Origin of the sequence: Mesorhizobium sp. IMUNJ 23033 (assembly GCF_044778005.1) — a bacterium.
Classification (GTDB): Bacteria; Pseudomonadota; Alphaproteobacteria; order Rhizobiales; family Rhizobiaceae; genus Mesorhizobium; species Mesorhizobium amorphae_A.
The window spans coordinates 115,344-173,014 of record NZ_JBJACT010000011.1 but is presented as its reverse complement, the minus strand read 5'-3'; the positions used below and the strand labels follow the sequence as shown (position 1 = coordinate 173,014).

The following is a 57,671-nucleotide window of genomic DNA, read 5'->3' as shown; positions in this document are numbered from 1 at the left end:
GACCTGACGCCGATCACGCTGCGACGATTGTGGTTTCTCAGGGGCGGCGTACACTCATGAAATGCCCGACGATAGCGATGCGACCACCTCTTCTGACCGCCCTGAAAGGAAGTTGGCGGCGATCCTAGCGGCTGATGTCGCAGGCTATAGTGGCTTGATGGAGCGCGACGAGGAGGGTACTCACGAGCGGCTGCGGGTGCTGTTGCGAAATGTCGTCAGGCCAGCGGTGGAGACGCATCGCGGGCGCATCGTAAAAACGGCCGGCGACGGGCTCATCGCTGAGTTCTCCAGCGCCATAGAAGCGGTGCGGTGCGCGGTCGAACTGCAACAGGCAATGACGGAGCGAAACGCGGCCATTCCTGAAGATCGCCGGCTGACGTTTCGGATGGGCATAAATCTCGGCGACATCATGAGCGAGGACGACGATATCTTCGGCGATGGAGTCAATATCGCGGCCCGGCTGGAGGCTTTGGCCGACGCCGGCGGAATACTTATCTCTCATACCGTTTATGAGCATGTCGATCGCAAGTTGCCAGTCCGCTTCGACGATCAGGGGGAGCGCGTTCTCAAGCACATCGCTCGCCCGATCCGGGTCTATCGTGTCTGCTGGGAGGCCGTTCCAGCGGGCCCGGCGCTCCAGCCCGCGTCGGGCCAGCCCGGACTGCCGGACGAAGCTTCGATCGCGGTGCTGCCTTTCACGAATATGAGCAGCGATCCGGAGCAGGGGTTTTTCGGCGATGGTCTAGCGGAAGACTTGATCACTGATCTTTCCAAGGTCCCTGGCCTTCTGGTGATCGCTCGCAATTCGAGCTTTGCGTATACGGGCCGGTCGGCTGACATCCGCGCGATCGCCAGGGAGCTTGGCGTTCGCTATGTCATCGAAGGTAGCGTCCGGCGGGCGTCAGCGCGGGTGCGGATCAATGCCCAGCTCATCGACGCGACCAATGGCAGCCATCTCTGGGCTGACCGTTTCGACCGCGACCTGGCGGATATCTTCACCCTGCAAGACGAGGTCGTGGCGAAGATCGTGAGCGCTCTCGCAAATGTCCTGCCGTCTGCCCGGCCCATCGCCAGACAACGGACAACAAACCTCGACGCCTACGATCTTTTCGTGCGCGGACGCGTGCTGGCGATGCAATCGCCCGAAGGAAACCGGGTGGCTCGCCCGCTCCTCGAGAAAGCAATAAAACTCGATCCGGATTTCGCTGAAGCATATGCCTGGCTCGCGATGACGCACCATTTCGGCTGGTTGTATTGGGGAGAAGCCGTTGACCCACATCGCGCGCAGGCGCGTGCCACTGCCGAACGCGCGGTCTTGCTCGACCCACAAAATGCCGACGCACATTGGATTCTCGGATATGTGCGGGCCTACGACGGTGACTTGGATGGAGGAGTGGCAGGGTTCCAGGTGGCTCTTCGAATCAACCCCAACCATGCCGACGTCTGGGCGCTGCTCACCGACCTGATGGTATTCGAAGGACGCGCTGTCGAGGGAATAGATTGTGCCCGGAAAGCCTTTCGTCTGAATCCGTATCCGCCCGGATTCTACTATTGGGTGCTTGGTTGGGCTCAATATGCGGCAGATCGGTATGAAGACGCCATCGAAACGCTTCGGCAAGATGCCGCACGGGGGACTGGCTCACGGCGACTGTTGGCCGCGAGCCTGGCGCAGCTTGGCCGCATTGAGGAGGCCCAGAAGGAAGCCCGTCTGTACCTTGCCGCGATCCCGAATTTCTCGGTGGATTACTGGGCAAGCGGACAACCGTTCCGCAACGACGCGGACCTGCAGCATTTCATTGACGGCTACGTCAAAGCGGGTCTGCCAAAGTGAAGGTCGAGTTGGTTGCGGTAAAACAAACCGCACCTTGGCAAGGCGACTCTTGAGATAGCATCAGCAGGATTTCCATTGGCCGCTTCTGGCGCACATGCGCCATCCTGACGCGTCGCGTTTTCACACAGGCTCGGCTGATCCCGGACCTCCGAGGTCTCACATGTCCGCTTGCGTGCTGGGTACCCTAGCAGCGGACGGTCGGCTATCGGCCCCTTAGCTGCCAGGCAGCATTGCGCCTCATTCGTGACGTTGAGGATGCCTTTGCCACTGCCTGAAAGCTGACGTTAGCGGCGACCACGCTGGAGGTCGCGGTTGCGCCAATTTCCGACATTGGCACTCAGTCGCTGACCGACCATTCCAGAAGTTCCGGTGAGAGCGCACTGTGGCGCAAGGTGGCCCCATTGCCCATGATCCTAATGCTTCAAGGGCCTAGCGACCGATCGGTATGGCGCACGGACAGCCGTCACTCCTCCGGCAAGCCCGCGAACCGCATGTGTTCGATCCAGCGGCCGAGGCTTCCGGGGGCGGTCCATATCTTCTCCCACTCCCTGCGTTCTTTACTGATGGATTGGCCGGGAGAGTCTTTGAGGAAAACCGCAAGCGCTTCCCTTGCCTCCCGCTGGTTTCCCAGACAAGCGTGGATCCCCGCAAGCATTCGGTGTGCGCCGCTCGGGATTCTGGACATTTTCCGCATCGCCGCCAGCGAGGCCCCGCAATCGTTCTTTTCCCAGAGCGCCCAGCCCATCTGCCAGTGGAAGTTGTCAAGGTGGAAAGGATCGATGCCCTTGGCCTGCTCGATCCGATCGATCGCTTCGTCGGTGCGGCCGATATACAGCAGCGGGTCCGTACTGCCGACGAGGATGTTTGGATTGCTGGGATTCAGCGCAATTGCCTGATCGAACCGTGCAAGGGCCTGCTCGATCTCTCCAGCTTCGGTATGGATGCGGGCGCGGACATGATGCGCGTCGGCGTCGTCCGGAGCGAGCAGGATTGCCTTGTCGGCGTACTCGGCGGCGCGCTTCAACGCATCGTCCCGGTTATGTTCCTGCTCGTGCCACCCGAATGTCGCATCATTGCGATAGGACCAGGCCAGCCCGATATAGCCGAACTGGGCGTTTGGATCCGCTTCGATCGCCTTGAGGCTCAGTTGCCGCACCAGTTGGTTCCCCGCGGCAGTGAAATTACTGCGCATCTCGGCAATCCCCATCAGGTAATAGTGGAGCGCGCTGACCTGGGCAGCAGTGCTCTTTGGCAGGGGGCGCTGGATCCTGCGCCCGACACGATCCGCAAGCGTGCGGATGATTTCCTCCTGGACGACGAAAAGATCGCCGATGTCGCGGTTGTAGGTGTTAGCCCACAGATGCGATCCGTCATGCGCATTCAGCAGTTGGGCCGTCACTTTCAGCCGGTCTCCCACCTTCTGCTGGCTGCCCTCAAGCAGGTAGTCGACGCCGAGTTCATCTCCGATCTGCCTGGCGTCGGTGGGCTTGTCGCGGTACCTGAAACTCGAGTTCCGGGCGATGACGGCGTAAGTCTTGCTCCGCGAAAGCTCGGTGATGATCCCCTCGGCGACGGCGTCGCTGAGATATCCCTGATCCGCGCCGGCACTCATGTCATCGAAGGGAAGGACCGCAATCCTCGGCATGTCGCTCACTGTCGCCGTCGGCCAGAACCGCCAGGTCGCCCCGGCTAAAACGAGAAGAAGGGCGAGCACCGCTGCTCCTGCCCAAACCCAGCGCGGTTGCGATGGTATTGCCGGCAGGCGTCTGGCTTGTCCTTCTGTGATGACGCGGAAGGCTTGCACCGGTTCGACAATGTTCTTCACCTTCTGCTCGCCCATCGGCTCAAAGCCGAAGGCCAGCTTCTTCTCGACTTCCCTGGCGACCTTTCCCGAGACACAGATGCCGCCTGGGTCTGCCAGCTGCTGGAGCCTGGCCGCGACATTGACGCCCTCGCCATACCGGTCCTCGCCCTCGACGATCACCTCGCCGAGATTGATCCCGATCCTCACCTGGATCCGCTGATCCTCGGGAACGGCGGCGTTCCGTTCCGCTAGCCCGCGCTGCAGCGAGACCGAGCACTCCACGGCGTCCACGACGCTGCCAAATTCGGCGAGCATCCCGTCGCCCATAAGCTTGAAGATTTGGCCGTGGTGGCGAGCAATTTCGGGCTCAAACAGTTCCTTGCGTCCGGCACGAAGCTGTTCGAACGTGCCGGCCTCGTCGCGTTCCATCAGGGCGGAATAGCCCACGACATCGGCAGCGAGGATTGCTGAGAGCTTGCGGTCCATCGGTAATTGGTCCTGTCCCCCCAAAATCATAGAACGGGTCGCGTGAAAATGAAATGTCAGGGGGCGATGCGCGAATAGCGACGATCTCGCTCAGCCACTCCGTAAATCGGCACGGCGGACGCGGGGCGGAATTACAATGCGCAGCGACCAGGTAGTGAGTCTAGAAATGACCGCTTCGCTTTTTAAGGCATACATCCATTCGCGGCTCGCAAAGGTCAGCAATGGGTCATCCGCGGGCATGCGCGCGGGTTGCCTCAACGTTCGCTTAGACTATTTTGCACCTTAAGGCTGCCGGTCTGCTCTCGGTCCAATTTTGGTCATTTGCCAACATTCATTGGGAGGCAGTTCCTGGACTAGCGGACATTGCAGCTCGGTATGGTACGATGAGGCGGTAGGTACTAATTTCGGTTCCGAAAGGGTGTTTCCCGCAATCACAAACTGCGAGATGTCGACCTTTTCGAAGGTCGCTGCGGCTTTGCCGAGGCGGGATTTTGCTTCCGCAAGGTTGTCATCGCTGTAGTCCGCAACGATGACCTGAGCCCGCCGGCGACCGTTGAGCTGATACTTTTCGAAATACATGGGTTCCTCCTAGTTTTGTGCGTTGTCTGCGGCATCCAGGGCCAGTTCGGCAGCGCCGATGATTCCGGAATTGTCTGCCAGCGCCGCCGGCACGATCTCGACATCGCGGAATAACACCATCGCGTCGTTGCGGATAACGTCGTGCATGTCTTCGGCCAGAAGATCGAACGCGTGCGACACGCCACCGCCCATGATCACCCGCTCGGGACTGTAGAGGTGGATCAGGCTCGTGAACCCCTGGCCCAGAAACTTCGCCTCTTCCCTGATGAGCTCGAGGCATTGGGGATCGCCGGCCCGGCGCCCATGACCACATGGCGCGCGTCGACGGCTTCGCTGCGGGCGACTTCCGCCAGATACCCCGACGCCGATTGTGCAGCGGCCGCCTTAGCTCGCTTGCCGAGCGCCGTACCGGCCGCGAAGGCCTCGAAGCAAGCCGTGGCCCCACACGAGCAGACCGGGCCGTCCGGCGCCATGCGAAAATGCCCGACATGGGCGGCCATTCCGCGGCGACCGTGCAGAAGATGGCCGTCGACGATGGCGCCTCCGCCGATGCCGGTGCTGACCGCTACTTAGACGAGATGACGCAGACCCTGGCCGGCGCCGTGACGCCATTCCCCGTAAGCGGCGGCGATGCCGTCGTTCTCGAGTGCGACAGGCTTGGAGAAGCGCTGGGCGAGCGTGTCCCTGAGCGGACGGAAGGGCACTGCCAGTCCATAGATATTGACAGGCCGTATGACACGCGCAGAAAGTCGAAAAATGTGCATCGAAGCGCTTGCGCAAGCGCTTCGATTGGATTAATTCAATCTCCGTGACGAATTTGGTGATGCAGAACCGCACTGCCGTATTCGCCTTCGGAGGATCAGCAACAGCCCTGCCGGCACACGTCGCGCGCGCGCTCTTCGTGGCGGCCTGATGCTGCCTGTGAATTGTCAAACCGAACGGGAGGAACCGATGAACTTCAAGCAGAACGGACTGTCTCGCCGCACCTTCGTGAAAGCTTCGGCGGCTCTTGGCGCCACGGCCGTGGCGGCTGCGTCAGGGGTCAAGATGGCGCGGGCCGCGCCCGCCGAACTCCGGTATTTCTACCGGGCGCCGTGGCCGTCGTCCGAGGTCTACGCCAACTGGCTGATCGACGAATGGAACAAGAAGAACGGCGACCGCGTCCATGTTACCGGCGCCAGCGTCGACGGCGAGACCTATAAGACCAAGCAGACCATCGAACTGTCTTCGAGCAATCCGCCGGACCTTTTCTATTCCTGGGAAGGCGGACGCGGCAAGGAGATCGTCGACAACGGTTTTTCCGCCGATCTGACGCCCTATTACGAAAAATATGGCTGGGACAAGAAACTGAACCCGGCCGGCGTCACGCTGTCCGTCTACAACGGCAAGAAGCATTTCGTGCCGACGGAGATGTGCGCCTCGGTGGTCTGGTACCGCAAGGACGTCTACGAGAAGCTCGGGCTCAAGGTTCCAACCACCTGGGACGAACTCATGGCCAATGCCCAGAAGGGCAAGGAAGCCGGCCTTGCCGCCTTCATGCTGGCCAACCAGAAGAAGTGGCCCTCGCAATTCATGTGGTCGGCGATCCTGGTCAACAAGCATGGGCTGGACGTCTATGACGGGCTGATCAACGGCACCATTCCGTGGACCGACCCGCGCGCCGTCGATGTCACCGCCATGATGCAGAAACTGGCCCAGGACGGGATGTTCGAGCCGTCGTTCAACTCGATCGATCTCGGGCCTGCCATGGTGCCGTGGACGCAGGGCCACGGCCTGCACTGGTATCAGGGCTCGTTCAATCTCGGCCGCTTCCGCGGCGACCAGCCGCAATGCTGCGTCGTGCCGATGGACTTCTTCCCGATGCCGGCCTTCCCGGGCAAGAAGCCGGTGATGTCGGTGTTCGCCGAGGACACGATCATGATCCATGCGAACAGCCCGAACAAGGATGCCGCGGCGGAGTTCCTGGACTGGATGGTGTCCGACGCAGCGATGAGCAAGAAGCTCGAGATCGACAAGCCTTTCCCGTCGAACGTCAATTCCGACCTGTCGCGGCTGAGCGAGATGGAACAGCGGCTCGGCAAGGCGATGGCGGAGTCCGGCTCCTTCACCTTCATGCATGTCGACCACGCCACGCCGCCGGCGATCTCGGACAAGTTCCTCGACGGCGTCCAGGGTGTGCTGGCCGGCGCCATGTCACCTGAAGACGCCATGAAGCTGACCGAGGACGAAGCGGCGCGCGTCAAGAAGTCCTAGGCGATGACCGAGCGGGAGAAGTGCTGCGCGCTTCTCCCGCATCCTCCCCGGCGGCGGCGCTTCAGTGCGCCGCCGCAACGGCAGGAGCCCGCGTGCCGACGAAAACGCGACGCCGACGCTACCCGTCCATTTCCGAAATCAAATCGAAAGGCGCAACCATGGCCAGCAGCGCAAGCCGCTTCGATGACGGCACCTTCGTCGGCTTCGCCCGCCGGCATGTGTTCGTGACCGTGTTCGGCGTCGCCGTGCCGTTGCTGGTGTTCGCCTGTTTCATCGGCTACCCGATCGTCTACACGATCTACCTCAGCTTCTTCGAATGGAACGGCATGGCGCCGCAGAAGAAATTCGTCGGCTTCGCCAACTACGCCTACCTCCTCCACGACAAGTATTTCTACATAGCGCTGGTCAACAACGCCAAATGGCTGATCGTGTCGCTGGTGTTTCCAGTCTCGCTCGGTTTCCTGATCGCCTATGTGATGAAGGCGCGGCTGGTGTTTGCCCCGTCGCTGCTGCGCACGATCGTCTTCTTTCCGGTGACCATGTCGCTGATCGCGGTCGGGCTGATGTTCCTGCTCATCCTCAATCCGGTGTTCGGCGCCTTCGACACCTTGCTGCGGTCGGTCGGGCTCGGCTTCCTGGTGCATGAATGGTTCGGCGACTACCGCATCGCACTTTACACGCTGGCGGTCATTTCGGGCTGGGCCTTCACCGGCATGCCGATGATCTTCTACTTCGCCGGCCTTGGCGATGTTCCGAAGGAAACCTTCGACGCCGCGCGCATCGAGGGTGCCGGACACTGGCGCATGATCCGCAGCGTCGCCCTGCCCCAGTTGCGCCCCGTCACCGCGATCATCGTCATGCTGACGCTGTTTGAATCGCTGCGCGCCTTCGACCTGATCGCGGTGCTGACCAAGGGCGCGCCTTTCGGCATGACCAACGTGCTCGGCTATCTCGTCTACATGGAGAGCTTCTGGAACTCCCGCTTCGGTTACGGCGCCGCACTCAGCGTCGTCATCCTGGTGATTGCCGGCTCGCTTGCGGCCGTGCTGCTCGGCAAGGTTCTGAAGGGTGCCTTCGATGTCTGACGCGACCCTGAACGCCAGCGCCATGCGCCGCGGCAGCTTCGCCTCGGTCCTGCCCAAACTCGCCGCGACCATGCTCATGCTGGTGCTGGCGGCGGTATGGCTCGGACCGCTGCTCCTGATCGTGATGACGTCGATCAAGTCGAACGCCGAGTTCTTGGCCGGGCCCTTCGCCTTGCCCAGGTCGCCGACCATCCAGCCGTATATCGACGTCTGGTTCGGCCTCGGCTTCGGCACGCTCTTGAAGAACAGCCTGATCTATGCCACGGCCGGGTCCGCGCTGGCCGTAACGCTGGCGCTGGTTCCGGCCTTTGCGCTCAGCCGCATGAACGTGCCCGGCCGCAAATGGATCTTCGGCCTGCTGCTGACCGGCCTCATGCTGCCGCAGCAGACGGTGCTGATCCCGCTCTACGACACTTTGCGCACCTTCCATCTGCTGGACACCAAGATCGGCCTAATCATCGTTCACGGCGTCTATGGAATGCCGCTGCAGGTACTGATCCTGCGCGGCTTCATGACGACGATCCCGCCGGAAATCGAGAAGGCCGCCTATGTCGAGGGCGCGACCGACTTCCAGGTTTTCTGGAAGGTGATCCTGCCGCTGTCAATTCCCGGCATTCTCGTCGGCTACACGCTGAACTTCATCGCCATCTGGAAGGAGTTCGTGTTCGGGCTGGTGTTCCTCAACAGCGAGGAGAATTTCCCGGTGACGGTCGGCATGCTGAAGCTGAACAGCGACCGCTACCTTGCGGTCTTCAACCTGCCGGCGGCGGGGCTCGTCATCTCGCAATTGCCGATCGTCATCCTGTTCATCCTGACCTACCGGCAGATCTCGGGCGGCAATCTCTCCGGCGCCGTGAAGGGCTGATTTCGATGACTGTGCAACAAGGACTTTGTAATGGCTGAAGTGTCCCTGAAGGACGTCGAGAAGCGCTATGCCATGGTGCCGGTTCTGTCCGGGCTGAACCTGGACATTGCCGATGGCGAATTCGCCGTGCTGGTGGGACCGTCCGGCTGTGGCAAGACGACGACGCTGAACATGATCGCCGGGCTGGAATCGATCACCGGCGGCACGCTTCGCATCGGCGCACGCGACGTCACCACGCTGCCGCCGAAGGACCGCGACATCGCCATGGTGTTCCAGTCCTATGCGCTGTTCCCGCATATGACGGTGCGCGACAACATCGCCTTCGGCATGAAGATCCGGAAGACGCCGAAAGCCGAGATCGAAACGCAGATACGGCAGGTGGCGCAGCGGCTGCGCATCGACGACCTGCTCGACAGGCTGCCCAAGGCGCTGTCCGGCGGCCAGCGGCAGCGCGTCGCGCTTGGGCGGGCTCTGGTTCGCCGTCCCGGCGTGTTTCTCATGGACGAACCGCTGTCCAACCTCGATGCGAAGATGCGCATCGAGGCGCGCAGTTTCCTGACCAAGATGCACCAGGAGGTCGGAACCACGACCGTCTATGTCACTCACGACCAGGCCGAGGCCATGACCATGGGCAGCAAGATCGTGGTCATGGACGGCGGCAAGATCCAGCAGGCGGCCGCACCGCTCGAGGTCTACAACCGGCCGGCCAACCAGTTCGTCGCCGGCTTCATCGGATCGCCCGCGATGAACTTCCTGCGCCTGGTCTACGACGGCAACGCCCTCCTGGACCAGGCCTGCCGGTTGCGGATCGAGGTTCCGGAGTGCCGGCGCGCGGCGCTTGCCGGCCAGCAGGGAAAAACGGTCACGTTGGGCGTGCGGCCGGAGCATTTCAGGATCCTGCAGCCCGGCGCCATCCCAGGGAGCGATTCGATCGCGTTCAATGTCGATGTGGTTCAGCATCTCGGCCACGAGATTCTTCTCGACCTCAGCGCCGGCGACCACAGATGCATCGCGCGGCTGCCGCCCAGCGACCGTTCCAAGCTTGGGGACGGCCGGCTATTTTCCATCGACATGGACCACGTCCATTACTTCAACGGCGACAGCGGCGAAAACCTCATTGATTATGCCCGGCAACAATGAATAGTCGGCTGCGAATCGGCGGCCGCGGGACATTCCTGGACAGACAGGTGCCGGATTGAGGTGAGGGGATGGCGAGAAGAGCGGCTATAACGATCACCGACGTCGCTCGCCGAGCCGGAGTGTCCATGTCCACGGTGTCGCATGTCATCAACGGCACGCGCCTCGTCAGCCCCGAAAAAACGGCCTTGGTGAACGAGGCGATCGCTGCAACGGGATATCAGCCGAATGCGCTGGCGCGGTCGCTTGCGCGCAACGTCAGCAACTATGTCGGCATCGCCATATCGGCGATTACCAATCCCTATTTCAGTGACATCATCTGCGCCATCGAGAACGAGTGCGCGCGCCTCGGCCTGCTGGTCTTCCTCGCCGACACACGCGACGAGCCGGATCACGAACTTGCCGTCGTTCAGGCGTTGCAGGAGCGGAGAGTCGACGGCATCATCCTGGCCCCCTGCGGCGACCCCGAAAACAAGACCATTCGCTACCTGGAGACGAGCGGCATTCCGACCGTGCTCGTCGACAGGTTCGCTGAGTCTGCCTTCGACCATGTCGGTGTTGAAAACAAGCATGCTGTCGCCAGTCTGGTTTCACATATGGCGGGACTTGGCCACAGACGGATCGGCATGATCGGCGGTCAGGCAGGGTTCAGCACCACAAGCGAGCGCATCGAAGGCTACAGGCTGGGCCTCGAGCGCAATGGCATCGGCTTCGATGCGGACCTTGTGCAGCCTTCGAACCGGAATTTCGAGGCCACTCAGCACGCGGTGGCAACCTTGCTGAGATTGGCAAATCCGCCGACCGGCATCATCACCGGAAACAATCTGACAACGATCGGAGCCGTGGCAGCAATCCGCACCGCGGGCCTGAGAATACCCGAAGACATATCGCTTGCCGGCTTCGACGATTTTGAATGGGCGGACTTTTTCGAGCCTCGGCTGACCTTGGTCGCGCAGCCCTGCACTGAAATCGGCCGCAGAGCTGCGCAGATGCTCGTTGAACGGATCCACGGATTGTCCTCCGCACCGCGGTCCATCAGGCTGAAATCAACCCTGATTGTCAGAGATTCCTGCGCCGCTCCAGTTGGGTCTCCGTCGTGACACGAATGGCAGCTGCAAGGTCGATGCCGGTCAGATCTTACACAGGCCCAGAAGGTTGCCGTCCGTGCGGTGATCCCAGCGAACCGAACCCGCATCGGCATCGCCACAATACGTGTCGGTTATGGGAGCGTCACGGATAGAGTCGTCCGTCACTGTCATCGAGGAATGCTCCATTGCCTCCCATCATGGCGCGCGCCTGTCAGGCCCGCCAAGTCGCTGGAAATGTAGACTCTGGCGGATTTGCCTTGGTAGATCCTCACATTGTTCCGAGGATACCTGCGCGAAATTTCGCGCTCAGAGATCACCCTTCCTGACTTTGCCGTAAACGATGTTCCGGTTCGATCCATAATATACTTGGGCTTCGAAGGAACCCTTGCCGATTGCGGCATTGATGATGTTCCACATATCGTCGGCCGAACGCAGGATGAGTGGCCAATCCATGAAGGTCTCCATGTAGCCATCCGTCGTGATCTCATCGCTGAAATTGGCAAACAGGAATTCCCCCCCCGGCTTGACCAGTTCCATCGCTCTCTGAAGCAGGCGGACGCCGATGGCACGCGGCAGGTAGTCGTAGAGCCCCGATGCGTAGACGAGATCGAATGTACCAAGAGCGTAGGCGCGGCGAAGAATACCACGTACAGAGCCGTGGAGTGCCTCGACTGCAGTGCCGACAAAGTCGTGGTTCACCGTGGCTACGCTGACGGGGTCTTGATCCAGGCCGACCCAACGCTGCAGTTGTTGCTTGGCGAGCGCCTCAGAGCATTCAGCTTCTCGTAGGTGACCGCATGCAATTGCCAGCACCTCTGCTTTTTCCACCCTGCGGACCGTTTCGTCCACAGTTCTGGTTAGTATGTCCCGGCGCTCGCGCCCCGCCACAGAACTCGCCGCTTCACTGGTATAGGCGTAGATCTGTCGGCCAAGCGAGGTCGACGAAGCAACGATCTCTTCGGCGACGGGGTGTTTGTAGTAAATGTCCAGCAGGCTTGCATCGCCCGAATACCCGCGCGGCTTTTCAACCGACCAGCGCGTGAACGGATCCTGGATCAAATATTGCGCCACGGGATGTTGCTGAGCCAAAGGGATGAGTTTCTGCCAGACCGCAGGAGCAACCTGCCTGCGAAGCTTATGGAGTCTCCCTGCCAGGCGGTCGACAGTCAGGCCGGCCGGTTTGTGTCGCACGAAAGCTTGATTCGCGAGATCCAGCACGAGTGCGAGCTGGGCCGTCCTCTTCCGCAACTCGTCGGCATCGACAGTTTCGTCAGATGTCGGGGCATGCGTCTTCATCAACTTAGTAGTTACGAGGCTGTATTCGTCGAGTTGCAATTCTGCGTTGAGCCGCATGCCGTATACCCTCCGGTCCACGGCGAACAACTATAGACGCGGTGTGGATGATGCGAAATATTTTCATAAAATTTTATGCAGTGGCGGGAGCGCCGGCGTCGACGCGACTCCGCTTAATCCGAACTACCCGCGTTTACTGGTGGTTAGCGATATTCAGCCTTTTTTGCGGACAGTGATGCCTTCATCCTGCGTCCGACAAGCGACCTCGGCTATTGCATTCGCTACCGGGGGTGGCGGAGGAGCTTTACAATGCAACTGACTGAGGAGGTTGCTCAGAGGGTGGTCGCAGCGCTTGCGCACCCGCGGTGGCATTCGCCCGATCCGACACTTTTGGCGAGGTTCCTCCAGAAGGAGGCCGGTGAAAACCGCAAGCTCGTGCAATGGGGTATGAGGGCTGCTGTTCTTAGCTATGTGGCTTACGGTCTCTTCGATTGGTTTCTTTTTCCGGACATCGCCGATCGGCTTGTGCTGACCCGCCTAACGCTGGGGATCACCTCCCTGGCGCTCGTCGAGCTAATTGCCCGAAGGGGCTTCGCTCTTACGACCTTACATCTCGTCGCAGCGCTGGCGATTGTAGTCGGTGCAGTCGGGTGGCTGCTATCTGCTCTTGGAACAGGCCACCAGGCGGCGCTGTCCCACTTTATGGTCTTTGGAACAGTATTTATTCTTGGAGCGAACTTATTCTTTAACTTTCGTTTCTGGCTTTCGGCGATTTCATCGGCGACGGTGACCATAAGCTTCATAGGCGCAGCGCTTTTTTCCCTTCAGACCGACGCCGTCGCCCGCGTCGTGCTGTCAGCCTATTTCGTCAATTGCCTGGTGCTGTCGCTCTACCTTTCCTGGCGACTTAGCGTAGAGCGGTACCAAACTTTCCTGCATGCACTTCGGGCGCAAATTCAAGAACAGGCTGCTATCAAAAAGGGGCAAAAGCTGACGGAAATCGCGGATACGGATCCGCTCACGGGAATGAAAAATCGCCGGGCGATCATTCGAGAATTCTCGGAGATGCGCAACGAATGGGCCACGGACGACGACGAAATAGGCCTCATTCTGATCGACGTGGACTACTTCAAGAGATTCAATGATGGACTTGGTCATCAGGCCGGCGATGATTGCCTGATCAAACTTGCCCATGTCCTTTCCGAGACGGCAGCTTCGAACAATGCCATCGCGGCCCGCTATGGCGGTGAAGAGTTCGTTGTCCTCTGCAAGGTCACTGGGCGTGCTCATCTTAATGAACTCGCGCAGCAGTTTTGTCGCGCTGTAGAGGATTTGCATATCCACCACCCCGATCGGGGCGACAAGCTAAACATTGTCACCATCAGCGCCGGCGCCTCGTTGACGCGCGCCGATCAAAGCATGGAACTTCGAGTTCTGCTGCAGGAAGCTGATCGCGCCCTCTACACGTCCAAGTTTGCTGGCCGCGCAACGTTCACTATTTACGATCCGCACGCTACCGACCGAGATCGCTCCAGCGAAAATCTTTCAGAACTGTTGAAGCTCGCAGTTTCCAAGCAACTCGTTTCCGTGGCCTATCAGCCAATTTGCGACCTGGCGTCAGGACGACTGTTGGGCCATGAGACGCTCATGCGCGTGTGCGACTTTGACGGCACTATGATCAGTCCATCGGTGTTCATACCGGTTGCAGAGCAAACTGGCGCGATAGTGGAACTGGGTACGTGGTTAATTGATCAAGCCTGCAGTGACATGGTGGAATATGGATTGGGCTCGGTCGTGACGGCGAACGTATCAGTTCGTCAGCTCAAGGCTCCTAATTTTTCACTGCGAATTACCGAGATCCTCGGTCGGCACGGCCTTGCGCCACAGAAGCTTGCCATCGAGATCACCGAAGGAAGCGACATCTTTTTGGAGGCGCAAGCCGTAAGAAACATGGAGCGGCTGCGAAACCTGGGCGTTCAGATCTGGCTGGATGACTTCGGAACGGGATTTGCGGGCCTTTCTTGGCTCCGCCGTTTCAAATTCGACGTCGTCAAGATCGATCGCAGTTTCCTCCACGATTGCCAGACCTCTCGTGGCCTAAGCCTGTTGCAGGACATGGTCGGGCTTCTGCGCAATCTCGACCACGCGGTGCTCGCGGAAGGCGTTGAAACTGAAGAGCAGCAGATGTTGCTGCAGCGCCTGGGCGTCCATTCGATACAGGGTTTCCTCACGGGTTATCCCGTCCCAATCGAAGAGATAAACCAAGTTAGACCAGGCCTCGTCGCCTAGCACGGCCGCGGTCACGGTCCGCGATTCGACAAGCCCGCATCTTCGACGCCGAGGGAGTGCGCATTCGCTGATCTTTGAACCAGCGTGCGATTTGGAATTAAGGCTCGTTGCTAGCCCTGAGCCCGGGTGATGGCGACTTGCCCTGCGATCACCGCCAAGGCTGAGAGATCGCACGAACGGGCCGGCGTTTTGCGCCGGCCCGTTCGCATGCGGATCAAGCTGCCTTGATCTTCATGTCTTCTTCGCTGCGCACCATCTTCGTCACGCCGGCGAAGTCGAGCTTGCCGGAACCGAGGACCGGCACTTTCGCAACGACGCGCACTTCGGCCGGCACCATCAGGTCCATGGCGCCGTTGGCCTTGGCGAAGGCCAGGAATTCGGCGCGCGTGGCGTTGGCCGCCTCGGTGATCAGGATCAGCCTTTCGCCCTTGCGGGCATCCGGCACGGTGGCGACCGCCGACAGCGATCCCTTCCACAATTCGCCGGCCAGCACTTCCACGGCAGCCAGCGAGATCATCTCGCCGCCGATCTTGGCGAAGCGCTTGGCACGGCCGCGAATGGTGATGAAGCCTGCTTCGTCGACGGTGACGACGTCGCCGGTGTCATGCCAGCCGTCTTCCAGCGGCTCGAGCACGCCGGGCTTTTCGGTGCGCAGATAGCCCGACATGACATTGGGGCCGCGCACATAGAGCCGTCCGCCATCATCGACGCCTGGCACCGGATCCAGGCGATACTCCATGCCGGGCATGATTTTGCCGACGCTGCCGGACCTGTTGTACATCGGCGTGTTGATGGAGATCACCGGTGCTGCTTCTGTCACGCCGTAGCCCTCCAGGATGCGCAGGCCGAACTTCTCCATGTAGGTCATGCGCGTCGCGGCCTTCACCGGCTCGGCGCCGGCAAAACAGTAGCGCACCGAACGGAAGTCGTAGGGGTGTGCCGTGCGCGCATAGCCTGAGAGGAACGTGTCGGTGCCGAAGATGATCGTCGCGTTCGACGCGTAGATCAGTTCCGGCACGATGCGGTAGTGCAGCGGCGAGGGGTAGAAGTAGACCGGCACGCCGGAGATCAGCGGCAGCACCGTGCCCGCCGTCATGCCGAAGGAATGGAAGATCGGCAGGATGTTGAAGACCTTGTCACCCGAATGGAAGTCGATGCGCGAGGCGGCCTGGGCGGCATTGGCCAGGATGTTGCGGTGGGTGAGCACCACGCCCTTGGGCGTGCCTTCGGAACCGGAGGTGAACAGGATCACCGCCGCATCGTCGGGCTTGCAGGCAACGCGCGGCGTGCTTTTGCGCAACAGGCCGAGCAGCTTGTCCTTGAGGCCGATGCTGGCCCGCAAATCGTCTAGCCAGACGATGTCCACTGCGCGGCCGAGTTCCTCGACCACCGCACCGAGCTTTGCCTGTTCGACAAAGGCGCGCGAGGTGAGCACGGTCCGCACGTCCGCGGCCTTGCAGGCCGAGAGGATGTTCGCGGCACCAGCGGTGAAGTTGATCATCGCCGGAACCTTGCCCGCCGACATGACGCCGAGCAACGTCGCGCAGGCGCCGTTGGCGTTGGGTAGCATGATGCCCAGCGTCTGCTGGTCGGCATAGAGGTGTTCGAACTTCTCGCCGAGCACCGCGGCACCCGTCAGCAGCTTGCCGTAGCTCAGCGAACCGGTGACCGGATCCTCCACGGCGAGCTTTTTCATGCCGCGTTCGTTCGCCGTCTGGATAATCTTTTCCAGCACGGTCTTGTCGATATCCTGGGTGCGGAAGACGAGGTCCGACATGACCTGGTAGAGTGCGGCACCCGCCGCGGCACGGCGCTTGCGGCCCTTCAACTCCTGCGCAACTTCGAGCTTCACCGGCTCCAGAATGGTCACCTTGACCTTCGGGAACAGGCGTCGGCGCACATGCTGTGACGTCAGGCGCGAAAAGTAGCTCTTCTCCAGCCCTTCGATGCGGACGGGTACCACCATCGAGCCGGTCTTGTCGGCGACCATGGCGGCGCCGTCATAGACCTTCATCAGGCCGCCGGTGACGGTGATGCGGCCTTCGGGGAAGATGACCAGCGGATCGCCGCCTTGCACGATCTTGATCAGCGTGCGGGTCGACATCGGCTTGGCCGGATTGAGCGGCAGAGCGCGCGCGAGTTTCATGAACGGCTTCATCCACCAGGCCTGGGCGATCGTGTAGTCGATGGCAAAAACCGGCTCCTCATCGGTCAGCGTAAGGGCCAGCGGACCGTCGAGGAAGCTGACATGGTTGAGCGCCAGGATGGGTGCCGGACCAGCAGCCTTGAGGTTTTCCAGCCCCTCGACCTCCAAATGATGGAAGGCGCGGAACAGGATGGAGACGAAATCGCGGAAAGGATTCGTCGGCAAATACTTCAGCATCAGCCATGCGGCGACGGCATTGATCACGGCGAGGCCGAACAGCACGCCTGCAATGGAGACACCGGCTGCCTGGATGGCGGCGACAAGACCGCCACCGATGGTCATGAAGCCGGCGCTGACGACATTGACCGCGGCGACGACACGGGCACGGCGATCCTCCGGCGCCCACGCCTGCACCGCCGCAAAGGTCGGCACGACGAGGAAGGCACCGGCAATCGCGAGGCCGGCCAGGTCGATGGCGACACGGATGGTGTTGTGGCCGGCAAAGAAGGCGCTGAGCGTCTGCGCCTGGGCAGAGGCCTGCGGGCCCCAGACGCTCCAGCCGAGATCAAGTCCGAACAGGGCCATCAGGGCCGTGCCGACCGGGGCGGGCAACAGCACCATGCGCCCCTGCGACATCCACGCGGCAATGGCCGAGCCGATGGCGACGGCGACCGCGAACACGGCGAGATAGGCGGTTACGGCGATTTCGGTGCCGCCCAGCGAATCCTTGACCATTGGGGGCAGGATGGAAAGGATGATGGCCCCGACCAGCCAGAACCATGACGCCATCAGCGCCGCCCGCCAGATGCGCTGGTTGGTGCGCAACTCGCTGACCAGTCGCCAGGTGGAGCGCAGGATGTTCTTGTCGATCACCAGGTTCGGTGCGGCCGATCCGGTCGCGGGGATGTAGCGGCTGACGAGCCAGCAACCGACGGCGAGGATCATCATCATCGGACCGAAGACCGCGACGCCGATGCCGTCGGCCGAGACAATGCCGCCGACGATCGTGCCGCCGAGGATGGCGGCGAAGGTGGCCGACTCGATCCAGGCATTGGCGCGCGGCAGTTCCTTGCGCTCGAGGTGATCCGGCAGGATGCCGTATTTGATCGGCCCAAACAGCGCCGAAATCACGCCGAACAGGAACAGTGCCGTCAACATGACCGGGATCGACGAGAGCGCAATGCCGATGACCGCCAGCGCGGCGGCGCCGATCTCGACGAGCTTCAGCTTGCGAGCCACGGCAGCCTTGTCGAAGCGGTCGGCGATCTCGCCGCCAAGTGCGGACAAGAGCAGGAAGGGAGCCATGAAAACAGCTCCCGCGAGCGTTACCAATGATGCCGCCTTGTCCGCAGCCAGCGTGAACAGGATGAGGAACACCAGCGTGTTCTTCAGGAAATTGTCATTGAAGGCCGAGAGGAATTGCGTCCAGAAGAGAGGTGCGAAGCGCCGTGACGTCATCAGGTTGTTGTTCATGGCAATTTCCATTGGGCAAGGCCATCGAGCAATCCGAATGGATCGAGCGGTTGCTTGCGCGGTTTGAGCTTCGTTGTTAGCGGGAACCGGATTAAACTTCGTTACTTCGGTTGATATCCATCAGCAGCTTTTCGGTCTTGGCGTCTTTCAATCTGTTGATGAACCGGCCCGCTTCCTCCGCATCACGCAACGCCTTGGTGATGGTGACGGACGTTCTCCAAATGCTTGAATGGTGGGAGCATAGCTTGGCATCGATATGATCCTTTCGTTTCAGGGCTAAGTTGGGTCGGCGCTGGCCTGTTTCAGGCCGGAAACAATCAGGCCTGCTTCGTCCGTGTCGCTGTTCGAGCGCAGTGTAGGCATTGCTCCCGAGCGGTGCGCCATATCAGGCGGTGCCTTCTTTCATGAACGCTGTTCACAAGCACAACATAACACGTCGTGAACGGTGTTCAAGAGAAAAATGAACACCGTTCAAAAATTTCAGATGGAGAAGGGCAAAGACGTTCGAAGCAACCGGCTCTTCACTGGTCGGTCGACGGGCTCAGGTTGGCTAAAGGCTTGTGGCGTGGCCTCCTGCCTGAGGCAGGTCGATGTAAGGCGCTGTTTCAGCGCCAGATATTCGCGGCCAGCCTCAAAAAGTTTCCGCCAAAGATTGCCTTGAGGTCGCGATCGGACATTCCGCGTCCGATCAAGATGGCCGCGACCTTTTTTAGATCGGAGAGATGCATCTGCGAACGATTGGGCTTCAGATATCCCTGCGACGCAGGCCAATATTGCGGAAATCTCTGGTACATCTCGTCGGCTTCCGGCACATCGACCGGGAACGAGTGATCCAGCGATATCCCGACATGTTCTGGCCCGATCAGGTCTGCGAGGTAGCAGACATGATCGCTGAAGGTTTCCGGTGAGGCGTCGCCAAGGAAATTCTCGAGCCCGACGACCCCGACCAAGCCACCGGTCGCAGCACAGGCCCGGATCTGTTCATCGGTGATGTTGCGCTGATGGTCAACGAGCGTGCGCGGATTCGAGTGGGAGAAGATGACTGGCTGGGATGACCGATGCATCACATCCATCGACGTTCGATAGGAGCAATGACTGACATCAACGAACATGCCGATCCGGTTCATCTCGTCGACGACCGCGGCTCCGAATGACGTGAGGCCGATATCGTCGTCGTGGCATCCGCCCCCGGCAAGGTTGTTGCGGTTATAGGCGAACAACATCTGGCGAACGCCGAGGCGATGATAGACGCTGACCATCTCAACGCGGCCATCGAGAGCATTGCTGCCTTCGAGGTCGAATGCGATGGCCAGTCTGCCTTGCGATTTCGCACGGTGGATCTGGTGAACGGATTCGACCAGTACGAATTGATCGGAGTGCTGTTCGATCCAACTGCGGGAGGCGGCGATGTTGCGAACGGCGTCGTGCCAGTCGAGGACGTCGAAACCGACATCGACCGACAGGAAGTTCACGCTTGCGTCCCGCCATCTGTGCAATTGGGACAGGTCGGCTTTGGGATGCGGAAAGAAGCCCGAGTGACCATCCCAGATAACGCATGTGGAGAAGAGGTAGTCGACGATATCGGCGACCGGACGATCATTGGTTTTTGTCACGGTGGCACTCCACTCAACCTTCCATGAGCAGCGATGTAACCGTTGCCGAGGTCGCTGGCGATACCGGGAGCGCAACGCTCCGAGATGGCGTTCGATCGTGTAAGCCCGTTCGATGATGCGGCTGATCGCGGACTGGCTGAGCAAGCGCGGTGCCGGTCCCGCGCAGCCGTCTCAGCCCACAGCGCGACTCGGCAACCGCCTGCGACAGGCTCACCCCTCCGCCGGCCCGTAGAGGCCGAACTGGTCGAGCAGCGCCCGTTGCCGGCCGGCGCTCTCGACAAGCAGCCCGGTGTAGCGATCGATGATCCGGTAGCGATGATCCGGATCGGAAACGGAGGAAAGTGCCCCTAGGATCGCCGCGACCTTTTCCGAGGCCTGCCGCAGTTCGTCCAGAAGTTCCGCCTTGCCGCCGACTTCAGCAACCACCTGCTTCGTCACCTTGCCGATGCCGGCGGGCGTGCGGCTGCCGGCTGACACATAGTCCTCTGGCAGATCGCCTTTGAGATTGGTGACCGACTTGAAACGGATGGCGTCGAAGACCTGGTCGACTGCCTGCTTCGCACCGGTCACCCGGGAGGGATGGTCGGTGTCGGCGGCGGCGTGCGGCAGCAGCTCCAGCCTGCCCTTATGGCGCTCTTCGAGCGGCAGGTAAGGAAGCATCGGTCCGCTGAGTCTGCCGGTCGCGGCGTCTTTGAAGAGATCGGCGTCGATCGCCGCATGCGCGATCTTGCCGGACGACAGCGCCTCGTCGAGCGCGGCGGCATCGACGACCTCGCCCCGGTCGTAATTGACCAGCACCGCGCCGTCGTTCATCACGTCGAGCACCTTCGCATCGACGGTTCCGGCGTTGGAATAGACGCCTCTCGCCGCATCCAGGCGGCCGAGACCGATATGAACAGAGAGCACGTCGGCTCCGGTTGCCGCGGCAATCGGATTTGCGGCATGTTCGAAGCCTTCCGCTTCGATCCAGCGCTTGTGATGCTCGCGTGCGTAGATCGTCACCTTCATGCCGAAGGCCTTGGCGAGCTTGGCGACTTCGCGGCCGATGTTGCCGTAGCCGAGAATGGCGATCTTGCGGCCCTCGAGCTTGGCGGTCGGAAAATCCTTGAGCTGTCGGCCGGTGTCGAAGTCGCCGCCGGCGACCATCCGGTGCAGCCTGTCGACCGGCAGATCCGGAACGACTCTCAGGATCGCCTTCATCGCCATCTGGGCGGTCGCCCGGCTGTTGATGCCCGGCGTGTTCATCAGCGGCGCTTTGCCGCCCTCGCCATTGCCGCCGCCCCAGGAGGCCGAGCCCATGTTGCCGGTGCCGGCGCCAATGCGCACGCCGCCGAGCGGGAATACGGAGGCCTTCGGGATGAAGGTCGCCGCCGCGATCAGCGCGTCGTACTGGCCCTTGTCGGTCTGCGGGAGAATCTCCGCCTCGGTACTCAGGTCGGGCTGGTAGAAGAAATGGATGCGGCCCTTCTCAAGCGCCGACCGCTCGCCGAGCGGTCCGAGGTGGAAGACGCCCCGCTTTTCTTCGATGTAGGCCTTTATCTCGCTGTGATCCGGCTGGCCGTCGGCGCCGAAGCGCAGGCCGACCAGATCGGCGATCAGCACCGCATAGGCGCGCGCGGGGTCGTCCTTGCGGACGCCGCCGCCTGTCTTGGCCTGGGCCTCGAAGGTGACGCCGTTCTTCGCCAGTTCCTCTTCGAGAACGACGATCTTGGCGCGCAGATAGGCGTATTGCAGGTTCTCCAGCAGCGCGACGATATCTTCGGGCTCGCGGATGCCACCGACCCAGGCGCGATAGTCGCCTGGCGTTCCCGGGAAGGCATTGACGTAGCGGGCCGCGTCGAGGCCGGGCTCATATTCGCCATTCGGATGGGTGATGCCCTCATAGCCGAGCAGCTGTTTCGACCGGGCGATGATACGGGCGTGGATGCCGGGGTCGGTGATGCCGTCGTCCTCGACCTTAAGGAGCGTTACCGCCGCGCCGCGCCGTTCGGCATCGGTCACTGTCAGCGATAGCATTGGGTGCGACTTGACCCACTCGTCAATCACCTTGCGATTGGTGGCGGAACGGCGGTTGAGTTCGACGACAGAGCCGACCCGAGCCTCCGACTGCAAAAGGCCGAAGGTGGTCTCGGCAAAGGCAAGTGCGCTGTAGGTGTTGATGACGCCGCCGAGCATGCGGTCTTCTGCGGCGTCGTAGAATGGCCCGGCATCTACGGAGCGCCTGGCCGAAAGCGGTAGCTTGGGGTCGATCGGCGGCGCGATCTTCAGCTGGCGCGGGATCGCCCAGGCGGGATTTTGCTGGTTCTTCTCGATCAGTGCCAGGGCGTGCGGTGTGAAGGAGGCGACAAAATAACCCGAAACCCCGCCGATCGCCTTCTGGAATGGCATGAACAGGCAGCACTTCGCCATCACGGCGTCGACGAGTTCGGGCTCCCACGGCATGGCACCGAGCATCGAGGTGGCATCGAACACCGCATGACGGTTGGCCGGATCGCCGTCTATCCAGCTCAGCAGTTCGTGGATCTCGGCACTGGTATAGGCATTTGCCCCCGTCGTCTCGTGGCCGACGCCGACGAAGATCGAGACGCCGAGGGCGGAGAGCTCGGCCGCCGTCGGGATCACGCCTTCGGAGACGGCGAAATGAATGCGGCTCTCGCAGCCTTTTTCGGCGAAACGCTGCATCTCGATCAACTGGGTGGCCCAGGACTGGCGGAAGAAGCCGGCGGACTTGGACGGATCGCTCTCTGGCCGCGGCGTATCGACATAGACGCGTTGGGAGGCGTCGTTGGCGTTCATCAGGTGCTGGACGCAGACAGTGAAGCCGCTATGGCCACCGCCGAGTCCCACTGCCATGCGGTTCGCCTTCGGGAAATGGAAATAGCGATGGACCGCCCGCATCATGTCGGTCAGGATTTTGTCTGCCGGGTAGCCGCGGTGCATGCTGCGGGAAATCTCGGCGGTGGTGAAGCCACCGATGTCGTTGCCCCGGTCGTCGAACTTCCGATAGGTCTTCTCAATCCAGGCGTCGAAGGCGATGCGCCGCAGGCGGCTGTCCACTTCATCGGTAGTCGCATCGGTGATCGGGCCGACACCGAAGAACGGGTTCGACGGCAGCCTTGGCGCGCCCGATCCGGTCAGTTGGAGTGCCTTCAGTCGCTGTTCCTGCATCTGCGCGATGTTCATGATGATCTGCCTATCTGTTTTCCAGGGCGGGGGGCGGATAGTGGATCGAACGCGAAAGAAAAAAGACGCTAACTGCGCCGAAGCGCACGCTGAATGCGTCATGGTCGTCCTGTAATGAGGGATTGCTGGCAGCGCATGGCTGCGAGCGACGGTCTTTTTGAGCTTCGCATGCGATGGGTACACGAGCCGCTGCGCAGAAGAGAGTCAGCTCTGAGGCGCGCATTGGGGCTTCTGAACAATGGCGCGCCAGCCACTGTGTTGAAATATATTTCATATAGTGAATTTTATTGACAGCGTTGGAAAAGCCGGTAATTGTCGGAGCGTCGGGTTTCTGGAGGATGTCCGGCGTCAATCAATCCAGACAGCGAGACGCTGCGGCGTTCGCGATTGTCATTGAGCATGGCTTCGGCCAAGGAGGAATCTTGCGCAAATTTCTGAGCACGCTCGCCATGGCGGCGGCCGCGTCGACCATCTTGGTCTCGACCCAGGCCTACGCCGATACCGCCAACCCGTTCAAATGCGAGCCGGGTGAAAAATATGTCATGAACGTCATGGTCTCGGGCGTCGAATACTGGTTCCCCGTCTATGAAATGTTCAAGCAGGCCGGGCAGCAGTTCGGCTGTGAGACCGAATATACCGGCACGCCGGAATATGACGTGAACAAGCAGATCGCCACTTTCGACCAGGCACTGGCGCAGAAGCCGGCCGGCATCCTGGTGCATCCGATGAATTCCGATCCGTTTATCGAGCCGATCAACCGCGCCACCGACGGCGGCACCGCGGTGGTGACTTTCGCCGCCGACTCGCCCAATTCCAAGCGTGTCTCCTACATCACCTCCGACAATGTCGCCGAAGGCACCTATGCCGCCGACGCCGTCGCCGAGGCGATGGGCGGCAAGGGCGAATATGCGGTCCTCGAGAACCCCGGCCAGGACAATCACGACAAGCGCATCTCGGCCTTTGTCACCCGCATGGAAGCCAAATGGCCTGATATGAAGCTGGTCGGCCGCGCCGCGTCCAACCAGGACCCGACCAAGGCCTATCAGGCGGTGCTCAGCCTCGCCCAGGCCCATCCCGATCTCGGTGCCGTCTTCATGCCGGAAGCCAATTCGGCGATCGGCGCGGCTCAAGCGGCCAAGGAAGGTGGCGGCAAGATCAGGGTCATGCTGGCCGACGTCAACGCCAAGATCCTCGACATGATCAAGGCCGGCGAGATCTTCGGCTCGGTCAACCCCAACCAGGGCATGCAAGGCTATATGGGCTTCATGCTTCTGTGGCTGGCCAAGCATCCCGAACTGATCGACCCGATGAACGACGCCAAGCGCGCCGGCGCCAACGCGATGAAGGTGCCGTTCGTCGACAATGGCTTCTCGATCGTGACCAAGGACAACGCCGACGATTTCTATTGGGACAAGTATCTCAAGCGGCGTGGCACCAAGGGCATCGAAGAGTAGTCTCGAGCCGAGCCGACATGAGAGCCGGAAGGGGTCTTCCCTTCCGGCCGGCTTTCGAACTCTTTTCGCAGGAGCATGGCGTGAGCGACGCGCCCGTCCTTCAGATCCGGAGCCTTTCCAAGGCGTTCGGGCCGATCCAGGCGCTGAGTGGCGTGCAGTTCGAGCTGCGCCACGGCGAGGTCCATGCGCTGTGCGGAGAGAACGGCGCCGGCAAGTCGACGCTGATGAATATGATCGGCGGCATCCTGCAGCCAGACGAGGGCGACATCCTGATCTACGGCAAGCCGGTGACGATCGCATCGCCCGCGGCGGCGCAGAAGATGGGCATCGCGCTGGTGCATCAGGAAATCGCGCTCTGCCAGGATGCGACGGTCGCCGAGAACATCTGCATGGCGGCGATCAACGCCCGGCGCGCGCCGCTGATGAATTTCCAACAGGTCCATGCAGACGCCGAGAAGGCGATGAACCGGCTCGCACCTATTGCGGTGCGCACCAAGGTCGCGGACCTTTCCATTTCCAGCCAGCAACTGGTCGAGATCGCCAAGGCGCTGACGCTCGACTGCAAGGTGCTGATCCTCGACGAGCCGACCGCGGCACTGACCGAAACCGAGGCGCAGCGCCTGTTCGCAATCGTGCGCGGGCTGAAGCAGCGCGGCATTTCCGTCATCTACATCAGCCATCGCATGGCCGAGATCTTTTCGCTGTGCGACCGCGTCACCGTCTTCCGCGACGGGCGCTATGTCGCGACCGAGGCCATCGAGGCGACGTCGCCCAACGACGTGGTCCGCAAGATGGTCGGCCGCGAGATCACTCAGCTCTATCCCGACAAGCTTCCTGCCGATGCAAAGCCTGGCCGCGCACTGCTCTCGGTGAGTGGCCTGTCGGATGGTACCCGTTTCACCAATGTCGATCTCGACTTGCGAACTGGTGAAATTCTCGGCATCGGCGGTCTCATCGGCGCTGGCCGCAGCGAGATCGCGCAGACGATCTGCGGGCTGAGGCCTGCGACCGCCGGCAGCGTCGTACTCGACGGAAAAAACCTTGCGATCCGCAGCTATGCCGATGCCGTGCGCGCTGGTCTCGTCTATCTCTCCGAAGATCGCAAGGGTTCCGGCGTCTTCCTCGATCTGTCGATCGCGGCCAATGTTTCGGCACTCGACCTCGGCAAGCTTACCGGCCGTTTCGGCCTGCTCGACCGCCGCGCCGAAGCAGATCAGGCGACCAGCCTTGCCAGGCAACTCGGCGTGCGCATGTCCGGCATCGATGCGGCTGTATCGACGCTTTCTGGCGGCAACCAGCAGAAGGTGGCGATTGCCAAGCAGCTTTCGGTCGCACCGAAGGTCATCATCATGGACGAGCCGACGCGCGGCATCGATGTCGGCGCCAAGGTCGAGATTCATCGCCTCCTGCGAGACCTCGCCAACCAGGGCGTCGGCATCATCGTCATCTCCTCGGAACTGCCCGAACTCATCGGTCTGTGCGACCGGGTGGCTGTGGTACGCGAAGGCCGCATCGCCGGCGAGCTCGGAACGGGTCAACTCAACGAGGAAACGATCATCATGCTGGCTTCCGGCGTGCAACCGAACGCAGTGTATGAGGGGCAGGCCCAGAATGTCGCCTAGCGCGGGAGAAACCACGATGCATGCCGAGATCAAGGTGGCGGATGCCAGCGGCCGTGCCAGCTTCGCTCGGTTCGCCTCGATGCGCGAAGCCGGCCTGATCGTCATCATCCTGGCGCTCTGCATCGCCATGAGCCTCGCCTCGCCGCATTTCCTCACCTGGGGCAACTTCCGCGCCATGCTGATGAGCTTCTCGATCGAGGGCATTGTCGTCGTCGGCATGACCATCCTGCTGATCGTCGGCGGCATCGACCTGTCGGTAGGCTCGGTCGTCTGCTTCTCGATGGTGGTTTCGGGGGCGCTGTTCCTGGCCGGGCTGGATCCCTGGACTGCGAGCCTGATCGGCATCGCAGTAAGTGCGCTGATCGGCGCGGTCATGGGTTTCTTCGTGACGGTCGTGGGGCTGAACCATTTCATCACCTCGCTGGCGGCGATGGTGATCGTGCGTGGCCTGTGCCTGGTCATCACCAAGGGTACGCCACTGTCGTTGTTCAAGCTGCCGCCGGAATTCAAGGCGATCGGCCAGGGCAACCTCCAGGGCGTGCCTTATGTCATCATCATCTTCGTGGTCGTGGTGGCGATCTTCGATTTCCTGCTCCGGCGCGCCACCGCCTTCCGCAAGGTGTTCTACACCGGCTCGAACGAGAAGGCGGCGCAGTTCTCCGGCATCAAGACCAACCAGGTGAAGTTCTGGGTGACGGTGCTGTGCGCGACGCTCTCCGGTTTTGCGGGTGTGATCTACATGGCGCGCTTCGGCGCCGCCACGCCGACCTTCGGCGCCGGCATGGAGCTCAACGTGATCGCGGCGGCCGTCATCGGCGGCGCCTCGCTCAAGGGCGGCTCGGGCACGATCTTCGGCGCCATACTCGGCATGGCGCTGTTGTCGGTGGTCACCAGTTCGCTGATCCTGCTCGACATCTCCGTCTACTGGCAGGACATGATCAAAGGCTGCATCCTCCTGGCTGCGGTGTCGGCCGACCACTTCCTGCACCGCAAGAAGTCCTGAGTTCGAGACGATAGAGCGATCATGGCACCCCCAAACACACGCGACGACATCTCGACCGTCCGCCAGATGCATCAGGCGCTTGTCCTCCACTACATGGAGGGCAAGACGCAGGCCGAGATCGCTAGGGAACTCGGCATCTCGCACGCCACCGTCAACCGTTTGATCAAGCGCGGCCACCAGCTCGGCCTGGTCGAGATCAAGATCAAGTCGCCGATCGACCATCTGGTCGATCTCGAAGCGCGGCTGGTGAGGCTCGGCGGCATCGAGCGTGCGGTCGTGGTGCCGACGGTCTCGGAAAACCCGCAGACGGCCTTGCTGCGAGTCGGCGAGGCGGCGGCCAACCTCCTGCTCGAAACGATCAAGGACGGCGACACCATCTCGATTACCGGCGGCAAAGGCGTCAGCGCGCTGGTCGCCGGGTTGAAGCCGGGCCGCGGCTATGATGTCGAAGTCATTCCGGCGACCGGGCTCGTGCAGGGCAAACACTACACCGACGTCAATCACGTCGCCTCGCTGATGGCCGACAGACTGGGCGGCCGCGCCTACCAGATCCATGCGCCGCTGTTTGCCGACACGCCGGAACAGCGCGAGATGCTGATGGGCGTGCGCGCGGTGGCGGACGTGTTTCGCCGGGCGCGCGAGGCCGATGTCGCCGTGGTCGGCGTCGGTTCTATCCTGACCGACGATTCTAGCTATTACGACCTGCATCCCTCCTCCAGCGCCGACCGCCAGGCTATCGAACGTTCGGGCGCATCCGGCGAATTGCTGGCACACCTGATCGACCGAAACGGAAAGCTCAGCGACTATTCGCTCAACCGCTCGCTGGTGTCGCTCACCCTTGACGAATTCGCCACCATTCCGCGCTCCATCGGCGTCGCCAGCGGGCCGAGCAAGATCGCGCCGATCCTCAGCGCCATGCGCGGCAATCATCTCGACATCATCGTAACCGACGAGGCCACCGGCCTTGGCATTCTCGACCTTGCCGAAAGAGAGGCAGCATGAGTTCAGAACAAATCCTGCGTGCGATCGGCGCGTCCGGCATCCAGGCATCCGCCGTAGGTCTCGGCACCTGGGCGATCGGCGGCTGGATGTGGGGCGGCACTGACGAGCAAGCCTCGATCCGCACCATCGAAGCCTCCATCGACGCCGGCGTCAGCCTGATCGACACCGCGCCTGCCTATGGCCTCGGTCGCAGCGAGGAAATCGTTGGCAAGGCGATCAAGGGCAAGCGCGACAAGGTGGTGATCGCCACCAAATGCGGGCTGAACTGGCATTCCGGCAAGGGCAACCATTTCTTCGACCAGGACGACAAGCCGGTGCACCGCTATCTCGGCGCCGACGGCATCGCCTATGAGGTGGAACAGAGCCTGAGGCGGCTCGGCACCGACTACATCGACCTCTACATCACCCACTGGCAGGACCCGACCACGCCGATCGCCGAGACGGTTGCGGCATTGGAGAAGCTGAAGGCGTCCGGCAAGATCAGGGCGATCGGCGCAAGCAATGTCAGCACCAGGGACCTTGAGCACTATGTCGCCGCCGGGCAGCTTGACGCCATCCAGGAACGCTATTCGATGATCGACCGCGAGATCGAAGGCACGATGTTGCCGATCACGCGCAGGCACGATGTGGCGACACTGAGCTACTCCTCTCTGGCGCTCGGCCTGCTCACCGGGTCGGTCGATCCGGGGCGCAGCTTCACCGGCGACGACCAGCGCAAGGACAATCCGCGCTTCTCGGCCGGGAACCGGCAGAAGGTGGCGGCGCTCAAGCAGGCCATCCGCCCGATCGCCGAACGGGACGAAGCCTCGATGGCCCAGATCGTGATTGCCTGGACGCTGGCGCAGCCAGGCATCACCTTTGCGCTATGCGGCGCCCGCAACGCCGATCAGGCGCTCGACAATGCGCGCGCCGGCGAGATCAGGCTCAGCCGCGATGAACTGGCCGCCATCGACACAGCGATAGCCATGCATCTCTCCCAGATGGCTGCCTGAGCAAACGAGGCATTTCCGCAATGAAGCGCACCGAAACACTCGCCGCGCTGCGAGAGCGGCCCGACATTGCCGTGCTGATTATCGGCGGCGGCATCAACGGCATCAGCGTCTTTCGCGAGCTTGCCCTGCAGGGCGTCGACGTGCTGCTCGCCGAGAAGGGCGATTATTGCAGCGGAGCCAGCGCAGCGCTTTCGCGCATGGTGCATGGCGGCCTGCGCTATCTGGAGAATGGCGAGTTCAAGCTGGTCAAGGAATCGCTGCGGGAACGCGACCGGCTCTTGCGGAATGCGCCGCACTACGTCGCGCCGCTGCCGACGACGGTGCCGATCTTCGACATCTTCTCCGGCATCGCCAATGGCGCCGTCCGCTTCCTCGGCCTCACCCGGCGGCCGAGCCGGCGCGGCGCACTCGTCATCAAGGCCGGGCTGACGCTCTATGACGTCTTCACGGCATCGCGCCGGCTGATGCCGACCCATCGCTTCCGAGGGCGCAAGGAAACGCTGAAGACGTGGCCGGCCATCAATCCGGCGACCCGTAGTTCGGCGACCTATTACGACGCCTGGGTGAGTCGACCCGAGCGGCTTGGCCTTGAAATGCTGAACGACGCGATGGCGGCTTCACGCGCCGCGCGTGCGCTCAACTATGCGCGCATCGGCTCCGACGAAGACGGCCTCGCGCTGACCGATACCGTTTCGGGGGAGACCCTGTCGCTGCGCCCGCGCCTCGTCATCAACGCCACCGGCGGCTGGATCGACCTGACGAACAAGGCGATCGGCGCGCCAGCACCGCGCATGATGGGCGGCACCAAAGGCTCGCACCTGATCGTCGACAACCAGGAGCTCCATGACGCGCTTGGTGCGAACATGGTCTATTACGAGAACGAGGATGGACGCATCTGCATCCTGTTTCCCTATCTCGGCAAGGTTCTGATCGGCTCGACCGAAATCCGCGTCGACGATCCTGACACCGTGCGCTGCGAGGACGACGAACTCCAGTACATCCTGCAGTCGCTGGCCTTTGTCTTCCCATCGATCAAAATCGCCAAGCATGAGATCGTCTTCCGCTTCTCGGGCGTCAGGCCGTTGCCAGCCAGCAAGGACAGTTTCACGGGCCGCATCCCGCGCGACCATTTCTGCGAATTCGTCGAGCCGGTTGGCAATTTGCCGGCGACGCTGTGCATGATCGGCGGCAAGTGGACGACGTTTCGCTCGTTTGGCGCGCTGGCAGCCGACATGGCGCTGGAGCGGTCGGGGCTGGTACGCACGGTCGGTACCGAGGATCTCGCCATCGGCGGTGGCCGTGATTTTCCTTCCGATCCCGCCGAATGGTGTGCCAGGCTGGCGGCGGAACACGGATTGACGATGCCGCGCGCGCAAACTCTTCTGGAACGCTACGGCACGTCGGCGGGCGGAATCGCGGCGGCAATTTCGGTCGTGCCGGACCCGATGTTGCCTGGCACGGATTATTCCACCGGCGAGATCCGGCTGATCATCGAGCGTGAGCACGTCGAGTCGCTGGCTGACATTTTCCTGCGTCGTACCACCATAGCCATAGCAGGCGACCTGACATGCCAACTGGTTGATGCCGTGCTTTCAATCCTGGCTATCTGCAAGGGCTGGAGCACGGCTCAGGCCGATACCGAACGTGCCGCCCTTCTGTCGCTGCTGGAGCATCAGCACGGCGTCCTTCTGCCGAACCTTCCCGGCGAAAACAACAAAAGGAGCGCAATATGCGCGTGAACAAGAAAGTCCGCATGAACCGGCTGTTCGGCAACGGTCGCTGCCTCGACGTTGCCATCGATCATGGGGTCTGCAACGAGCCGAGCTTCCTTGTTGGGTTGGAAGACATGGCCGGCGTTGTCGAAAAACTGGCGAAGGCCGGGCCGGACGCTATCCAGATGAACTACGGCCAGGCCGACCTGCTGCAGAACCTGCCCGGCAAGGACAAGCCGGCACTGGTGATGCGCATCGACATGGGCAACCCGTACAACAAGGTGCGCCACCGGGCGATGTGGGCGGTGCTGCAAAACGAGGTCGAACCGCTGATCGGCGCCATCGAGATGGATGCCGCCTGCGTGGTCGTGAACCTGTTCATGCTGCCCGACGAACCGGACCTCTTCCGCCAATGCGTTCAGAACATCGCCCGCGTACGCGCCGACTGCGAAAAGTACGGCATGCCGCTGATGATCGAACCCCTGGCCATGCTGCCGGTCGCCGAGCATGGCGGCTACATGGTCGACGGCGATGCCGGGAAGATCGTCACGCTGACGCGGCTGGCGCGCGAGATGGGCGCCGATGTCATCAAGGCAGACCCGACGACCGACGCCAACGACTTCCACCGCGTGGTCGAGGCGGCGCGCTGCCCGGTGCTGGTACGCGGCGGCGGCAAGGAGGATCTGCACGCCGTGTTCGACAAATCGGCGGCGCTGATGGCGCAAGGCGCACTGGGTATGGTCTATGGCCGCAACATCTATCAGCACGCCAATCCGAGCGCCGTCGTGCGGGGCCTGATGGCGATCATTCACGACGGCGCTGATGGCGCCACCGCCTGGGATCTGTACAACCAGGCGTAAGGCCGACTGCGGGAGAAGCCGATGAGCGGTTACATTCTGGGCCTTGATGCGGGCAATACAGTCATCAAGGCCATCATCTTCGACATGACGGGACGCGAACTGGCGCTTGCGGCGCTCGACGCGCATTCGTCGATGCCGAAGCCCGGCCATGTCGAGCGCGATCTTGGTGAACTGTGGCGCAACGCCGTCACAGTGATCGGCCGCTGCATCGCTGAAGCCGGCATCGACGCCGGCGACATCGTCGCAATCGGCTGCGCCGGGCACGGCAACGGCCTTTATGCACTCGACCGGGCGGGCGCGCCGCTGATCGGCATCCAGTCGCTCGACACCCGCGCCGTCGGCCTAGTCGGCGAATGGGCGAAGAGTAATGTCGGCGACCGTACCTACAAGTATTGCCTGCAAAAACCCTGGGCCGCGCAGACGCCGACCTTGCTCGCCTGGCTGAAGCGGTTCGAACCGGAACTGTTCGGCCGCATCGGCACGGCATTCTTGTGCAAGGATCTTATCGTCAACCGACTGACCGGCGCGCGCTCCACGGATGCCACCGATATGTCCGGTTGCGGTTTGCTGTCGATGCCGGGACGGCGCTACGAGCAGGACTTGCTCGAGGCCTATGGCCTTGGTGACTGCGCCGACCTGCTGCCGCCGGTCCTGGAATCGGCCGAGATTGCCGGCCATGTCACGCGCGATGTCGCGTCGCTCACCGGCCTGCGCGCCGGCACTCCCGTCGTGGCCGGCCTGTTCGACGTCGTCGCCAGCGCCATCGGGTCCGGCGTCACCCGCACGGGTGCCGCTTCGATCATTGCCGGCACCTGGAGCATCAACCAGGTCATCACCGACGAGCCGATCCGCGAGCCGTCGATCTTCATGCTGTCGACCTTCGATCCGCAGCGCTATCTGGCGATTGAATCCAGTGCTACTTCGGCCGCCAATCTGGAATGGATCGTCCGCGAGTTCCTCGACCATGTACCGGAAGGAAAGTCGCCGTTCGAACTGTGCAGCGACCTTGTCGCTTCCATAGATCCGACCGGCGATATCCCGATCTACCACCCCTTCCTCTACGGTTCACAGAAGAACGGCCAGGCTCGCGCCGGCTTTTATGGCATGGCTGGCTGGCATACTCGGGCGCATATTCTGCGTGCCCTGTTCGAGGGCGTTGTCTTCGAACACAAGCGTCATGTCGAAACGCTGCATGCGGCGGGCGCGCGGTTCGATGAAGCAGTGTTATCCGGCGGCGGTTCACGCAGCGGCGTCTGGGCGCAAATTTTTGCTGACGTGCTTGGCGTGCCGGTCACCGTCGCGAATAGCCGCGAAACCGGCGCGCTGGGAGCGGCGATTGCAGCAGGTACCGGCGTCGGCGTCTTCGCGGATTTCGCTGCCGGTGCCATGGCGATGACCTCGGCCGCGCGCCGCTATGCGCCGAACGATGCGCTTGCCCCAACCTATGCCGCGCGCTACCAGCTCTATGGCGAGATCAACGAGGCAATGGCCCCGATGTGGGAACGCATCGCCAGCCGACAGGCTCTCCAGTGACCGTCGTTCGTCCATCTGATTTCGGTGAGTTCGACTATGTCGTCGTCGGCGCCGGTTCGGCGGGCTGCGTGCTCGCCAACCGGCTCTCCGCCGATCCGCGAAACAAAGTCCTGCTCCTCGAAGCCGGCGGCAGCGACCGCTATCATTGGATCGATATCCCGATCGGCTATCTTTATTGCATGGGCAACCCCCGCACCGACTGGCTGATGAAGACCGAGCCGGACCTGGGGTTGAACGGACGCAGTCTCAACTATCCACGCGGCAAGGTGCTTGGCGGCTGCTCCTCGATCAACGGCATGATCTATATGCGCGGCCAGGCTGCCGACTATGATGGCTGGCGGCAGGCCGGCAATGCCGGATGGGGCTGGGACGACGTGTTGCCCTATTTCCGCAAGTCGGAGGATTATCACGGTGGCGCCAGCGCGATGCATGGCGCCGGCGGCGAGTGGCGTGTCGAGCGGCAACGGCTGTCCTGGCCGATCCTCGACGCCTTTCGCGACGCTGCCGAAGAGCTCGCAATTCCGCGCACGGAAGACTTTAACCAGGGCACAAATGAAGGCTCGGGCTATTTCGAGGTCAACCAGAGGAGGGGAGTACGCTGGAACGCTTCCAAGGCCTTCCTGCGTGGCATAAAGGGCCGCACCAATCTTCGTATCCTGACCGGCGCCGAAACCGAACGGCTGGAGGTCGACGGTCGCCGCGTCACCGGCGTCGTCTTCCGTCAAGGCGGCTCGCTGCATTTCGCCAGCGCCCGCGAAACCATTCTGGCCGCCGGCGCCATCAATTCGCCGAAGCTCTTGGAACTCTCCGGCGTCGGACAGGCTGAACTCCTGTCGCAGCTTGGCATCCAGGTCCGGCACGCCATGCCGGGTGTCGGCGAAAATCTGCAGGACCATCTGCAGCTACGCATGGTCTTCAAGGTCAAGAACGCCGTTACCCTCAACCAGCGCTACCACAATCTCTTCAGCCGCGCGGCGATGGGGGCCGAATATGCCCTGTGGCGCAGCGGGCCGCTGTCCATGGCGCCAAGCCAACTCGGCATCTTCGCCCGTTCCGACCCACGCCTCTCAACACCCGACCTCGAATATCATGTGCAGCCACTCAGCACCGACCGACTGGGCGAGCCGTTGCATCGTTTCCCGGCCGTGACCGTCTCGGTCTGCAATCTGCGCCCCGAGAGCAGGGGCACCGTGCACATGGCAATTGACGACCCGCGACAGCCCGCGATGATCCGGCCGAATTATCTATCGACGAAGGGCGACCGCAGCATCGCAGTGGCCTCGATCGAGCATGCGCGGCGGCTGATGGAGGCGAAGGCCATTGCACGTTTCTCGCCGGAAGAGATGTTGCCAGGACCGCAATTCTCCAGTCACGATGATCTGGTGCGCAAGGCGGGCGACATCGCCACGACTATCTTTCACCCGGTCGGAACCTGCAAGATGGGGGCGGGCAGGATGGCCGTGGTCGACGACCGCTTACGTGTCCATGGCCTTGCGGGCTTGCGCATCGCCGACGCCTCGATCATGCCTACCATCGTCTCCGGCAACACCAATTCGCCGGTCATCATGATAGCCGAGAAGGCAGCGGAGATGATCTTGCAAGACGCGTTGCGGTAGCCTGGGTTTCCGCCACGACAAGTCAGTTTGAAATCTCTGACCTGAACTTGCTTGGCGGTTGCCCGAACGTCCTGTGGAAGACCTTCGAGAAGTGCGAGGCGTTTTCGAACCCGACCTCGATGGCAATCTCGATCATCGGAGCCTTGGTCTGCATCAGGAGGCGCTTCGCCCGCTCAAGACGCACCCTAAGGTAAACCAGTGCCGGAGAGTTCTTTGTTTCTTCCCTGAAGAGGCGCTCGAGCTGCCTCCGGGACAATCCGACGGATGCCGCCAACTTGGGTATGGAGAGTTTGTTGTCGACATGGTTCTCCATGATGATGAGCGCCGCCTTGAGCCGGGGGTTTTTGCACTCGATGAACGGGGGCCGGCGCGGCTGGATGTCCGAGGGCGCGCGCGCCTTCTCGATCTGCAACACTTCGAGGGCGTTTCTCTCAGCCTCATTGCTGATGTGGCGCCTGACGATCGACGCGGCCATGTCGGCCGCGCTGCTGCCCCCGGCACAAGAACCTCTGGCTTGGTCGAGATTAAACAAGCGGTCCGCCCTGACGTCATGATCCGGGAAGCGCTGGCGGAAAGCCTCATAGTGGAGCCAGCTTACGCAAGTCCGATGGTATTTCATCAGGCCCGCCTCAGCGAGGATGAACGTGCCCGTGCAAACCCCGATCAGGGGAACCTTGCTGGCCGCCGCTCTCTTCAGGTAGCTGACTGTCTCGCTGTCGACCGGGAACTCGTTGTTGAGCAGACCGCCGACGACAACGATGTAGTGCAATTCCCTGGGGTCCACGAAATCCGATGTTGGAGCGACTTGCACGCCACAACTCGAGGTGATCAGGTGCCTGGTGCTCGCCAGCACCTGCCAATCAGCCAAAACCCTGCCGGATTTGTCGGTCTCGTCACTCGCCAATCTGAGCGTGTCGACGAACAGGGCGAATGCGGAAAGGGTGAAGGAACGAGCGAGGATAAAGCCGATCTTCAATCGGCCGGCCCCCGGAGCTTCATTGGCTGATTTCATGTCCGCTCGAACCTCTGGCTATTGGTGAGTTCCGAAATTCAGGCCCTGATGTCCCCCACTGAAGGGATCACTCCCCTATGGAGTTGCGCCTTCGAACTCGATCAGCGGCTCCAATGCTTTGCGGAGGGCGACACGCTTGTCTGCGTTCAACGCCGACAGGGGGCGGCGGGGAGCGCCGGCACCATAGCCAACCAAGTCCGCGGCTGCGTATACTGATTGGACGTAGTCGCCCTTCCAGATCAGCGACATCGCAGGCTCGAGGCGCCGCCAGATCTGACGGACTTCGTCCCAAAGACCGAGCTTCGCCGCTTCCACAAGGGCGAGACAGCTTTTGGGGGCAAAGTTAGCGCCACCCCAAATCAAGCCTTTTACGCCGGCATAGAGAGCATATGGCACAAGTGGGTCGGCGCCGTTCATGACGGGGAAACCGGTTCGAATGAGGTTTCCTTGGCCGATGAGGTCGCCACTGCTATCCTTGACGGTGACAAAGTTTGGGATACTGGCCAGTTGCTCAAACAAGGCCGGCGTGATCTCGACACCGACGGCATTTGGCACGTTGTATCCAATAATCGGGACATTCGCCTTCGCGACTTCCGCATAGAAATCGATGATCCCAGCGTCGTCGGTCGGCCCTTCGAAGAAGGGCGGCAAAACCATAACGCCGTTTACGCCATGATCGGCCGCATGTTTTGTGCGCGAGACGATATCATCCAGCATAAGAGCTGAAACTTGGGCAACAATGGTCGCGCGACCATTGATGGCCTTGCAGCCGCGGGCAATCAGTTCTTTGGATTCTGGCTCCGACAGATAGACATGCATTCCGGTGCCGGAACTGAGGACAAATCCGCGCACACCTGTCAGAATGTAGCGCTCAATCAGGGACTCGAAGGCTGCGAAATCGACCGCCCCTGTCGAGTCAAATGGCGTGGTAAGCGCTAGGTTTAGGCCCTCAAAGGGAAACTGTTCCATCTCGATATCCTCGTTGTGGTCTGAACTGGGCAGGTCAAGTCACGTTGATTTCTGCTGGGTGTAGTCGGTCCGGGTTCAGGCCCAATATCCCGGACGACGCGCGTTGGAGTGCCCCCGTGCGTATCGATAGCCTGGACTGTTCTCCTGAACGCTATAATTCAGTTCCCTGTTAGTTGCCTTGAGGTCGGTGCGGTGACCGAGAAATTCTCTGGCTTCCTGCTGTTATAGGAACAGGTAAGCTGTAGTAGGACGCGTCGTCAGTGCCTAGACCCACAAAAGCCTCCGTACCGCCGTTGACGTTCATCCAACTCTGTTGACTATCCCCACGCGCCCAATACCGCCTACTTGATCTGGAATCCGTGGGCCAATGGATCGCGATCGTCGACGAATATCGTGTTGTGGCCGATGATCCGCGCCCAGCCGCCGACACTGGGCTTGATGCCTTTGAAGGGGCCGATGTCGGCCTCCGCCTCGACGCGGCCCTCGAACACCGTGCCGATCAGGCTTTCCTGGCGAAGCGTGTCGCCGACCTTCAGTCGTCCCTTGCCACAGAGTTGCGCCATGCGAGCCGAAGTTCCAGTGCCGCCCGGCGAGCGGTCGATGGCCTTGTCGCCGTAGAACACCGCGCCACGGCCGTCGGCGTTGCTGCTTGAGGGCGTGTCGCACCATATGGCGTGGTCCACGCCGCGTATCCTGTCATCTTCGGGATGAACGGGATTGCAGACGGGCTCGAGCGCTTCGCGAAGGCTACGGCTGAGATCCACGATGGCACTCGCCGACATGCCGTCCAGGCCTTGCCACGCCTCCTGCGGCTCGACGACAGCGTAATAATTTCCGCCATAGGCGATGTCGACGACCAGCCGACCGAGACCGGGGACATCGACGGCGACGTCCGCGGCATGCAGATAGCTGGCAACGTTGAACATCCGGACGGAGTCTACGAACTCGCCCGGCTTCTCGTATTGGATATCGACCCTGCCGGCTGGAGTTTCGATTGACAGTTTGCCGGGCACCCGGGGCGTTACCAGCCCTTCTTCGATTGCCGCAGTCACGAGGCCGATCGTGCCGGCGCCGCACATCGGCAGGCATCCGCTGACTTCGATGAAGATCACGGCGAAATCGCAGTCCGGACGGTAGGCGGGATAGATGATCGCGCCCGACATGATGTCGTGTCCGCGCGGCTCGAACATCAGTGCCTGCCGGATCCAGTCATGATCGCGCACGAACAGCTCACGTCGCTCGGCGATGGGGATGTGGGGCAGCAAGGGGCCGCCTCCCGCGACCAGGCGCACGGGATTTCCGCAGGTGTGGGAATCAATGCAGAAGAAGCTGCGGCGCATGCGTTTTCCTTTCGCCTACGCCATTCCTGGTCGGCGGCGCCGATCCAATGCGCCTCTGGAAAGCCTGTCGAGGAAGATGGCAAGCGCGACGATCGACAGTCCGGCCCGCAGGCCCAGACCCATTTCCATCCGCGTCAATCCCCTCGTCACCTCGGCGCCGAGGCCGCCTGCTCCGACCAGCCCCGCCAGGACAACCATCGCCAGCGACAGCAGGATGCACTGGTTGAGGCCGACCAGCAGTGTCGGGGTAGCTGACGGGATTTCGATCTTGAACAGAATCGACCGCGGCGAAGTACCGGTCGCATGACCGAGTTCCAGGAGGTCTTTCGGCACCTGGTTGAAGGCCAGAGTTGTCAGGCGCAGCATCGGCGGAATGCCGTAGACAATCGTGGCGATGATCGCCGGAACGCGGCCGAGGCTGAAGATCATGACGGCGGGGATGAGATAGACCCACGGCGGGACGGTCTGCATGATATCCAGAACGGGGCGGATGGCAGCCTCGAACTTCCTGTAGCGTGATGCCAGGATGCCTAGCGGGAAAGCGATCGACACGGAAATGATCACCGCTACCGCTACCAACGCCAGCGTCTGCATCGAGGCGGTCCAAAAACCCGCCAGCAAGCAGAACGTAAGCGCGACGGCCGTCACCACCGAGACCCGGACGCTGATGAAGAATGCGGCGAGAAGGACAGCCACGACGATCGTCGCGTATGGCGGCGGGTAGAGAAGAACTGCTTCGATGCCGCTCAGCACCGCCTCGATCAGCTTGGTCACGGCATCGAAGAACGGGTGGTAATTGGCATTCAGCCAATCCACGGCTGGGGCCAGGTAAGCCCCTGGCGAAAACTGGACCAGATCAACGTTCATCTTGCGCCTCCGCTGGCGCGGCGGGCCGCGCTCTGGGTGAGTCTGTCGAGCACCATGGTCAGGATGACGATCGCGATGGCGGCGTTTATCGACGTGGCGATGTCGAGCGTGCGCACGGCTGAATAGATTGTCTCTCCGAGCCCTCCTGAACCGACGATGCCGGCTATGACGACCATGCCGAAGGCCATCATCAGGCTCTGGTTGATCCCGGCCATTACGCTTGGGATGGCGAAAGGAAGCCTGACCTTGATGAACATCTGCCAGGGCGTCAGACCACATGCTTGGCCAAGCTCGATGAATTCGTGCGGCGTCATCCGGATGCCCAGGGACGTAAGTCGGATGGCCGGAGGCATTGCTACGATAATCGTGGCGACAAGTGCGGTTGCGGGTCCATAGCCAAGGAGCGCAATTGCAGGAAGCAGATAGATGTAAGGTGGCAGGGTCTGGATCAGGTCGAGCACTGGCTCGAGCAATCGATCGAAGGACCTGACGAAGCCTGCCACAATGCCAATGGGAATGCCGACGACAAGGGCGAGGATCGTGGCGGTCATCACCAGGGCCAATGTGCTCATGGTTTCGGTCCAGAGCCCCATGACCGCGCAGAAGACCAAGGCAAGCCCCGCAAGGACGCCAGCCAAGGCATTGATCAATCGCCATGCGAGCAGCGCTGCGATGATCGCGATCATGTAAAACGGTGCGAGCTGCAACAACCACAGCACGCTGTCGTAGGTCCCTTCGAGCACGGTCCTGAAAAATTCAAACAACCATTCGCCGTTGTCGTTGATCCAACCGAGCGCAGAATCCGTCCAGGTATCGAACGTGTCGGTAATGACTGAAATGTCCATCTCACCCTCCCGAGCTATCCTGCAGGCTTCCCGGCAACACCACGCAGCAAACCACGGATGGTGACGGATGCGGTCGCCAGCCGGAACATTCATGCTGCCATTTACGACGCCCATAGGCTGATGATTGCAGCATGATCTGCGTCTTCTACGGCCCCAAAAACATCCGCAAGAACTCCATCTTTGCGGGCTACATCGATAGTATGCAACACGACGAAGGTGTTGCGAGCTCCTTGCCGAAGCCGGAAGCATGCGGCGGTGGACGCAAGCGGTCTAGCCGGCAGGGCCGGTGGAAATCGGCCCTTTTGCGAGAGACAGGATCGATGCGTTGGCGCTTGCATGCGCAAACATCGGCGACTCTGCCTTCACCGGATCCCGCCTGATGTAACAGGGGTTTGCATCTTGCTTCAGTTTTTGCAGCTGCATGCGTGCCTTGGCGCGAAGCAGCGGGTCTACGGGACCTTCTGATCGATCCTGCACCGCGCTCAACACCTTCGCCGCTTCGTCAATCTGCCGAAGTTCCGCCAGGCAGCGGCCAAGGCCGTACTGTGCCCCGGGCAGCTCCGGATTGAGCTCAAGCACCTTGCGGAAGGCGTCCGCGGCCTCGGCATGGCGACTGAGCGCATGCAGTTCAACGGCAAGCCGCGACCATGCCTTGATCGATTTTGGTGCGATCTCCACCAGCGAGCCGAAGGTATCGGCGGCTGACCAGTGATCCCTCTTGGCCGCGAGCAATTGACCCAGTCCGTAGAGGGTACGAGGATGGCGCGGATCAATCTCGAGAATCTGGCGATAGGCATTTTCGGCATTGGCCAGCTTGCCCGCCTCGTGGAATTTGGTCGCCTGCTCAAGCACGCTTGCCACGGATCTGGCGTCAAGCCGGTCACCGAGATTTCGGCCCGTCCTCGTTTTGATCAGAACACAATGAATTCTGGTCTCCTCGACACCGAATGAATATTTGTAGGACTCGTTGCCGCGCAGGAAATCGTAGCTGCGGAAGCCCTGCTCGATCGCACGGCGAATGCAATAGGCATGCAGCACAAGTCCCGGCGGGATTTCGTTGGCGGTCTCATCGCGTCCGGCGAGGTGGAAGAGCATCGCCTTCTTGACCGGGTCGACCAGGAACGCCAAGCCTGCGAGCGGTTTGTCGTGATGCCAGAGAATGGGCAGGAACAGCGTCCCGCTCTCGAAGGCATCCTTGAACAGTATCCGGTTGGATCTCAAAAGGCCGGGCAGAAGGTTGCCCTTCCGCGGCGCCCATTTGATGCGCCACATTTCGAGGATGATGCCGATGTCGCGGTCGATCGTCGAGGCGTCGGCATGGGTGATGCGAAATTCGTCCGACCCGTCCAGTTTGCGCAGGAAGCGCCTGATCTTCTGGCGCGTGTTTGAACTGATCTTCTGCTCGAGATAAGCGTCCCAATCCCCCGGCAGGTTGGTGGCCGGGCAGATGCAGTTGTCGACATTGTCGGTCTTGTTGACGCGCTGCATCCTTTGGGCGGTCAGCCGCTTGTCGGCAAGGTTGTCGAGCAGCAGGCGGCGTCGCTTCTCCGACATGCGCAGATTTTCGAGATGCAGCTTGGCCCAGTTCATCTTCATGAGATGTTTGGCAAGCGCCGGGATCGCGCGGTCGGCAAAGCCTGGCGCGCAAACGATGCCCGTATAGTCGGCCGCGTAGTTTGCGCCCATGTTGATTTCGTTGTGGCAAAAGCCGGTCTTCTTGTTCAGCCTGGTGCGGAGCCGCAACGGCAGCAGGGCGACATAGGGAGACCCTTGCGGTCCCGACCGTGCCGCCAGAATGGACCAGGCGCCTTCAAACCGGCGAAGGTAGGACGACAGGAACGTCCAGGACAGAAAGAACTGGGCTTCGGGGTCCTTCTCGTAAAGATCGTCCCAGTTCTGCCTGAGCCCGTTGAGGCCCTCCCGTGTCGTGATGACATCGATATGCATGGTTCCCCCCGAATTTGTCCCTTGTTTGCGAAGCTCACTGTTCCATGAATGCCCTGGCCATGCTGTCGGCGATCGGCTTCGTCAGATAGCTGAAGAACGTCCGCGACTCGGTTTGCACCAGTATTTCGGCAGGCATGCCCGGTGTCGGCGTAAAGCCGTGCGCCTTCGCCAGTTCGCTTGCCGGCAAGCGTACGCGCGCCAGATAGACCTCCTTGGGCGTGGGGCCGCTCATCTCAGGCAGCGCGTCGGCCGAGACGTAGTAGACCTCGCCTTCCAGAACCGGCGTGGTGCGCCGGTTGAGCGCGATCAGCCTGATCGAGGCCTGCTGCCCGACCTTGACGTTGTCGATGTCGGTGCGAGGGACTTGCGCCTCGATGACCAAAGGCACGTCTGAAGGCAGGATCTCGAGGATGGCCTTGCCGCTCTCGATGACGCCACCGGCGGTGTGGTAATGCATGCGTATGATCGTGCCGGGCACCGGCGCATTGATGGTGACACGGCGAAGCACATTCTGCGCCTCGCGTGACTGCTCGCGCACCGCGTCCAGTTCGGCCTCCAGGCTCTGCAACTCCTGGAGCGCTACCTGGCGGTAGGCGTCCTTCGTCTGGGTGATCTGCTGCTCGAACCTGACGATCTGTTCGCGGTTCTCGGAAACTTCCGCCAGCATCTTGCCGATCTGGCCGTCCGCGTCCGCCATTGCCCGCTGGATCGCCTTCACCTCGGTTCCGCGGATCAAACCCTGGTCGAGAAGCTTTTTCTTGCCCTGGTATTCCTCCTTGAGGAATTGCAATTGCCGCCGGACTGACGAGATCTGCTCCTCGATCCCTTCGTTGCGGAATTCCATCGCCTTCTTGTTCTGATCGAACAGCCCTATCTCGCTGTCACGCTTGCGTTCCGCAGCCTCGAAGTTGAGTTGCTGGCTCTCCATGATCGGCGTGACTTCTGGGTCGTGCCGGTTGTCGAGGATGATCGATGGAAACTGGATCCCGGCGCTGCCTTGCACCTCGGCATTCAAGCGGGCGGCGATGGCCTCGAGCCTGGCCTTTCGCAGGAACAATTGCCGTTCGTTGGTCTGGGCGGCGGTTTCGTCAAGCCTGACCAGCGGCTGATCGAGGCTGACATGGTCGCCTTCGCTGACCAGGATTTCCTTGATGATGCCGCCTTCGAGATGCTGAATGACCTTGTTTTGCCCGGTGGCAACGAAACTGCCTTGGGCAACGATGGCGGATGCCAGCGGCGCCGTGAAAGCCCATGTGCCGAAGCCGCCGAAGGCCACCGAGATGAGCAGGACGCCTACCACGGTCTGTTTCCAGATCGAGCGTGGCACCTCGGAGTACCACTGCATGTCGTGAACTTTTGCGATCTCGGTTGTCATTTTTGATTACCCGGCTACTGGATCTGATGACCAAACGCCCCGCCTTCGATGCTCAGCCCGCGGCTCGCCAATGCCTGCAGCACATCCTGGCGCATGCCGAACAGGGCGACGGTGCCGTTGACGAGCAGGAGGATCTTGTCGACGCTCTTGAGGAGGGATGGGCGCTGGGTGATGGTGATGACCGTGATCTTGTGCTCCTTGGCGTGTTGCAGCGCGCGCTCCAGCGCCGCGTCGCCGGCCGAGTCCAGGTTCGAGTTCGGCTCGTCGAGCACGACCAGGCGAGGATTGCCGAAAAAGGCGCGCGCAAGGGCGACGCGCTGCTTCTGCCCGCCGGACAGCGGCGCCCCGTCGGCGGCCACGAAGGTCTCGTAGCCGTGCGGCAGAGTGGAGATCATTTCATGGACGTCGGCCAGCGCGGCGGCCTGGTAGATTTCGGCATCGGTCGCGTCGTCGCGCATGCGGGCGATATTGGCCTTGATCGAGGCCGGAAACAGCTGAACGTCCTGGGGCAGGTAGCCGATGTTCTCGCCGAACTGGCGCGGATCCCAGTTGCGCAGATCCATCAGGTCCAACCGGACGTTGCCTGATGTGGGCAGGATCGAGCCGACGAGCATCTTGCCCAGCGTCGTCTTGCCGGCGCCCGAATTGCCGATGATCGCCAAGGAGTCGCCCGGCGAGAGCGCGAACGAGATGCCGTTGAGCACGACGCGCTTGGTCCCCTGGGGCACGAAAAGAAGGCGTTCGACGTCGAGACGGCCTTCCGGCCGCGGCAGGTTCAGCCGTTCGAAATTGAGCGGGGACGACTGCAGGAGCGATGCGATGCGGCCGTAGGCGGCGCGCGAATGCACGACCTGGTTCCAGCCCTCGATGGCGCCTTCGATCGGACCCAAAGCCCGGCCGGCGATGATCGATGCGGCAATAACCATACCGCCGGTGAGATGGCCGTCGATCGACAGATGGGCGCCCCAGCCAAGCATGGTCACCTGGGTCAGAAGCCGCACGGCCTTCGACAGCGAAGCAAAGACGATGTTGCGATCCTGCGCGATCACCTGTGCGCGCAGGGAGTTTGCCGTGTCCTTGCCCCAGATCCGCACCGCCTCGGGAATCATGGCCAGCGCATTGATGATCTGGGAATTGCGCGACATCGAATCGAGATGGATGTTAGCCTTGCTCTGATGCGCATTCGCCTCGCCGAAGGCCGCCGCCGTCGCGCGCTGGTTGAGGATCGTGATCAGCAGGAGCAGCAGCGCCGAGGCCATGACGATGAAGCCCTGGTGCGGGTGGATGAGAAACACCGCCAGCATCATGAAGGGAGCCATCGGCGCATCGAGGAACGACAGCAGCGTGCCGGATGTCAGGAATGTCCTCAGCTGCTGCAGGTCACCCAGGACCTGATACTCTTTGCCGTTGCTGTTTAGGGAGGCTCTGGCCGCGGCGCTGAGGATCGGTGCGCCCAGCTGGGCCGCGACCTCGACCGCCGTGCGCATCAGGATGAAGCGGCGAAGCGCATCGAATACCGCCTGCAAGACCACCGCGCCGACAATCACCACCGTCAGCATGATCAAGGTGTCGGCGGAACGGCTGGTAAGAACGCGATCCGAGATCTGGAACAGATAGATCGGGATCGCCAAGACCAGCACATTGCAGGCGACCGTGAACAGCATGACGATGAGCAGGTTCTTCTTGACCGCTCGCAACCCGGCTTTGAGAGAAGCGCCGAAATCGACCGGGCCGAGGCGTTTGTGAAAGACGCCGCCGCCGCCACTGCCTCCGCCGCCGCGCCGGCCGCTGTCGTCGTCGCTGGGAGGAGACCCGCCGCCCTGGTGCGGTTCCTTGGCCTTTATCGGACCCGTGTCGCCTTCTATGACGATCATGCCCGGTGTTTTGGGGACGTCCTTCATCTCGGATGTTTTGGGAGAAGCAGGTGTCCCAGGCGCACCAGGTGTTCTGGGAGCACCAGGTGTTCCGGGAGCACCAGGTGTCCCGGGAGCGCCAGGTGCTGCCTTGGCCAGCGGTTCAGCAGGCCGTCGCAGCACAGGCTCCGGTCTGGCCGCTGGCGCGGCCGAAGCGCCTTGGTTCTCCGCCGTCGAAGCTGCCCCTGGCTCCGGCTTTGGCGCCGGCCGCGGGAACCTGCTCTCGCGTGGCGGGACGGGCTCGGGCGAGGCCGTGGCATTGATCTCCCTGGCGCCGGCCGTGATGCTCTGGTTTGGTTGCCGGGCCGGCTCCGGGCGGGCTGGTTCCGCGCGGGCGGGCTGACCGGAGGATTCAGCGGTCGCCTTGTCGCTGGCGGGCGCCGGCTTCGGGGTTGGCACGGTGGCCGGTGCCGGCGCGCCATCGGGACGCGCCTGGGCGGACGGGTCGCTTGAACGCGCGGTCGTCTGTCCTGCGGAGATCGCTTTGTCCTCTAGCCGCTTCTCCTGCATGGCGGGCGCAGGCGCGGCAGGATCGGCCGTCGGCTTTCTCCCCGTCACGGACTGTGGGGCTGCGGCTGGGGTCGCCGCCGTGCCGGCTGGCTTGATCTCGCCGCAGCTTGGCGCAGGCGCAAGCTTCGCTGCGATGGGTGGCGCCGATGCTCCGGCGGCTGGTGCCATCCTGGCCTGGGAGGCGGCGGCAGGCGGTGTGGCCTGCTCTGGTGCGGGAGTGCGGTGGGCGGTCTCGGCTGCCTGGTTGCGGGATTGGGGCAGGGCCCGATCCTGCTCGACCTTCGTCTGCGGGCGGGCCGCTACGTCGTGCAGTTGGTCGATGACGTTGTCGATTGCCTTGATGGTCCGGTCGATGGCCCGCTCATGCTGCTGCAAGGCGTTCGAAAGTGTCTTGCGGGGCGTTGCGGAACTCGGCGGTGCCTGGTCGCCCTCCTGCAAGGCTGCTTCCAGATCCTCGGCAAACGTTTCCCAAGCCAGGTCGCGATCGTCGGTCATGATATCCCCCCGGATCTCAGATCAGGCCAAAATTGTCTGCATGCCGTCGGCCTGGACGTGGTCCGGCGTCGGCACGATCGGATGGTCTATCTGCGCATCGTCGTCGGTGGTGTCGTCGACCAGGAAGGCGACCGCTTCGTTCACCAGCGCGTCCGGATTCTGCCCGCCGAGTTCCGGATCGCACGAGATGATGTCTGCCTGGATCAGGATCTCCTGCGAATAGTGCTCGCCGCCCACATAGGTCTTGTCGGTGCCGTCGACGTCGACGATGCCGGCAAAGTTTGCCACCTGGTTGCCGCCGGTGGTGATTGTCCATTCCGCTTCGGGATGGGCGACGAACTGGTTCATCGCCAAGGCGACCTGGTCGCTGTCGCCCAGCACGTTGGTCTGGGAGACGTATTGCACATTGAGCAGGTCGCCCGAGATGTAGAGAACCCGCAAGTGACCGACACCGTGGAATGCCTCGTCCTTCAGGATGTCGCCATGGCTGGCGTCTTTGCCGGCCGCCATATCGTGGGCCGCCTGCAGATAGGAGTTCGGCAATGTCTCGAAATGGTTCTGCCCGCCGACATTGATGATCGTGGCGTCGTTCCAGAGCAGGTTCCCGGCGGTCGAGTACGAGCCCTCTCCGGACGTCTCGAAACCATCCACAGCGCCGATGAGATCATTGTCGAGCAGCACGTTGAGCTGATGGATGATGTTGGCGTCATAGATGTTGCCGCCGATGATGATCAGGTCGTAGTACTGACCCAGCTCATTGATCGACACGTCGTTTATCGCCGTGTTGTCGCCGGTGCTGACCACGGTCCTGACGCCGGACGAGGACAGGATCGAGGTGTCGTTGTCCGTCATGAAGCTGTACTGCTGGATCCAGTTCATGATGATCAGGTCGCCGGTAACTTGCGTCACCACCCAGGCGGCGGGGAAACCGTCCGCCGCGGTTGGCGCCTCGCTGCCGGCCGACGGATCGATGTGCTTGAACATCGCGATGTTGAAGCTCTCGTCGGGGGCGTTGCCCAACGTCCACCCGTTCAGGCTGGAGCTGACCACATCGGTGTCGCAGCTCGCGTTGATTTGAATGATGGCATTGATTTCATAGCTGTTTCCGACAACGGCGACGACAGATGTCGTTGTCCAGTTGTTTGTCAGCACGGCCGAATTGACCAGCGTGTTGCCGCCGGCTTCCAATTCGACGCAAGGGTTCAGCAGGCCGTTGCCCCAACCCGACATGAAGTCGGAGGAGTCCGGAGGCGTGTTGTAGTCATCCTTGTTGGCGCCTTCCTCGGTTGCGTCGGAGTCGTCGTTTTGTTCCTTGAGGATATTGAGATGGTCCTCCGCCTTTGGCGCGTCGGCTTCGTCGACCAGCTGTCCATTGACATAGGTTCCCAAGATCGGCCCCGAGGCCGCGTCCGGGTGCAACACGAAAACGTTCGCGTCGCCGTCGGAGCTTGCGGCAAAGGCCGCGATGCGGTCGCCCGCCGCGACGACGGTGGCTGCCATGTCCGCGCCGGAGCCGGGCATTGCCAGATCGTCGAGCGGCGACAGTTCCGCTGCGCGGTTCATCAGGGAAGCCAGTTGGCTGCCGTCGTCGGCTGCCGGGGTGAATACCAGGCCGTGCCCTCCGGCGCCGACATAGTCGTTGTCGGACAGGTGGATTTGTTGGTTGATGTAACTGGCGACCGCGCCTGGAGGTTCGATGTGCGGCAGGACCATGTGGCCGCCGAACCCCGGCAGTTGCGGGATATGAAACAGGTGGTGGCCCGGGTTCAGATGGCCGGGGTTCGGAATTTCGGGAGGCGTGTACCAGAAGCTCGTGCTAACGGTGTACGGCACCAGTTCAGGCTTGAGCCCCATATACGGAACGTGCGGATCGAAATCGTCCAGGGTGTAAGGCGCCTTGACGTTGATATCCGTGTTGGGAAGGTCGGGGGTCTCGTCCTTGACGGTCTCGGCAATCTTGAAATCGTCGTAGGTCTTAAGCTGCCGTGCTTCCTCGACCGAGATTTCGAGCATTCCGATGAAATGCGAGATTGCTTCGGTGATCTTGTCCAGCTGCATGGAATACACGGTAGCCTCCGTATCTTGAGATCATTCGCGCTCGATCGGGCGGCATGTCTCCCGGATGGAAGGACTGCGCGGAAAACTCCGCGCAGTCCCAAGCTGTCTGATTTCCCTGGGAAATCAGTCGTGTAGGATCAATCACGTTCCAGTGTGGTCACCGGCGTCCTCACCAGTCAGCGTGTTGTGGTAGTCGCCACCAACCACGGTCTGATCGACCAGGTTTTCTTGCAGGTTGGCGCCCATCACGATCTGCTGGTTGAAGGCACTGACGTCGATCAGGCCGTCGGCCGAGGCATGGCTGGTGCCGGTCACGAAGCCGTCATCGCCATTGTTCGAGCCCCAGGTTCCGCCGTCGCCGCCGGCGCCGCCGTCGCCATTGTAGGCGTAGCCGCCAGCACCGCCGGCACCAGCGTCGCCAGCGAGGGTGAACCCGCCCTTGGCATCGCCACCGTAACCATCGGCCCAGGCGCCGCTCAGCGCATGACCGCCGTCACCGCCAAATGCCCCTGCGAAGCCGCCGAGGCTATCGCCGCCGGTCGCGTCGCCACTGGTGGCTGCGCCACCGGTTCCGTCGCCACCATCGTTCGTACCGCCGGTTCCTGCACCGCCCGTGCCACCAGCACCACCGGTGCCTGCGCCCACGCCTGCGCCGTAGCCTGCGCCATAGCCTGCTCCGAGGGCACCGCCGCCATAGGATTCGGAGTCGCCGCCATCGGCATCGGCGTTGCCGCCGTCGGACTTGGCGTTGCCGCCGTCAGCATCGGCACCGCCGCCGCCGCCGCCGCCGCCACCACCGCCGCCACCGCCGGTGGCATCGCCAGCTTCGCTCTTGGCGTCGCCGCCTTCACCGTAGTTGAGGAGCGAGAGCTTGCCATCGACATCGAGGCCGTCGCCGCCATCCGACTTGGCGTCGCCGCCAGTCACATCGCCGCCATTGCCGCCATCGCCGCCATTGCCGCCATCAGCCTTGGCGTCGCCGCCATCTGCCTTGGAGTCACCGGCTTCCGCCTTGGCATCGCCGCCGTCTTCCGACTTGGCATCGCCAGCTTCTGCAGCACCGACACCGAGCCCAAGGCCGAGCCCGAGGCCGAGGCCGAGGCCATCACCACCGTTGGCGTTGCCGCCATCGCCGTTGGCGCCCTTGGCGTCGCCGCCATCGCCGTCGCCGCCCTTGGCGTCGCCGCTATCGCCGTCGCCCGCCTTGGAGTCGCCGCCGTCGGCCTTGTTGTCGCTCTTGGAGTCGCCACCGATGGCCGCACTGAGCGCCAGGCCACCCTTGCCGTCGCCGGCTTCGATGTCGCCGCTCTTGGCGTCGCCGCCATTGCCGCCTTCGCCGCCATTGGCCTTGGCGTCATCGCCGCCATCGCCGCCGCCGCCGCCAGCCGAGATGCCGTCGCCAGCTTCAGAGTGGCCGCCCTTGGCATTGAGATCAAGCTTGAAATCGGCGTCGTTCTTGACGGTCGCGTTGTCGAGCTTGTCATTGTCGTACATGTTCAGGGTCTGGTTGATGATCGACGCGGTGTTGGTTCCGGCGCCGGTCATCGAATTGTTCAGGATGTCCTTGAAGGTGACGTCGTCACCAGGATCATAAGTGACGTTGCCGTCCTTGTTGTTGATCATGGTGTCGATTTTCATGTCGCCGTTGGCATAGATGTCGGCGAAGTCGTCATCGGAGTTTCCGAGCTCACCCTCGAGCTTGACGCCAACGTCGACGTCGACGTCGACCTTGGTCTCGTTGACGTTCTTGTTCTCGTTCGAGTTTTCGTTCTTGGACTCGTTCGAGTTCTTGTTCTCGTTCTCGTTCTCGGACTTGTTCTCGTTCTCGTTCGAGGACTTGTTGTCGTTCTGGTTCTCGTTTTCGCTCTTGTTCTCGTTTTCGTTCGACGCCTTGTTCTCGTTTTCGTTCTCGTTCTTGGCGTCGTTCGTGTTGTGGTTCGTGTTCTCGTTTTCGCCACCGCCGTCACCGATATCGAATTCGCTGTCGACGATCTGCAAGCCGAATGCGTTGATGTTGTTCTTGTCGAGGTCGAGAGACATGATCGTGTCCTCAGTTGAGGCCGCGACTGCCGGACCGCATTCTTCTCTTACGCGGTCTTGAGCTGTTCGCGGACGTTGCGTTTAATGCGGTGAATGGATTGTCGGACCGAGGGGACTGAGGTCCGAAATCCGACTTTCATCATAAGTTTGCTTGAGTACCTCCCGTTGACTGGGGAGGGGCAGCTTGATCAGGCAATGCTCGGTCATCGCGCCGGATCCTCAAAGATCCGGTCGCTCAGCTACCGCAAAGCCTGGGAGCTCCCCGCTCCTGTAGTGAACACGGGAAGTTTGTGGCCACGGGGGGTGAAATGTAAGCTGACAGTTCGGGCTAGCCCGTTCAATGGAATGGGGCGAAAGGTATTGCAGCCCTCTAATGAGCCTGAATTCCGCAATGATTTGCGGTCGCTGTCGTGCCGTTGGACGCCGCCCGCCTTCGAAGCGACGTGGCAAATCGGCAATAGCTCCTCCGAACTATATCAGGCAGGGCTAACTTAGTGTATAAGTCGTTAAGGCTAGCTGTTTTGCGGGGTAGAGGCCCGCGATATCGAAGAAGGAAAAAAACGAGACCAAACAGTGGTCTAAAGTGGTCTAGGTGGGGTGGCAACCATGTCAAACGTCAATGTGCGTAGCACCGTGGGTAGCGGTGTGGGAGAGAGTTGGGCTCGCAGAATTCTACTGACAGTTTCCTCGGCCGACAGCTTTCCAGAATGTCTTGTATACGCAATCGAGAGGGAATTTCCCTCCATAGCGGTGGAGCAGGCTACAAGCCTGGAAGCCGCATGCGCCACGTTCGAGCATCCCGTTTGCTTGATACTTGTCGACACTGAATTCCTGGACAGGATCGGCGATCATGCCGCCGATCTCATGCGGTTTCATTCGGCAGCACCTGTCGTTCTGGTGCAACACGACAGCCGCGCTCCCGTTTCCGTCCAGGAGGTCTTCGATTCGAAAATCGTGCGCAGTGTGCTGCCGATGGATCTGAAACTTGACGTCTGGCTTTCCGTCATCAGGCTTGTGCTTCGTGGCGGAGAGTATTTTCCGCTGGCCATGTTTCAGTCCCATGCGAAGGGCTCTTCCGACAAAGCTCCGGATGTCGGACGGGCTCCTCAAGCGACGAGCGGCGACGGCGGTTTCGATGAGATGGGCGAACTGACCGAACGGGAATTTCAGATTCTCGAGATGGTCGCTCGGGGATTGCAGAACAAGATCATCGCCGCGGCGCTCCGTCTTTCCGAACATACGGTCAAGATCCATCTGCACAATATCATCACCAAACTCGGCGCCCACAACAGGACCGAGGCGGCTGCGATATTCCATGATCGAAAGGGTACGTTTCTCAACGACATGGAACGAGCAAGGCCGCCGCGCCTTTCTCAATCTTCGCTCTGAGTCGACGATGCCCCGCTTTCAGGAGGTCCTGCTCCTCGTTGGCCAGTTGAATTACACCTGGACCAACACTGAAAGCCTGCTGATTTATCTGATTGCCGGCCTGGCGAAGGTCGACAAGGAAACGGCAATCATCATTTTCCTGACGCTGAACACAACTCGGGCGCGGATCGAGCTGGTCGAGCGGCTGGCGAAGATGCCGAAAACGTTGGCGCCATGCCGCCAGGCAGTCCTGACTGTTACCGACAAACTTACACGTCAAGCGAAGTTGCGAAATAAATACAGCCATTGCATCTATTCCTTCGACGAAACCGGGAATCATGCAAGCACGCAACTGATGCGCATCGTGGATGGCAAGGACGAGGTAAGGTATGGCAAGATTGAAGAGATAGACGAAAAGGAAATAAATAATATACACGAGTCTATCGAGCGCATAAGAGATATAAACAAAGATATTTGGTCAATTGTTGAAGAGAATTCGTTTCCGAGGTGAGGCATACGTATCTTCGCGGTCACCAACCCCCAGCTTCAGAAGCTCAAACAATCCCAGGTGGCCTCGCTACAGGCGATCCGGGCAAGCTGTTGCGCTCTTCGTGCGGGCCGCATCTACTCCGCGGCGCGCGCGGCATGCTGAAAGGTTTTCAACACAGTGTCGCGGAGGGCGAGAGCTTGGGCGTGGCCCGGCTCCAGCCCGATACAGTCATCCAGACTTGCGAGCCCTTCTTCGATGCGGTCGAGCTTCACCAGCGCGAGACCGCGATTGTAGTGCGCCGCGGGCACATCGGGCCTGATAGCTATTGCCTGGCTGAGCTGCCGTTCCGCATCCTCATATCTCCGCTGCTGAAGACAAACCACGCCAAGGAGATAGCGGACATCAAAATGCCCAGGCTCGATATCCAGTATCTCGCGATACATCTTTTCCGCCTCAGCCAGGTTTCCGGCCTGGTGCAGGCGAGCGGCGGTGCTGAGATCTTGCGGCAAACGGGACCGGCGCGCGGTATCCAGCTGCTGAAGCAGCTGAAGTGCCCCGGCATGGTCCGAATCGGCATCCAGGATTTGCCGGCAGGCGCGCGCGGCGCCTTCTAGGTCGCCGGCCTGATGGAGCGCTTTTGCTCGCGCGAGCACGACGGGCAGGCTCCGGCCCTCCAGCCTGTCGCGAAGATTGCGGCGCGTCGCGGTGCTCACGAGAAGGCATTCGACCCTGCGCTCGAGGCCGCCGAAATCATATTTGTAAGAAAAGTCCCCGGTCTGCAGATCATAGACGGCAAAGCCGTTCTGAATGGCCCAGCGTATGCTGTAAAGGTGAAGTGCAAAGCCGGGCGCCGGCTTTTTGATCTCGAGATCACGCCCATTGAGCATGCCGATCAGCGTCCGGTTTTTCCGATCGATCAAGGTGGCCTGCGCGCCGATCGGGTTGTCACCCTGCCAGAGGACGGGAAGATAGAGGGCATCATCCTCGAAAGCGCACCGGAGCATGTTGCGGAAATTGGTCATCATGGCCTGCGGCAGGCCCGGGTGATACCGCGCCGCCAGCTTGGCGCCCCACTGGTTCTCCCAGAACTGAAGAAGCGTCTGCAGATCGCGTTCCAGGGTCGCGGCGGTGACATCGGTGACCCGATACTCGGCCGCATCGTCGATTGCCCTCAGCGTGCGCCTCGCGGTCTTGCGCGTCGCGGCCCCCAGCCTTTCGTTGAGGAATTCCTCCCAGTCGCCGGGCAGATTCACATAGACATAGATGTCATGATCGATGTGATCGCCGTCGTCCGGGCGCCTTACCTTGCCGGTCTGGAATTCGGGCGCCGCAAACTCCCCCAGAAAGGCGTCCAGCCGCCGTTGCGACGCAAAGATGTTCTCGAGGTGCAGCTTGGCCCAGCTCAGCTGTTTGGTGTGTTCGGCGAATGCGCGGATGACGGCATCCTGAACGTCCGGATCGCAGATGAAGCCGGCGTAACCGGCGAAGTAGCCGCCTCCGGTCCTCAGTTCGTTGTGGAATGCGCCGTCCCTGGCCCTCTCTGTTCGAAGCTGCAAGGGGAAAAAGCCGACATAGCCGGATGCATCGTCTTCTCTCGCGCCCAGAACAAGCCATTGGTAGCGAAGCCGCTTGAACCAGCCCGCCATCCATGTCCAGGACATGAAATACTGAGCTTCGGGATCCGCCTCATAGACCGCATCCCAATTGCCTCTCAGCTGAACGAGAGTATCGAAACTATCGATGACATCCACACGCATGGCGTTGACCTGTGCTCAAAGAGCGTCGGCAAGAGGCGCTGGTCGCGGTCTGAGCTATTTCCCCCGAACCCGTGGCAAAGCCAAGGAATTGCCGCTCATGGTCCCATGGCGGGACTGGCCTTGCAAGACGATCAAAGGATTGAGCGATCGCGACACAGCCAGGCGCGAAATCCTGCCGTCAGACCGGCAGGCAATACAGCCTATTTGGCCCGGGTAGCCGGCCGGAGCGGCTCAGCTTTTGAATCGCCAAATCGCTATTAATGTTTGTTTTTGCGCAATTCCGGACGGAACCCCTGCGCGCTTTTCCTGAAATTGCCTTAGGAGTCGATCTGCGTCCACTTGCCGTTTTGCGACTGGGATTGCCGGGCAAAGTAGTGATAGGAGGTCTGCGACCAATTCCTGACGGCGCCGCTGCGATTGTCGAGGATCAGGTCGCCCTTGTCGGTGCGAACGGTAAGCACCGTGTGTCCCTGACCGCCAAGCGTCACGACCGTCAGCAGAAGAGCTGAGGCAGGCCAGCCGCGCTTCATGAGTTCGCTCTTCTTCAGGATCGCGAAATCCTCGCAATCGCCTTCTTTCGTCGGGATGCGCCAATCGTCGGCGCTGCCGGCGGAAGCGTCGCTCCGCTCTTTGATCCTGGCGTTGACGGAACTGTTCACGGCCTGCAGTTCAGCCCGGCGCGCCGGTTTGAGCTCAACCTGCTTTACCTGCCCGCCGGTGCTGCAAAGCCGTGGCTGCCGGGCGCAGAAGGGACGAAAGGCGGGCGGTGCAAAGGCATAGCCTCTGGTGACCATCATGGCCGCGCTGCCGGAGGTTTGCATGGTTTCACTGCAGCCGGCCATGGCCAAGGCTGCGGCAATGAGCGCCGCCAAACGAATCACGTTCCATCCCCTCGAGTTCGTCGTCGGAGATCATGCTCGAGGAATATGGTAAATCAACGTTCGCCAATTGCGTTTGCACAGGTTCTAAAACAATGTATACTTAACAATATGTTTCCGATGGTCGGAAACTTTGATATAGCGCCCAGTTTGGGGACGGGAGCGCCTTTTTTCCCTTAGGAGGAAGAAATGCACCTGTACTCAACCTGCGCGAGCAGGGTTCGCACAACCTTGCTTGTTTCAACCGCCCTCGTGGCGGCGACTTTTGTACTCCCAGCAGCAGCACAGAATGGCCCCAGACCGCGGATGACGGCTGCGCAATGCCAGCCGCTGACGGAAGCCAACTACGCGCTTTGCTGCATCGCGAGCAATCGCAGCAGTATTCTGAGCCGTGCACAAATCGCAATGTGCCCACCGATCACGACGGCTCTCATCGCAGCCGCTCTCAGCGACGGTGAAGGCGGCGGGTCCGGCGGCAGTGGTGGTTCAGGCGGCTCCGGTGGCGGCGGCAATGGCGGCGGCGGCAACGGCGGCGGCGGCAACGGCGGTGGTGGCAATGGCGGCGGCGGTAACGGCGGCGGCAATGGCGGCGGCGGTGACGGTGGCTCCGGTGGTGGTTCGGGCGGCTCCGGTGGTAGCGGTGGTTCTGGCGGCTCTGGCGGCGACGGCGGTTCTGGCGGCAGCGGCGGCGGCAGTGGTGGTTCGGGCGGCGACGGCGGTTCGGGTGGCAGCTCTGGTGGTAGCGGCGGTTCGGGCGGCTCTGGTGGTTCCGGTGGCTCAGGCGGCAGCGGCGGCTCGGGCGGTAGCGGCGGCTGAGCCCGCGAGCGCACCGCAATCCAATGGAATTCGGGGTGGGCGCCTGCATGGGCGCCCACCTTGTCGTCTGGGTCCTTCGCCGCGGCGCGTGACGGACAAGATCCTTTGGGCCCAACCGCCGGCAACCGATGGCTGTGATCCCAACTCCGCCGTTGTCGGCATTGTGGCTAGTGCCGACCCAGGCCTTTTCAGACAGCCGGCTAACCTCGGGGGAAATTTGGGGATTGCGCGGAAACGGCGCTTTTCATTTCCGATCAGTCGTGATTGATTTTGGTCGTTCGTGTTGCGCAGGATGGCCGGAGGGGCTTTGTGCGACTGATCTCGATCATGGTTGAACTGGGTGTGATTGTTGGCGGCCTCGGCCTTGAAACCGAGGCGCAGTGCCGCAATCTGGCGGTGATGGCCACCACCTCAATCCCTGACCCGGCTGAAGCCTTGCGTTTTCAGGAAGAACTGGCGACCCAGTTTTCCCTGCTTTCCTATGGCTCCGGCCTTGGAGTCGAACTTTCACCGCATTGGGACGAAATGCTCGATTTGGTCGAGCTGGTCCGCTGCGCCTCCAGCTTGAACTGATCAAGCCGGGCCCGTCCTACCTGGCGTAACCGGGACCGAGAGAGCCTCGGACATTTTGCAATCTCGACAGTTGCATCGGTTCGACCAACGAGGCGAGCGGACCAGGACCAACCCTGACACTGCGCTGGCGTCTCGCCATCGCCAATCCCTTCTCCAGGGCATCTTGAAGACTTGTCGTGTAGTGCGCGGTGTCTTCGAGCCCGAAGAAGAAGTTGATGCGATGGGTTTCGCCCCTCTTGCTCATGACAATCCCCGCCGCCCGGAGCGCTTCCTGAACTGTCTTGTACGTCATAGCCACGGTGAACTCCCTGCCGAGTACATTAAGGTCGCTCTTTTCTGTAACGAAACGGTGACGCTGACTGTGAAACAGGCAACATAGTCGGCCTTTGGCCGGTTGGCCGCCTGCAAACCAGGCGTTTCCAACGAGTTGAGGCGCGGACGATACAAACCTGTTGGGCCGGTGCCGCACGCGCGGCACGCTGGCATGAAGGGGCAGGAAACCGCTACCGGTCCACGACCGACAGTCTGGGTAGGGGGCTGCCAACCTCAGCGAGCGCCGGCTCCTGCTGCGTTTCGCGGGCATTCACTGTCGCCCCACGCTGAGTGTCGCGCAGTCGGCCAAAAGCCTGCCATTGCTCAGAGACAGGTCTTCCCGTTCCACATCGCGTCCGGAACGACCACCAGCTTGCCGACGAAATCCTTGGCGATGAAGTCCGCTTGCGCCTTGTGGAAATCGGACAGCCTGTAGACGCCGCCGACCAGCGGCCGGATCTTTTTCTCCTCGACGTAGCGCACGATGCGGCGGAAATCCGCGCGCGTGCCCTGGCTCGATCCGTGGAGCTGCAGCTGCTTGAGATACATGGTGCGGAGATCGAGCTGCACCACCGGACCGGCGATCGCGCCCGCCGTCGTGTAGCGACCTTCGGGCCTGAGGATGCGCAAGAGGTCGTTGAAGATGGCGCCGCCGACCAGGTCGGCCACGACATCGATCGGTTTGCCGCCCGTCGCCTCGTTCACGGCGGCCGGCAGATCGGCGACACCGCGGGTGATGACGGCCTCGGCGCCGATATCGAGCACCGCCTGCTCCTTGCCCTTGCCGACGACGGCATAGGGGATAGCGCCGCGCGCACGCGCCAGCTGCACGATGCCCGACCCGACGCCGCCGGAGGCACCTGTCACCAGCACCCGCTCGCCGGCCCTCAGCGCGGCGCGCTCCAGCATCTGCTCGCCGGTGAGATAGGCGCAGCAGAAGGTGGCGAGTTCGATGTCGCTCATTTCGGTATCGACGACATGTGCGTTCTCGGCCGGCACCGCCTGGTACTCGGCATAGCCGCCGTCACGGCCATGGCCCATATAGTCGATGTCGGCGAGTGAATCGTCGTCGCGGTTGTAGATGGAGAAATCGACCATCACCCGCTCGCCGACGCGGTCCGGCGAGACGCCGTCGCCGACGGCGGCGATGGTGCCAACCGTGTCGGTGCCCTGGATGCGCGGGAAGG

42 protein-coding genes and 1 pseudogene (1 of these 43 only partly in view) are annotated in these 57,671 nt (G+C 61.7%); 20 read left to right on the top strand and 23 right to left on the bottom strand.

All coding sequences use genetic code 11. From position 1 onward, the window contains the following. Positions 1-61: 61 nt before the first annotated feature. A complete protein-coding gene (locus ACFX5Q_RS14815; protein ID WP_404279025.1) occupies positions 62-1,831 on the top strand; it encodes an adenylate/guanylate cyclase domain-containing protein in 1,770 nt (589 codons plus the stop codon). Between the two features lie 463 nt (positions 1,832-2,294). Here ACFX5Q_RS14815 and ACFX5Q_RS14810 read toward each other — a convergent pair whose 3' ends face one another. The 4 genes and pseudogenes from ACFX5Q_RS14810 to ACFX5Q_RS14795 form a co-directional block, all read right to left on the bottom strand. Further along, a complete protein-coding gene (locus tag ACFX5Q_RS14810) occupies positions 2,295-4,121 on the bottom strand; it encodes an adenylate/guanylate cyclase domain-containing protein (RefSeq protein WP_404279023.1) in 1,827 nt (608 codons plus the stop codon). A 282-nt stretch (positions 4,122-4,403) separates the two neighbouring features. Then, positions 4,404-4,700, bottom strand: coding sequence for a hypothetical protein (locus ACFX5Q_RS14805; protein WP_404279021.1), 297 nt, complete (start codon positions 4,698-4,700; stop codon positions 4,404-4,406). A 9-nt stretch (positions 4,701-4,709) separates the two neighbouring features. Next, on the bottom strand, positions 4,710-5,069 hold the full coding sequence (locus ACFX5Q_RS14800) for an ROK family protein (protein ID WP_404279064.1): 360 nt from the start codon (positions 5,067-5,069) through the stop codon (positions 4,710-4,712). 29 nt (positions 5,070-5,098) lie between these two features. Further along, positions 5,099-5,218: pseudogene (locus ACFX5Q_RS14795) on the bottom strand (ROK family protein); the annotation flags it as partial. 433 nt (positions 5,219-5,651) lie between these two features. Between ACFX5Q_RS14795 and ACFX5Q_RS14790 the strand changes: the two are divergent. From ACFX5Q_RS14790 to ACFX5Q_RS14770, 5 genes are all read left to right on the top strand, one after another. Continuing rightward, positions 5,652-6,953 carry an ABC transporter substrate-binding protein gene (locus ACFX5Q_RS14790; protein ID WP_404279019.1) on the top strand — a complete coding sequence of 434 codons (1,302 nt, stop codon included), beginning with the start codon at positions 5,652-5,654 and terminating at the stop codon, positions 6,951-6,953. A 158-nt stretch (positions 6,954-7,111) separates the two neighbouring features. Further along, positions 7,112-8,038, top strand: coding sequence for a carbohydrate ABC transporter permease (locus ACFX5Q_RS14785; RefSeq protein WP_404279017.1), 927 nt, complete (start codon positions 7,112-7,114; stop codon positions 8,036-8,038). Continuing rightward, positions 8,031-8,903 carry a carbohydrate ABC transporter permease gene (locus ACFX5Q_RS14780; RefSeq protein ID WP_404279014.1) on the top strand — a complete coding sequence of 291 codons (873 nt, stop codon included), beginning with the start codon at positions 8,031-8,033 and terminating at the stop codon, positions 8,901-8,903. Before ACFX5Q_RS14785 ends, ACFX5Q_RS14780 begins: the two co-directional genes overlap by 8 nt. Positions 8,904-8,933: 30 nt before the next feature. Beyond that, positions 8,934-10,043, top strand: coding sequence for an ABC transporter ATP-binding protein (locus tag ACFX5Q_RS14775; RefSeq protein ID WP_404279012.1), 1,110 nt, complete (start codon positions 8,934-8,936; stop codon positions 10,041-10,043). A gap of 125 nt (positions 10,044-10,168) precedes the next feature. Then, positions 10,169-11,140, top strand: a complete 972-nt coding sequence (locus ACFX5Q_RS14770; RefSeq protein WP_404279010.1) for a LacI family DNA-binding transcriptional regulator — start codon at positions 10,169-10,171, stop codon at positions 11,138-11,140. A 294-nt stretch (positions 11,141-11,434) separates the two neighbouring features. Here the strand turns inward: ACFX5Q_RS14770 and ACFX5Q_RS14765 are convergent, their stop codons facing one another. Then, positions 11,435-12,481 (bottom strand): class I SAM-dependent methyltransferase, encoded by a 1,047-nt coding sequence (locus ACFX5Q_RS14765; RefSeq protein WP_404279008.1) that lies wholly within the window; start codon positions 12,479-12,481, stop codon positions 11,435-11,437. 249 nt (positions 12,482-12,730) lie between these two features. On the opposite strand from ACFX5Q_RS14765, the gene ACFX5Q_RS14760 reads away from it, so the two are divergent. Beyond that, positions 12,731-14,710, top strand: coding sequence for a putative bifunctional diguanylate cyclase/phosphodiesterase (locus tag ACFX5Q_RS14760; protein WP_404279006.1), 1,980 nt, complete (start codon positions 12,731-12,733; stop codon positions 14,708-14,710). 214 nt (positions 14,711-14,924) lie between these two features. Here the strand turns inward: ACFX5Q_RS14760 and ACFX5Q_RS14755 are convergent, their stop codons facing one another. The 4 genes from ACFX5Q_RS14755 to ACFX5Q_RS14740 all read right to left on the bottom strand — a co-directional run bounded on the left by ACFX5Q_RS14755 (position 14,925) and on the right by ACFX5Q_RS14740 (position 23,477). Continuing rightward, positions 14,925-18,329, bottom strand: coding sequence for an acyl-[ACP]--phospholipid O-acyltransferase (locus tag ACFX5Q_RS14755; protein ID WP_404279004.1), 3,405 nt, complete (start codon positions 18,327-18,329; stop codon positions 14,925-14,927). A 605-nt stretch (positions 18,330-18,934) separates the two neighbouring features. Further along, entirely contained in the window at positions 18,935-19,942 is a 1,008-nt protein-coding gene (locus ACFX5Q_RS14750; protein WP_404279002.1) for a dipeptidase, read from the bottom strand. 210 nt (positions 19,943-20,152) lie between these two features. Next, positions 20,153-23,128 (bottom strand): NAD(P)-dependent oxidoreductase, encoded by a 2,976-nt coding sequence (locus ACFX5Q_RS14745; protein WP_404279062.1) that lies wholly within the window; start codon positions 23,126-23,128, stop codon positions 20,153-20,155. A 7-nt stretch (positions 23,129-23,135) separates the two neighbouring features. Further along, positions 23,136-23,477 carry a hypothetical protein gene (locus ACFX5Q_RS14740; RefSeq protein ID WP_404279069.1) on the bottom strand — a complete coding sequence of 114 codons (342 nt, stop codon included), beginning with the start codon at positions 23,475-23,477 and terminating at the stop codon, positions 23,136-23,138. A gap of 70 nt (positions 23,478-23,547) precedes the next feature. Between ACFX5Q_RS14740 and ACFX5Q_RS14735 the strand changes: the two genes are divergently transcribed. The 9 genes from ACFX5Q_RS14735 (at position 23,548) to ACFX5Q_RS14695 (ending at position 34,919) form a co-directional block, all read left to right on the top strand. Further along, entirely contained in the window at positions 23,548-24,579 is a 1,032-nt protein-coding gene (locus tag ACFX5Q_RS14735; RefSeq protein WP_404279000.1) for a substrate-binding domain-containing protein, read from the top strand. 80 nt (positions 24,580-24,659) lie between these two features. Further along, positions 24,660-26,201 (top strand): sugar ABC transporter ATP-binding protein, encoded by a 1,542-nt coding sequence (locus ACFX5Q_RS14730; protein ID WP_404278998.1) that lies wholly within the window; start codon positions 24,660-24,662, stop codon positions 26,199-26,201. Between the two features lie 16 nt (positions 26,202-26,217). After that, entirely contained in the window at positions 26,218-27,204 is a 987-nt protein-coding gene (locus ACFX5Q_RS14725; protein WP_404278996.1) for an ABC transporter permease, read from the top strand. Positions 27,205-27,225: 21 nt separating this feature from the next. After that, positions 27,226-28,206, top strand: coding sequence for a sugar-binding transcriptional regulator (locus tag ACFX5Q_RS14720; RefSeq protein ID WP_006206592.1), 981 nt, complete (start codon positions 27,226-27,228; stop codon positions 28,204-28,206). Next, entirely contained in the window at positions 28,203-29,198 is a 996-nt protein-coding gene (locus ACFX5Q_RS14715; protein WP_404278994.1) for an aldo/keto reductase, read from the top strand. The genes ACFX5Q_RS14720 and ACFX5Q_RS14715 overlap by 4 nt, the downstream gene beginning before the upstream one ends. Before the next feature lie 20 nt (positions 29,199-29,218). Beyond that, entirely contained in the window at positions 29,219-30,937 is a 1,719-nt protein-coding gene (locus tag ACFX5Q_RS14710) for a glycerol-3-phosphate dehydrogenase/oxidase (RefSeq protein WP_404278992.1), read from the top strand. Beyond that, positions 30,928-31,770, top strand: a complete 843-nt coding sequence (locus ACFX5Q_RS14705) for a class I fructose-bisphosphate aldolase (RefSeq protein ID WP_192180245.1) — start codon at positions 30,928-30,930, stop codon at positions 31,768-31,770. The genes ACFX5Q_RS14710 and ACFX5Q_RS14705 overlap by 10 nt, the downstream gene beginning before the upstream one ends. Positions 31,771-31,791: 21 nt before the next feature. Continuing rightward, a complete protein-coding gene (locus ACFX5Q_RS14700) occupies positions 31,792-33,303 on the top strand; it encodes an FGGY-family carbohydrate kinase (protein WP_404278989.1) in 1,512 nt (503 codons plus the stop codon). Then, positions 33,300-34,919: a GMC family oxidoreductase gene (locus tag ACFX5Q_RS14695; protein WP_404278987.1), complete on the top strand. Its 1,620-nt coding sequence runs from the start codon at positions 33,300-33,302 to the stop codon at positions 34,917-34,919. The genes ACFX5Q_RS14700 and ACFX5Q_RS14695 overlap by 4 nt, the downstream gene beginning before the upstream one ends. A 22-nt stretch (positions 34,920-34,941) precedes the next feature. Here ACFX5Q_RS14695 and ACFX5Q_RS14690 read toward each other — a convergent pair whose 3' ends face one another. From ACFX5Q_RS14690 to ACFX5Q_RS14645, 10 genes are all read right to left on the bottom strand, one after another. Then, positions 34,942-35,931 (bottom strand): GlxA family transcriptional regulator, encoded by a 990-nt coding sequence (locus tag ACFX5Q_RS14690; protein ID WP_404278984.1) that lies wholly within the window; start codon positions 35,929-35,931, stop codon positions 34,942-34,944. A 75-nt stretch (positions 35,932-36,006) separates the two neighbouring features. Continuing rightward, positions 36,007-36,900 carry a dihydrodipicolinate synthase family protein gene (locus ACFX5Q_RS14685; protein WP_404278982.1) on the bottom strand — a complete coding sequence of 298 codons (894 nt, stop codon included), beginning with the start codon at positions 36,898-36,900 and terminating at the stop codon, positions 36,007-36,009. A 341-nt stretch (positions 36,901-37,241) separates the two neighbouring features. After that, complete coding sequence (locus ACFX5Q_RS14680; protein ID WP_404278980.1) at positions 37,242-38,240, bottom strand: 4-hydroxyproline epimerase; 999 nt, start codon at positions 38,238-38,240, stop codon at positions 37,242-37,244. Positions 38,241-38,255: 15 nt separating this feature from the next. Further along, entirely contained in the window at positions 38,256-39,107 is an 852-nt protein-coding gene (locus ACFX5Q_RS14675) for an ABC transporter permease (RefSeq protein WP_404278978.1), read from the bottom strand. After that, the gene (locus ACFX5Q_RS14670; protein WP_404278976.1) at positions 39,104-39,952 is read right to left on the bottom strand and encodes an ABC transporter permease; all 849 of its coding nucleotides are present in this window, start codon (positions 39,950-39,952) and stop codon (positions 39,104-39,106) included. Before ACFX5Q_RS14670 ends, ACFX5Q_RS14675 begins: the two co-directional genes overlap by 4 nt. Positions 39,953-40,222: 270 nt before the next feature. Beyond that, positions 40,223-41,899 (bottom strand): GNAT family N-acetyltransferase, encoded by a 1,677-nt coding sequence (locus ACFX5Q_RS14665; protein ID WP_404278974.1) that lies wholly within the window; start codon positions 41,897-41,899, stop codon positions 40,223-40,225. A gap of 34 nt (positions 41,900-41,933) precedes the next feature. Then, entirely contained in the window at positions 41,934-43,274 is a 1,341-nt protein-coding gene (locus ACFX5Q_RS14660; RefSeq protein WP_404278972.1) for an HlyD family type I secretion periplasmic adaptor subunit, read from the bottom strand. 14 nt (positions 43,275-43,288) lie between these two features. Next, on the bottom strand, positions 43,289-45,472 hold the full coding sequence (locus ACFX5Q_RS14655) for a type I secretion system permease/ATPase (protein ID WP_404279060.1): 2,184 nt from the start codon (positions 45,470-45,472) through the stop codon (positions 43,289-43,291). 741 nt (positions 45,473-46,213) lie between these two features. Further along, positions 46,214-48,259 carry a type I secretion protein gene (locus ACFX5Q_RS14650; RefSeq protein WP_404278970.1) on the bottom strand — a complete coding sequence of 682 codons (2,046 nt, stop codon included), beginning with the start codon at positions 48,257-48,259 and terminating at the stop codon, positions 46,214-46,216. 132 nt (positions 48,260-48,391) lie between these two features. Beyond that, positions 48,392-50,290, bottom strand: a complete 1,899-nt coding sequence (locus ACFX5Q_RS14645) for a hypothetical protein (RefSeq protein ID WP_404278968.1) — start codon at positions 50,288-50,290, stop codon at positions 48,392-48,394. A 606-nt stretch (positions 50,291-50,896) separates the two neighbouring features. On the opposite strand from ACFX5Q_RS14645, the gene ACFX5Q_RS14640 reads away from it, so the two are divergent. Together ACFX5Q_RS14640 and ACFX5Q_RS14635 are read left to right on the top strand one after the other, a co-directional pair. After that, on the top strand, positions 50,897-51,679 hold the full coding sequence (locus ACFX5Q_RS14640; RefSeq protein WP_404278966.1) for a LuxR C-terminal-related transcriptional regulator: 783 nt from the start codon (positions 50,897-50,899) through the stop codon (positions 51,677-51,679). Positions 51,680-51,686: 7 nt separating this feature from the next. Then, entirely contained in the window at positions 51,687-52,169 is a 483-nt protein-coding gene (locus ACFX5Q_RS14635; RefSeq protein WP_404278964.1) for a hypothetical protein, read from the top strand. Positions 52,170-52,282: 113 nt separating this feature from the next. Here ACFX5Q_RS14635 and ACFX5Q_RS14630 read toward each other — a convergent pair whose 3' ends face one another. Both ACFX5Q_RS14630 and ACFX5Q_RS14625 read right to left on the bottom strand, forming a co-directional pair. Next, the gene (locus ACFX5Q_RS14630) at positions 52,283-53,905 is read right to left on the bottom strand and encodes a GNAT family N-acetyltransferase (protein ID WP_404278962.1); all 1,623 of its coding nucleotides are present in this window, start codon (positions 53,903-53,905) and stop codon (positions 52,283-52,285) included. Positions 53,906-54,222: 317 nt separating this feature from the next. Continuing rightward, on the bottom strand, positions 54,223-54,747 hold the full coding sequence (locus ACFX5Q_RS14625; protein ID WP_404279058.1) for a transglutaminase-like cysteine peptidase: 525 nt from the start codon (positions 54,745-54,747) through the stop codon (positions 54,223-54,225). A 441-nt stretch (positions 54,748-55,188) separates the two neighbouring features. Here ACFX5Q_RS14625 and ACFX5Q_RS14620 point away from each other — a divergent pair, with 441 nt between their 5' ends. Both ACFX5Q_RS14620 and ACFX5Q_RS14615 read left to right on the top strand, forming a co-directional pair. Beyond that, entirely contained in the window at positions 55,189-55,599 is a 411-nt protein-coding gene (locus ACFX5Q_RS14620; protein WP_404278960.1) for a hypothetical protein, read from the top strand. A 309-nt stretch (positions 55,600-55,908) separates the two neighbouring features. Further along, positions 55,909-56,172: a hypothetical protein gene (locus ACFX5Q_RS14615; protein ID WP_404278958.1), complete on the top strand. Its 264-nt coding sequence runs from the start codon at positions 55,909-55,911 to the stop codon at positions 56,170-56,172. 16 nt (positions 56,173-56,188) lie between these two features. Here the strand turns inward: ACFX5Q_RS14615 and ACFX5Q_RS14610 are convergent, their stop codons facing one another. Together ACFX5Q_RS14610 and ACFX5Q_RS14605 are read right to left on the bottom strand one after the other, a co-directional pair. After that, positions 56,189-56,464, bottom strand: a complete 276-nt coding sequence (locus tag ACFX5Q_RS14610; protein WP_404278956.1) for a hypothetical protein — start codon at positions 56,462-56,464, stop codon at positions 56,189-56,191. A 344-nt stretch (positions 56,465-56,808) separates the two neighbouring features. Then, positions 56,809-57,671: the 3' portion of an alcohol dehydrogenase family protein gene (locus ACFX5Q_RS14605; RefSeq protein ID WP_404278954.1), read on the bottom strand. It continues 247 nt past the right edge of the window; the window shows 863 of its 1,110 coding nt (coding positions 248-1,110); its start codon lies off the right edge, out of view — the gene reads right to left on this strand; the stop codon is at positions 56,809-56,811.

Excerpts from the sequence above, each read along its gene's own strand:
- ACFX5Q_RS14815 (WP_404279025.1), top strand. The coding sequence starts at position 62 with ATGCCCGACGATAGCGATGCGACCACCTCTTCTGACCGCCCTGAAAGG.
- ACFX5Q_RS14810 (WP_404279023.1), bottom strand. The coding sequence starts at position 4,121 with ATGGACCGCAAGCTCTCAGCAATCCTCGCTGCCGATGTCGTGGGCTAT.
- ACFX5Q_RS14805 (WP_404279021.1), bottom strand. The coding sequence starts at position 4,700 with ATGTATTTCGAAAAGTATCAGCTCAACGGTCGCCGGCGGGCTCAGGTC.
- ACFX5Q_RS14790 (WP_404279019.1), top strand. The coding sequence starts at position 5,652 with ATGAACTTCAAGCAGAACGGACTGTCTCGCCGCACCTTCGTGAAAGCT.
- ACFX5Q_RS14785 (WP_404279017.1), top strand. The coding sequence starts at position 7,112 with ATGGCCAGCAGCGCAAGCCGCTTCGATGACGGCACCTTCGTCGGCTTC.
- ACFX5Q_RS14780 (WP_404279014.1), top strand. The coding sequence starts at position 8,031 with ATGTCTGACGCGACCCTGAACGCCAGCGCCATGCGCCGCGGCAGCTTC.
- ACFX5Q_RS14775 (WP_404279012.1), top strand. The coding sequence starts at position 8,934 with ATGGCTGAAGTGTCCCTGAAGGACGTCGAGAAGCGCTATGCCATGGTG.
- ACFX5Q_RS14770 (WP_404279010.1), top strand. The coding sequence starts at position 10,169 with ATGTCCACGGTGTCGCATGTCATCAACGGCACGCGCCTCGTCAGCCCC.
- ACFX5Q_RS14765 (WP_404279008.1), bottom strand. The coding sequence starts at position 12,481 with ATGCGGCTCAACGCAGAATTGCAACTCGACGAATACAGCCTCGTAACT.
- ACFX5Q_RS14760 (WP_404279006.1), top strand. The coding sequence starts at position 12,731 with ATGCAACTGACTGAGGAGGTTGCTCAGAGGGTGGTCGCAGCGCTTGCG.
- ACFX5Q_RS14755 (WP_404279004.1), bottom strand. The coding sequence starts at position 18,329 with ATGAACAACAACCTGATGACGTCACGGCGCTTCGCACCTCTCTTCTGG.
- ACFX5Q_RS14725 (WP_404278996.1), top strand. The coding sequence starts at position 26,218 with ATGCATGCCGAGATCAAGGTGGCGGATGCCAGCGGCCGTGCCAGCTTC.
- ACFX5Q_RS14720 (WP_006206592.1), top strand. The coding sequence starts at position 27,226 with ATGGCACCCCCAAACACACGCGACGACATCTCGACCGTCCGCCAGATG.
- ACFX5Q_RS14715 (WP_404278994.1), top strand. The coding sequence starts at position 28,203 with ATGAGTTCAGAACAAATCCTGCGTGCGATCGGCGCGTCCGGCATCCAG.
- ACFX5Q_RS14710 (WP_404278992.1), top strand. The coding sequence starts at position 29,219 with ATGAAGCGCACCGAAACACTCGCCGCGCTGCGAGAGCGGCCCGACATT.
- ACFX5Q_RS14705 (WP_192180245.1), top strand. The coding sequence starts at position 30,928 with ATGCGCGTGAACAAGAAAGTCCGCATGAACCGGCTGTTCGGCAACGGT.
- ACFX5Q_RS14700 (WP_404278989.1), top strand. The coding sequence starts at position 31,792 with ATGAGCGGTTACATTCTGGGCCTTGATGCGGGCAATACAGTCATCAAG.
- ACFX5Q_RS14690 (WP_404278984.1), bottom strand. The coding sequence starts at position 35,931 with ATGAAATCAGCCAATGAAGCTCCGGGGGCCGGCCGATTGAAGATCGGC.
- ACFX5Q_RS14685 (WP_404278982.1), bottom strand. The coding sequence starts at position 36,900 with ATGGAACAGTTTCCCTTTGAGGGCCTAAACCTAGCGCTTACCACGCCA.
- ACFX5Q_RS14680 (WP_404278980.1), bottom strand. The coding sequence starts at position 38,240 with ATGCGCCGCAGCTTCTTCTGCATTGATTCCCACACCTGCGGAAATCCC.
- ACFX5Q_RS14675 (WP_404278978.1), bottom strand. The coding sequence starts at position 39,107 with ATGAACGTTGATCTGGTCCAGTTTTCGCCAGGGGCTTACCTGGCCCCA.
- ACFX5Q_RS14670 (WP_404278976.1), bottom strand. The coding sequence starts at position 39,952 with ATGGACATTTCAGTCATTACCGACACGTTCGATACCTGGACGGATTCT.
- ACFX5Q_RS14665 (WP_404278974.1), bottom strand. The coding sequence starts at position 41,899 with ATGCATATCGATGTCATCACGACACGGGAGGGCCTCAACGGGCTCAGG.
- ACFX5Q_RS14660 (WP_404278972.1), bottom strand. The coding sequence starts at position 43,274 with ATGACAACCGAGATCGCAAAAGTTCACGACATGCAGTGGTACTCCGAG.
- ACFX5Q_RS14645 (WP_404278968.1), bottom strand. The coding sequence starts at position 50,290 with ATGTCTCTCGACCTCGACAAGAACAACATCAACGCATTCGGCTTGCAG.
- ACFX5Q_RS14640 (WP_404278966.1), top strand. The coding sequence starts at position 50,897 with ATGTCAAACGTCAATGTGCGTAGCACCGTGGGTAGCGGTGTGGGAGAG.
- ACFX5Q_RS14635 (WP_404278964.1), top strand. The coding sequence starts at position 51,687 with ATGCCCCGCTTTCAGGAGGTCCTGCTCCTCGTTGGCCAGTTGAATTAC.
- ACFX5Q_RS14630 (WP_404278962.1), bottom strand. The coding sequence starts at position 53,905 with ATGCGTGTGGATGTCATCGATAGTTTCGATACTCTCGTTCAGCTGAGA.
- ACFX5Q_RS14625 (WP_404279058.1), bottom strand. The coding sequence starts at position 54,747 with ATGGCCGGCTGCAGTGAAACCATGCAAACCTCCGGCAGCGCGGCCATG.
- ACFX5Q_RS14620 (WP_404278960.1), top strand. The coding sequence starts at position 55,189 with ATGTGCCCACCGATCACGACGGCTCTCATCGCAGCCGCTCTCAGCGAC.
- ACFX5Q_RS14610 (WP_404278956.1), bottom strand. The coding sequence starts at position 56,464 with ATGACGTACAAGACAGTTCAGGAAGCGCTCCGGGCGGCGGGGATTGTC.